49 protein-coding genes (1 of these 49 only partly in view) are annotated in these 41,352 nt (G+C 62.8%); 40 read left to right on the plus strand and 9 right to left on the minus strand.

Annotation, left to right across the window (positions count from 1 at the left end; all coding sequences use genetic code 11):
• The 7 genes from nifE to N826_RS20485 all read left to right on the plus strand — a co-directional run.
• Nucleotides 1-781: the 3' portion of a nitrogenase iron-molybdenum cofactor biosynthesis protein NifE gene (nifE, locus tag N826_RS20455; protein ID WP_044431871.1), read on the plus strand. 629 nt of this gene lie to the left of the window's left edge; 781 of the gene's 1,410 nt are visible here — the last part of the coding sequence; its start codon lies beyond the left edge, outside the window; its stop codon occupies nt 779-781.
• Between the two features lie 12 nt (nt 782-793).
• Nucleotides 794-2,161, plus strand: coding sequence for a nitrogenase iron-molybdenum cofactor biosynthesis protein NifN (gene nifN, locus N826_RS20460; protein WP_044431872.1), 1,368 nt, complete (start codon nt 794-796; stop codon nt 2,159-2,161).
• A gap of 73 nt (nt 2,162-2,234) precedes the next feature.
• On the plus strand, nt 2,235-2,633 hold the full coding sequence (nifX, locus tag N826_RS20465) for a nitrogen fixation protein NifX (RefSeq protein WP_044431874.1): 399 nt from the start codon (nt 2,235-2,237) through the stop codon (nt 2,631-2,633).
• Nucleotides 2,634-2,642: 9 nt separating this feature from the next.
• Nucleotides 2,643-3,113, plus strand: coding sequence for a NifX-associated nitrogen fixation protein (locus tag N826_RS20470; RefSeq protein WP_044431877.1), 471 nt, complete (start codon nt 2,643-2,645; stop codon nt 3,111-3,113).
• A gap of 11 nt (nt 3,114-3,124) precedes the next feature.
• On the plus strand, nt 3,125-3,322 hold the full coding sequence (locus N826_RS20475; RefSeq protein WP_044431880.1) for a CCE_0567 family metalloprotein: 198 nt from the start codon (nt 3,125-3,127) through the stop codon (nt 3,320-3,322).
• Nucleotides 3,323-3,375: 53 nt separating this feature from the next.
• Nucleotides 3,376-3,669: a ferredoxin III, nif-specific gene (gene fdxB / locus N826_RS20480; RefSeq protein WP_044431883.1), complete on the plus strand. Its 294-nt coding sequence runs from the start codon at nt 3,376-3,378 to the stop codon at nt 3,667-3,669.
• 1 nt (nt 3,670) lies between these two features.
• A complete protein-coding gene (locus N826_RS20485; protein WP_244619639.1) occupies nt 3,671-4,297 on the plus strand; it encodes a nitrogen fixation protein NifQ in 627 nt (208 codons plus the stop codon).
• Nucleotides 4,298-4,403: 106 nt separating this feature from the next.
• Here the strand turns inward: N826_RS20485 and N826_RS20490 are convergent, their stop codons facing one another.
• Nucleotides 4,404-4,910 carry a tetratricopeptide repeat protein gene (locus tag N826_RS20490; RefSeq protein ID WP_052831681.1) on the minus strand — a complete coding sequence of 169 codons (507 nt, stop codon included), beginning with the start codon at nt 4,908-4,910 and terminating at the stop codon, nt 4,404-4,406.
• A gap of 237 nt (nt 4,911-5,147) precedes the next feature.
• Here N826_RS20490 and N826_RS20495 point away from each other — a divergent pair, with 237 nt between their 5' ends.
• The 12 genes from N826_RS20495 (at nt 5,148) to vapC (ending at nt 14,831) form a co-directional block, all read left to right on the plus strand.
• Nucleotides 5,148-5,543 (plus strand): HesB/IscA family protein, encoded by a 396-nt coding sequence (locus tag N826_RS20495; RefSeq protein WP_044431885.1) that lies wholly within the window; start codon nt 5,148-5,150, stop codon nt 5,541-5,543.
• A 69-nt stretch (nt 5,544-5,612) separates the two neighbouring features.
• The gene (nifU, locus tag N826_RS20500) at nt 5,613-6,551 is read left to right on the plus strand and encodes a Fe-S cluster assembly protein NifU (protein WP_044431888.1); all 939 of its coding nucleotides are present in this window, start codon (nt 5,613-5,615) and stop codon (nt 6,549-6,551) included.
• Between the two features lie 6 nt (nt 6,552-6,557).
• Complete coding sequence (gene nifS / locus N826_RS20505; RefSeq protein ID WP_044431891.1) at nt 6,558-7,754, plus strand: cysteine desulfurase NifS; 1,197 nt, start codon at nt 6,558-6,560, stop codon at nt 7,752-7,754.
• 111 nt (nt 7,755-7,865) lie between these two features.
• Nucleotides 7,866-9,026, plus strand: a complete 1,161-nt coding sequence (gene nifV, locus N826_RS20510; protein WP_044431893.1) for a homocitrate synthase — start codon at nt 7,866-7,868, stop codon at nt 9,024-9,026.
• A gap of 26 nt (nt 9,027-9,052) precedes the next feature.
• Nucleotides 9,053-9,892: a serine O-acetyltransferase gene (cysE, locus tag N826_RS20515; RefSeq protein ID WP_052831683.1), complete on the plus strand. Its 840-nt coding sequence runs from the start codon at nt 9,053-9,055 to the stop codon at nt 9,890-9,892.
• 40 nt (nt 9,893-9,932) lie between these two features.
• Entirely contained in the window at nt 9,933-10,268 is a 336-nt protein-coding gene (nifW, locus tag N826_RS20520) for a nitrogenase-stabilizing/protective protein NifW (RefSeq protein WP_044431896.1), read from the plus strand.
• A gap of 199 nt (nt 10,269-10,467) precedes the next feature.
• Entirely contained in the window at nt 10,468-11,298 is an 831-nt protein-coding gene (locus N826_RS20525) for an electron transfer flavoprotein subunit beta/FixA family protein (RefSeq protein WP_044431899.1), read from the plus strand.
• Nucleotides 11,299-11,391: 93 nt separating this feature from the next.
• Nucleotides 11,392-12,495: an electron transfer flavoprotein subunit alpha/FixB family protein gene (locus tag N826_RS20530; RefSeq protein ID WP_044431902.1), complete on the plus strand. Its 1,104-nt coding sequence runs from the start codon at nt 11,392-11,394 to the stop codon at nt 12,493-12,495.
• Nucleotides 12,496-12,518: 23 nt separating this feature from the next.
• Nucleotides 12,519-13,820 (plus strand): FAD-dependent monooxygenase, encoded by a 1,302-nt coding sequence (locus N826_RS20535; protein ID WP_044431903.1) that lies wholly within the window; start codon nt 12,519-12,521, stop codon nt 13,818-13,820.
• Nucleotides 13,817-14,110 (plus strand): ferredoxin family protein, encoded by a 294-nt coding sequence (locus tag N826_RS20540; RefSeq protein WP_044431905.1) that lies wholly within the window; start codon nt 13,817-13,819, stop codon nt 14,108-14,110. The genes N826_RS20535 and N826_RS20540 overlap by 4 nt, the downstream gene beginning before the upstream one ends.
• Before the next feature lie 128 nt (nt 14,111-14,238).
• The gene (locus tag N826_RS20545) at nt 14,239-14,445 is read left to right on the plus strand and encodes a type II toxin-antitoxin system VapB family antitoxin (protein WP_044431907.1); all 207 of its coding nucleotides are present in this window, start codon (nt 14,239-14,241) and stop codon (nt 14,443-14,445) included.
• Nucleotides 14,442-14,831 (plus strand): type II toxin-antitoxin system VapC family toxin, encoded by a 390-nt coding sequence (vapC, locus tag N826_RS20550; RefSeq protein ID WP_044431909.1) that lies wholly within the window; start codon nt 14,442-14,444, stop codon nt 14,829-14,831. The genes N826_RS20545 and vapC overlap by 4 nt, the downstream gene beginning before the upstream one ends.
• Before the next feature lie 55 nt (nt 14,832-14,886).
• Here the strand turns inward: vapC and pal are convergent, their stop codons facing one another.
• Nucleotides 14,887-15,471: a peptidoglycan-associated lipoprotein Pal gene (gene pal / locus N826_RS20555; RefSeq protein WP_044431910.1), complete on the minus strand. Its 585-nt coding sequence runs from the start codon at nt 15,469-15,471 to the stop codon at nt 14,887-14,889.
• Between the two features lie 287 nt (nt 15,472-15,758).
• Here pal and N826_RS20560 point away from each other — a divergent pair, with 287 nt between their 5' ends.
• On the plus strand, nt 15,759-18,521 hold the full coding sequence (locus N826_RS20560) for a glycosyltransferase (protein ID WP_084720947.1): 2,763 nt from the start codon (nt 15,759-15,761) through the stop codon (nt 18,519-18,521).
• Nucleotides 18,522-18,724: 203 nt separating this feature from the next.
• On the opposite strand, the gene N826_RS20565 is transcribed toward N826_RS20560, so the two are convergent.
• Both N826_RS20565 and N826_RS20570 read right to left on the minus strand, forming a co-directional pair.
• Nucleotides 18,725-19,507 (minus strand): terminase small subunit, encoded by a 783-nt coding sequence (locus tag N826_RS20565; RefSeq protein WP_044431912.1) that lies wholly within the window; start codon nt 19,505-19,507, stop codon nt 18,725-18,727.
• A 188-nt stretch (nt 19,508-19,695) separates the two neighbouring features.
• On the minus strand, nt 19,696-21,027 hold the full coding sequence (locus N826_RS20570) for an NAD(P)/FAD-dependent oxidoreductase (RefSeq protein WP_044431914.1): 1,332 nt from the start codon (nt 21,025-21,027) through the stop codon (nt 19,696-19,698).
• A 225-nt stretch (nt 21,028-21,252) separates the two neighbouring features.
• On the opposite strand from N826_RS20570, the gene N826_RS20575 reads away from it, so the two are divergent.
• The 9 genes from N826_RS20575 to N826_RS43215 all read left to right on the plus strand — a co-directional run bounded on the left by N826_RS20575 (nt 21,253) and on the right by N826_RS43215 (nt 27,326).
• Nucleotides 21,253-22,128: a hypothetical protein gene (locus tag N826_RS20575; protein WP_244619640.1), complete on the plus strand. Its 876-nt coding sequence runs from the start codon at nt 21,253-21,255 to the stop codon at nt 22,126-22,128.
• 106 nt (nt 22,129-22,234) lie between these two features.
• Nucleotides 22,235-22,447 carry a ParD-like family protein gene (locus N826_RS20580; protein WP_044431962.1) on the plus strand — a complete coding sequence of 71 codons (213 nt, stop codon included), beginning with the start codon at nt 22,235-22,237 and terminating at the stop codon, nt 22,445-22,447.
• Complete coding sequence (gene map / locus N826_RS20585; RefSeq protein ID WP_044431916.1) at nt 22,444-23,232, plus strand: type I methionyl aminopeptidase; 789 nt, start codon at nt 22,444-22,446, stop codon at nt 23,230-23,232. Before N826_RS20580 ends, map begins: the two co-directional genes overlap by 4 nt.
• Before the next feature lie 271 nt (nt 23,233-23,503).
• The gene (locus tag N826_RS20590) at nt 23,504-23,893 is read left to right on the plus strand and encodes a YkvA family protein (RefSeq protein WP_044431917.1); all 390 of its coding nucleotides are present in this window, start codon (nt 23,504-23,506) and stop codon (nt 23,891-23,893) included.
• A gap of 101 nt (nt 23,894-23,994) precedes the next feature.
• On the plus strand, nt 23,995-24,270 hold the full coding sequence (locus N826_RS45350; RefSeq protein WP_244619641.1) for a hypothetical protein: 276 nt from the start codon (nt 23,995-23,997) through the stop codon (nt 24,268-24,270).
• Nucleotides 24,230-24,865, plus strand: coding sequence for a hypothetical protein (locus N826_RS20595; RefSeq protein WP_244619642.1), 636 nt, complete (start codon nt 24,230-24,232; stop codon nt 24,863-24,865). Before N826_RS45350 ends, N826_RS20595 begins: the two co-directional genes overlap by 41 nt.
• 366 nt (nt 24,866-25,231) lie before the next feature.
• Nucleotides 25,232-25,759 carry a class I SAM-dependent methyltransferase gene (locus N826_RS41805; protein WP_211099336.1) on the plus strand — a complete coding sequence of 176 codons (528 nt, stop codon included), beginning with the start codon at nt 25,232-25,234 and terminating at the stop codon, nt 25,757-25,759.
• A 351-nt stretch (nt 25,760-26,110) separates the two neighbouring features.
• Nucleotides 26,111-26,389, plus strand: coding sequence for a hypothetical protein (locus N826_RS43210; RefSeq protein WP_147040844.1), 279 nt, complete (start codon nt 26,111-26,113; stop codon nt 26,387-26,389).
• A gap of 274 nt (nt 26,390-26,663) precedes the next feature.
• Entirely contained in the window at nt 26,664-27,326 is a 663-nt protein-coding gene (locus N826_RS43215) for a hypothetical protein (RefSeq protein ID WP_147040846.1), read from the plus strand.
• Nucleotides 27,327-27,441: 115 nt separating this feature from the next.
• Here the strand turns inward: N826_RS43215 and N826_RS40340 are convergent, their stop codons facing one another.
• The 5 genes from N826_RS40340 to N826_RS20620 all read right to left on the minus strand — a co-directional run bounded on the left by N826_RS40340 (nt 27,442) and on the right by N826_RS20620 (nt 32,002).
• Complete coding sequence (locus tag N826_RS40340; RefSeq protein ID WP_052831687.1) at nt 27,442-28,071, minus strand: 2OG-Fe dioxygenase family protein; 630 nt, start codon at nt 28,069-28,071, stop codon at nt 27,442-27,444.
• A 69-nt stretch (nt 28,072-28,140) separates the two neighbouring features.
• Complete coding sequence (locus N826_RS20605; protein ID WP_044431918.1) at nt 28,141-28,458, minus strand: type II toxin-antitoxin system RelE/ParE family toxin; 318 nt, start codon at nt 28,456-28,458, stop codon at nt 28,141-28,143.
• Nucleotides 28,455-28,712 (minus strand): CopG family ribbon-helix-helix protein, encoded by a 258-nt coding sequence (locus tag N826_RS20610; protein WP_044431919.1) that lies wholly within the window; start codon nt 28,710-28,712, stop codon nt 28,455-28,457. Before N826_RS20610 ends, N826_RS20605 begins: the two co-directional genes overlap by 4 nt.
• A 271-nt stretch (nt 28,713-28,983) precedes the next feature.
• The gene (locus N826_RS20615) at nt 28,984-29,712 is read right to left on the minus strand and encodes a class I SAM-dependent methyltransferase (RefSeq protein ID WP_044431920.1); all 729 of its coding nucleotides are present in this window, start codon (nt 29,710-29,712) and stop codon (nt 28,984-28,986) included.
• 259 nt (nt 29,713-29,971) lie between these two features.
• A complete protein-coding gene (locus N826_RS20620; protein ID WP_044431921.1) occupies nt 29,972-32,002 on the minus strand; it encodes a 4Fe-4S binding protein in 2,031 nt (676 codons plus the stop codon).
• Here N826_RS20620 and N826_RS43220 point away from each other — a divergent pair.
• From N826_RS43220 to N826_RS41820, 11 genes are all read left to right on the plus strand, one after another.
• Nucleotides 31,953-32,933 (plus strand): biotin/lipoate--protein ligase family protein, encoded by a 981-nt coding sequence (locus N826_RS43220; RefSeq protein ID WP_147040848.1) that lies wholly within the window; start codon nt 31,953-31,955, stop codon nt 32,931-32,933. The two genes, N826_RS20620 and N826_RS43220, sit on opposite strands and share 50 nt — an antisense overlap.
• A 16-nt stretch (nt 32,934-32,949) precedes the next feature.
• Nucleotides 32,950-33,969, plus strand: a complete 1,020-nt coding sequence (locus N826_RS20630) for a DUF6352 family protein (protein ID WP_044431922.1) — start codon at nt 32,950-32,952, stop codon at nt 33,967-33,969.
• A gap of 2 nt (nt 33,970-33,971) precedes the next feature.
• Nucleotides 33,972-34,511: a DUF3305 domain-containing protein gene (locus tag N826_RS20635; RefSeq protein ID WP_244619643.1), complete on the plus strand. Its 540-nt coding sequence runs from the start codon at nt 33,972-33,974 to the stop codon at nt 34,509-34,511.
• A complete protein-coding gene (locus N826_RS44855; protein ID WP_044431923.1) occupies nt 34,495-35,073 on the plus strand; it encodes a DUF3306 domain-containing protein in 579 nt (192 codons plus the stop codon). Before N826_RS20635 ends, N826_RS44855 begins: the two co-directional genes overlap by 17 nt.
• A 149-nt stretch (nt 35,074-35,222) precedes the next feature.
• Nucleotides 35,223-35,813: a TorD/DmsD family molecular chaperone gene (locus N826_RS20645; protein ID WP_244619644.1), complete on the plus strand. Its 591-nt coding sequence runs from the start codon at nt 35,223-35,225 to the stop codon at nt 35,811-35,813.
• Nucleotides 35,814-35,850: 37 nt separating this feature from the next.
• Nucleotides 35,851-36,054: a hypothetical protein gene (locus N826_RS20650; protein ID WP_044431925.1), complete on the plus strand. Its 204-nt coding sequence runs from the start codon at nt 35,851-35,853 to the stop codon at nt 36,052-36,054.
• 15 nt (nt 36,055-36,069) lie between these two features.
• Nucleotides 36,070-38,955 carry a formate dehydrogenase subunit alpha gene (locus N826_RS20655; protein WP_044431926.1) on the plus strand — a complete coding sequence of 962 codons (2,886 nt, stop codon included), beginning with the start codon at nt 36,070-36,072 and terminating at the stop codon, nt 38,953-38,955.
• A gap of 17 nt (nt 38,956-38,972) precedes the next feature.
• Nucleotides 38,973-39,569 (plus strand): formate dehydrogenase FDH3 subunit beta, encoded by a 597-nt coding sequence (gene fdh3B, locus N826_RS20660; RefSeq protein ID WP_044431927.1) that lies wholly within the window; start codon nt 38,973-38,975, stop codon nt 39,567-39,569.
• Nucleotides 39,570-39,589: 20 nt separating this feature from the next.
• Complete coding sequence (locus N826_RS20665; RefSeq protein WP_244619645.1) at nt 39,590-40,624, plus strand: formate dehydrogenase subunit gamma; 1,035 nt, start codon at nt 39,590-39,592, stop codon at nt 40,622-40,624.
• A gap of 73 nt (nt 40,625-40,697) precedes the next feature.
• Entirely contained in the window at nt 40,698-40,985 is a 288-nt protein-coding gene (locus N826_RS20670) for a type II toxin-antitoxin system ParD family antitoxin (protein ID WP_044431928.1), read from the plus strand.
• The gene (locus tag N826_RS41820; protein WP_084720953.1) at nt 40,986-41,306 is read left to right on the plus strand and encodes a type II toxin-antitoxin system RelE/ParE family toxin; all 321 of its coding nucleotides are present in this window, start codon (nt 40,986-40,988) and stop codon (nt 41,304-41,306) included.
• Nucleotides 41,307-41,352: the final 46 nt, after the last annotated feature.

Here is a 41,352-nt window from a genome sequence, read left to right on the forward strand (position 1 = left end):
GCCGCTGCTCGACAAGATGGGCGTCCGCATCCTTTCGATGATTTCCGGCGACGGCAAGTATAACGAAGTCGCCTCGGCTCACCGGGCCAAGGTCAACATGCTGGTCTGCTCCCAGGCGCTGGTCAACGTCGCGCGCAAGATGGAAGAGCGCTACGGCATCCCCTATTTCGAGGGTTCGTTCTACGGCGTGTCCGACATGAGCGACACTTTGCGCAATATCGCGAAGCTGCTCGTGGGGCGCGGCGCTCCAAACGACCTGATCGCTCGCACCGAGACCATCATCACCGAGGAAGAGGCGCGGGCATGGCGCCGGCTGGCTCCCTACAAGGACCGGCTGACCGGCAAGCGCGTCCTGCTGTTCACCGGCGGCGTCAAGAGCTGGTCGATGGTCACGGCGCTGGAAGGCGCCGGGCTGGAGATCATCGGCACCAGCGTCAAGAAATCGACCAAGGAAGACAAGGAGCGGCTGAAGAAGATCAAGGGCGAGGAGTTCCACATGTGGGAAGACCTCAAGCCCCGCGATATCGCGGCCATGCTGCGCGATGCCAAGGCTGACATCATGCTGTCGGGCGGGCGCAGCCAGTTCATCGCCCTGAAGGCCAAGGTTCCGTGGCTGGACGTCAACCAGGAGCGGCACGTCGCCTTCGCCGGCTATGAAGGCATTGTGGCCTTGGTCGAGGAGATCGACAAGACCCTGAGCAACCCGATCTGGCGTCAGGTCCGGCTGCCGGCGCCCTGGGACGCACCTGCTCCGGCCCTTGGCGAAACCGCGGCGGAATAGGGGGCAAGCGAGATGTTCAAGGCTCACCAGTCCAACAAGGCCGCGGCGATCAATCCCTTGAAGATGAGCCAGCCGTTGGGCGGTGCCCTGGCGCTGCTCGGGATCGACAGCTGCCTGCCCTGCTTTCATGGCAGCCAGGGCTGCACCGCCTTCGGACTTGTGCTGATGGTACGGCATTTCCGCGAGGCGATCCCGCTCCAGACCACGGCGATGGATCAGGTGCAGACCATCCTCGGCGGCTACGACAACCTGGAAGCCGCCGTACTGACCATGTACGAGCGGAACAAGCCCGAAGTCATCGGCGTATGCAGCACCGGCCTGACGGAAACCAAGGGCGAGGACATGCGGGGCGCGCTCACCATCTTCCGGAAGAAGCATCCGGAGGTGGCCGAAAAGTGCAACCTCGTCTTCATCAACACGCCGGACTTCACGGGCGGTATCGAGGACGGTTTCGCGAACACGGTGACCGCCGTGATCGACGCCATGGTCGAGCCGGCATCCGTCAAGGTGAGCAACCGCGTCAACGTGCTGGCCGGGAGTCACCTGACGCCCGGCGACGTCGAGGAAATCCGCGACCTGATCGAGGGCTTCGGCCTGACGCCGGTGATCCTGCCCGATCTCTCCACCTCCCTGGGCGGGCGGCAGCCCGACGATTTCACGGCGACCACATTAGGCGGCGTGACGGCGGCCGAGATCAAGGGCATGGGGGCAGCCGTCCTGACCCTGGCGATCGGCGAGCACATGCGCAAGCCGGCTGAGGCGCTGGAACTGAAGACCGGCGTGCCGTTCAAGCTGTTCGACCGGCTTGTCGGGCTGGAAGCGGTCGATGCCTTCATCACGACCCTGTCCGGCCTCAGCGACCGGCCGGTGCCGGCGCGCGTCCGGCGCCAGCGCGAGCATCTGGTCGACGGCATGCTCGACGGGCATTTCTACTTCAGCCGCAAGCGCGTCGCGGTGGCGCTGGAGCCAGACCTGCTCTACGCCTATTGCGGCTTCCTTCAGGAGATGGGCTGCGAGGTCACCGCCGCCGTCGCCCCGACGCAGTCGGCGATCCTGGAGAAGATCCGCGCCTGGTCGCTGCTGGTCGGCGACCACGAGGATTTCGAGACGCTGTCGCGCGGTGCCGATCTCGTCGTTTCCAACAGCCATGCCCGGATGTCGGTCAGCCGGTCCGGCGCTCCGCTGGTTCGCGCCGGCTTCCCGACCTTCGACCGCCTTGGCGCCGGGCATCGCGTCGTCGTGGGCTATCGCGGCACCCGGGACCTGCTGTTCGAGATCGGCAACATCTTCCTGGCCAACGATCATGAGCATTCGATCCAGGACTGGGGTCTGGAAGGCACGACGGAGGGGCACCATGGCGGTTCGCACGCGAAGGCTTAGGCTCGTCTCCAACACACCCCGGACCGGGACGGCACCGGACGGCCTTGTCAGGCCGGCCAAGCGAGAGGGAACGATGAAGATTGCTTTCTGTACCCAGGACATGGCGCGTGTCGACGCCCATTTCGGCTGGGCCAAGAACATCGCGATCTACGAGATCGACACGACCGGCTACCGGCTGCTCGAAGCGGTGCAGTTCAACGGACAGATGTTCGAGGACGGCAACGAGGACAAGCTGGTCCCCAAGATCGCCGCGATCGAGGATTGCGCCATCGTCTATCTGGCCGCGATCGGCGCCTCCGCCGCCGCGCGCATCGTCGCCAAGAAGATCCACCCCGTTAAGGTCGAGCAGCCGGAGGTCATCACCGATGTCCTCGACAAGCTGGTCGTCCTGCTGAACGGCTCGCCGCCACCCTGGCTCCGGAAGGCCCTGAACAAGGGCGCCGAAGTCGCCCGTAATTTCGACGAGGAATAAGTGAGCAGCATGTCCGAAACGATCGCCACCACCCCCGAGCAGGCAGTGCTCGACCAGGAATTCCTGAAGACGCTCGTCTCCCTGATCCGCGCCGAGGACACTTATGGCGCCTGGGAAGGCAAAAGCGACGATATCCTCCTGCGGCCCTTCATCCTGACCAAGGAAGAGCGCCGCCTGATCCCGATCATCGGCGATCCCGATCCCGATACGATCACCCGCATGGAGCAGTTCTACAAGGCGGTGGGATTGACGATCGAAAAGCGCACCAAGCTGATGGCCACCCCGCTGATGAAGATGAGCCATGAAGGCTTCGGCCGCATCGTGCTGCTTACCGGCCGTCTAGTGGTGCTGAGCAAGCATATGCGCGACATCCACCGCTACGGCTTCCCCTCGGTCGAGGCGCTGGCGACCGAAGGCACGAAATTCGTCAACGAAGCCGTCGCTCTGATCGAAGAGCACCGCGTCGTTGCGGACCTGTAAGGGGAAGCGACATGAGCGACGCCGATGCCCTCAAGGAAGAGATCAAGAAGCTGAACGCGCGGGCGACCGCGAAAAAGATGGACCTTCACGATCTGTCGGAAGAACTGCCGCTCAAATGGGAAACGATCCTTGATGTCGCGCAGGAAACCTACGACGCCTACAAGCTTCTCACCGAGAAGCGAGCCGAACTTAAATCTCTGACTTCTTAAAAATCACTATCAAGCAAGCCGTATTCAGGCAAGACACGCGAGGAGAGTTCACGATGAGCGAGTTTGTCCAAGGTAAGACGAAGGGTGGCGGGGCGTGGACTCCCAAGTTCGTGGAAGACCTGAACCAGAAAGCCTGCATCGGCTGCGGCCGCTGCTTCAAGGTGTGCCCCCAGGGCGTGCTGAACATGATCGGCATCACCGAGGACGGCGACATCGTCGATGCCCAGGATGACGATGCCGAAAAGAAGGTGATGAGCATCGCCAACGGCGACAACTGCATCGGCTGCCAGTCCTGCTCGAAGGTCTGCGGCAAGAGCTGTTTCACCCACTCCGCCAAGGCCGCGTGACATGACCGTCGAGATGCAGGAGCCGGTCGCCCTCGCCGATGCCGCAGCCCTCTACGCTGCGATGATGGCGGGGGCGACCGATCCGGCCAATCCCGACACCCATGTCTTCGCCTGCATCGTCTCCGCCCGAGCCACAGGCTGCGCCGATCCATTGGACGACGCGGTCGGGCTCTCCCCCGCCGATCTCGACCTGCTGCTGGCCCGGCACTTCGCCGGGCTGGAAGCCGATACGAATACGGCGCGCTACATCACCGCCCGGCACGGACGGCGGGTCGGCAAGGGCGTCTCCGACTTGGTCCTGGCGGAGGAGGTGGACGACCTCCGCACCCTCCTGCTCGACCACCGCACCGCCGACCTGCCCGAAACCGCGTGGATGGCATCCGCCGTCGCGCGGGCTTGTCTGTTTCCCGACCATCTCTGGCAGGACCTCGGCCTGACCAGCCGCAAGGACCTCTCCGGCCTGCTGTCCCGCCATTTCGGGCCGCTCGCCGTGAAGAACACCGGCTACATGAAGTGGAAGAAGTTCTTCTACAAGCAGCTCTGCGACCGCGAGGGCCTTAACCTCTGCAAGGCGCCAAGCTGCGGCGTCTGCGCCGATTATAAGGTCTGCTTCGGTCCGGAAGAGTAAATATTCTACATCAATTTCGTAGGTTGGCCTAAAGCGGAGCGGCAGCCGACACCGACGCGCCTGCTTGTCGGCTGCCGCTCCGCTTTAGGCCGACCCACCGCACCCCTCACTCCGGCTCCGCCACGCGCTCCGCCAGTGCCGCGATCACGCCGTAGCCCACCGTATCGGCCGGGTCCAGCTCGCGCAGCTTCGCCAGCATTTCCAGTGCCTCATCGACCCTCCCGCTCCTGAGCGTGATGAAGGTCAGCGCCTTCAGCGTGAAGAGATAGAAGTGCGCGGGGCCGATCACGGCGCTCCAGTCGGCGTTGCTCGGCGCCAGCCGGCGCCAGTCCGCCGGGAAGCAGCCCTGGCGCGCCGCCGCGTCCAGTCCGATCAAGGCTACCCGTTCGGCCTCGTCCAGCCGGCGCTGGTTGAAGTAGAACTTATAGAGCGCATAGAGCACCGGCAGGATGCGTGGCCCTAGGTTATGGGCTTCCCACAGCATCCGCTCGGCTCTGGCAAGATCGCCGGCTAGCCTTGCCTTGACCGCCTCCTGTAGCCGGACATCGATATGTTCGGGGACGTCGCCGAACGCCATCCGGCCATCGGGTATCTTGAATTCGATCGGACGCATGGCGGTCCTCCTGGCCAGCTGGGGGGATATTCGCTAATACCATAATTTTTCTATGGGTATGAAGCTCTTTCCAACGATTCCAGAAACTTGTCGGGTTTTCGACGCGGCTTTGTCGGCAAGTCGCCACGCCCCAGCGGACCCGAAAATAAAGATCTAATGAAATCAATTACTTGCGAGTGGCCTGAAAATTGCTGTGCTTGCAGGTCTGACAAATCCCGTCTGAAGGAGACTGGTTTCATGGTGACGTTGACGGATTCGGCTGTGAGCACTCTCCAGCGCGTCCTGGCCAATTCGGCGGCCGCTCAGGGACTGCGCATCCAGGTGGCGGACGGCGGCTGCGCCGGCCTGAAATACCAGATGGGCCTGGAAGCCGGCGCCGGCGAGGATGACACGGTACTGGAATATGGCGACGTCAAAGTCTTCATCGACGCCGGCAGCATGATCCACCTGAACGGCGTGATCGTCGATTACGTCGAGAGCGTCGGCGGGGCCGGGTTCAAGTTCGACAACCCCAACGCGACATCGACCTGCGGCTGCGGGTCCTCCTTTTCGACCTCCTCATGCAGCACCAAGCCCGAAGGCGCCTCCGCCGAGGGCGGCCATTCATGCGGCTCGGGCCATCACCATCACTGAGCCGACGAAGACATCACGCCTCCGGACATCAAGCTTCCGGCTACAAAGCCGGTACAGGAGAACAGACCAATGTGGAACTACTCTGACAAGCTCAAGGAGCATTTCTTCAATCCGAAGAATTCCGGTGTCCTTGAAGAGGCCAATGCCGTCGGCGAGGTCGGTTCGATTTCCTGCGGCGACGCGCTGCGCCTGATGCTCAAGGTCGAGCCGGAAACCCAGGTCATCCAGGACGCCCGGTTCCAGACATTCGGCTGCGGTTCCGCCATCGCGTCGTCCTCGGCCCTGACCGAGATGATCATCGGCAAGACCGTCGACGAAGCGCTGCTGGTCACCAACAAGGACATCGCCGACTATCTCCAAGGCCTGCCGCCGGAGAAGATGCACTGTTCGGTCATGGGCGCCGAGGCGCTGCGCGCCGCCATCGCCAATTACCGGGGCGAGGAGTGGGTGGACGACCATGACGAAGGCCAGCTGATCTGCAAGTGCTTCGGCATCGATGCGCCGATGATCGAGCGTGCGGTCGAGGTCAACGGCCTGACCACGCTGGAAGAGGTCACCAACTACACCAAGGCCGGCGGTTCCTGCAAAACCTGCCACGAAGCGATCGAGGACGTGCTGGAAGCCGTGCTGGCGAAGCAGGGCAAGAAGCTGGAGCCGGCTGCCGGCGCGGCGGCTCCCGCCCCGGCGGTCATCGGCCTCGACCAGATCGCCCCGCTTGCGGCGCCCGTTACCGCCAAACCCGCCGCTCCGGCGAAGAAGCTGAGCAATGTCCAGCGCATGCAGATCGTGATCGCGGCGCTCGACGAGATGCGGCCCTACCTGAAGGCCGACGGCGGCGATGTCGAGCTGATCGATATCGACGGCAAGAACATCTATGTCCGCCTGTCCGGAGCCTGTTCCGGCTGCCAGATGGCGTCGGTGACGATCGAGGGCATCCAGACCAAGCTGGTCGAGAAGCTTGGCGAGCTGGTCCGCGTCATTCCCCACACGATGATGGCGGCGGAGTAGGCGAAGATGGGCATTTACCTGGACAACAACGCCACCACCCGCGTCGATGACGCGGTCGTCGCCGAAATGCTACCTCTCTTCACCGAGCATTTCGGCAATCCCTCCTCGATGCACGGCTACGGCGCCGCCGTCGGCGGCAAGATCGAGTGGGCACGCGGCGAAGTGCAGAAGCTGCTCGGCGCCGCCTTCGACACCGAGATCGTGTTCACCTCGGGCGGCACGGAATCCGACAATACCGCGATCCTGTCGGCGCTGAAGGCCTATCCCAAGCGCCGCGAAATCGTGACCTCGGTCGTCGAGCACCCGGCCGTCCTCAGCTTCTGCGACTACCTGGAAAGCAAGGAAGGCTACAAAGTCCACCGCATTCCGGTGGACGGCAAGGGCGACCTGGATATGGCGGCCTACGAGGCGGCCCTGTCGGAAAACGTCGCCATCGTCTCCATCATGTGGGCCAACAACGAGACCGGCACCATCTTCCCGGTCGAGCAACTGGCTGTCATGGCGAAGAAGGTCGGTGCGCTGTTCCACACCGACGCGGTGCAGGCGGTCGGCAAGATCCCGATGGATCTCGCCAACTCGGAAATCGACATGCTGTCGCTGTCCGGACATAAGCTCCATGCCCCCAAGGGCGTCGGCGCACTGTACCTGAAGCGCGGCATCCGGTTCCGCCCGCTGTTCCGGGGCGGCCATCAGGAGCGCGGACGCCGGGCTGGCACCGAGAACGCTCCGGCCATCGTCGGCTTGGGCAAGGCCTGCCAACTGGCGCGTGAGGCCCTGCCGGTAGAGTTGGGTCAGGTCGCAGCATTGCGCGACCGGCTGGAATCGGCGCTGATCGAGGCGATTCCCAATTGCTTCGTCACCGGCAATCCGGCCAACCGTCTGCCGAACACTGCCAACATCGCGTTCGAGTTCATCGAGGGCGAGGCGATCCTGCTGCTGATGAACGAGTTCGGCATCGCCGCGTCGTCCGGTTCGGCCTGCACCTCCGGCTCGCTCGAACCGAGCCATGTCATGCGGGCGATGGGCGTTCCCTATACCGCTGCCCATGGCGCCACCCGGTTCTCCCTCTCGCGCGACACCACGCAGGCGGAGATCGACAAGGTGATCGAGGTCATGCCGGGGATCATCGAGCGGCTGCGCAAGCTGTCGCCCTACTGGACCAACCAGGGCGCCAGCACGGCATTCCAGCCGGTCTATTCCTGACCGAATCCATTTCTTCGAACTGACTTCCTAAGGAAGGGAGCCGCGGATCGCGGCTTGTCCCGCGGCTCCCTCCTTTTCTTTTCCCAGTGTCCGTTTTTTGAGGCTATTGCGATGATCGAACCGCGCCTCGTCACGATCAACGACACCACGCTCCGCGACGGCGAACAGACCGCCGGCGTCGCCTTCACGATCGATGAGAAGATCGCCATCGCCCGTGCCCTGGACGCGGCCGGCGTGCCCGAACTCGAAATCGGCATTCCCGCCATGGGCGAGGAAGAGCGCGAGAGCATCCGCGCAGTCGTGGCCGCCGGTCTTGTCCGTGCCCGCTTAATGGTCTGGTGCCGCATGCGCGCCGACGACTTGAAGCTGGCGAAGGACTGCGGCGTTTCGATCGTCAACATGTCGATGCCGGTATCCGACCTCCATATCCAGCGCAAACTGGGCCGCGACCGTACCTGGGCGCTCCAGCAGATCGACCGCCAGATCCGGTCGGCGAAGGATCTGGGCATGGACGTGAATTTCGGCGGCGAGGACAGCTCCCGCGCCGACATGGACTTCATGCTCCAGGTGGCGGAAACCGTACAGGCGGCGGGCGGGCAGCGCTTCCGCTTCGCCGATACGATGGGCGTGCTCGACCCGTTCGAAACATTCGCCTGCATCCAGCGTCTGCGCGCCAATACCGATCTGGAGATCGAGATCCACGCCCACGACGATCTGGGGCTCGCCACGGCCAACTCGCTGGCCGCCGTGCGCGGCGGGGCGACCCATATCAACACCACCGTCAACGGGCTGGGCGAGCGGGCCGGCAACGCCGCGCTGGAAGAGATCGTGATGGCGATGCGCCATCTCTACCGCCTGGACAGCGGCGTCGATTCGCTGCGGCTTGCGGCGATTTCCGAACTGGTGGCGGCTGCATCCAACCGGCCGGTCCCGATCAACAAGAGCATCGTCGGCGGCGCAGTCTTCACCCACGAGTCCGGCATCCATGTCGACGGGCTGATGCGCGATCCGCTGACGTATCAGGGTATCGATCCTGCCGAACTGGGACGGTGGCACAGCATCGTGCTGGGCAAGCATTCCGGCTCCGCCGCGATCAAGCTGGCCTATTCGGGCCTTGGCATCGAGGTCAGCGACACCGAGGCTCAGGCGATCCTGCCGCGTGTGCGTAGTCTGGCAGGTTCCCACAAACGGCCGCCGACCTCCGACGAACTCGTCCGGTTTCATTACGAAATTGTGGTAGAGAACTCGCCAGAGGCCGCTTTGGTTTCCTGACACAACATAAGCGGGAGGTTCCCGGCATGACCGGAATGAGCGACGCAACCCCCGACCAGTCTTCCCCATCCCTTGGGGGCGAACTCGGTATCTGGCGATTGCTGTGCGAGGATGTGGCGTGCGTCGCCCAGCGCGATCCCGCTGCCCGTGGAACCTTCGACGTCCTGACCTGCTATCCCGGTATTCACGCGCTGATCGCTTACCGGATCGCCAATGCCCTGTGGCACCGTGGCGCACGCTGGCCCGCTCGCTTTTTGAGCTACATGGGGCGCATGATCACCAACATCGATATCCATCCCGGCGCAACCATCGGACGCCGCTTCTTTATCGACCATGGAGCGGGCGTCGTGATCGGTGAGACCTCGGTGGTCGGCGACGATGTCACGCTTTACCATGGTGTCACCCTGGGCGGAACGAGCTGGAACAAAGGCAAGCGCCACCCGACGCTGGAAGACGGCGTCATGTGCGGGGCGGGCGCCAAGATCCTGGGGCCGATCACGATCGGCCGCAACGGCAGGGTAGGGGCCAATTCGGTGGTGACCAAGGACGTCCCGCCGGAAATGACGGTGGTCGGCATCCCCGGACGCATCGTCAAGCCGGTCGAGCGCCGCTTCACCGATCATGGCATCGATCTGGACCACCACCTGATGCCCGACCCGGTCGGCCGGGCGCTCGCCTGCCTGATCGACCATATCAACAGAATCGAAAGCCGGCTGGATCAGCATACCGCCGACGAAGTCACCGGTGCCTTGCACGATGCCCTGGAGGGTATCGTCTGCGCCCGGTGCGGCAACAGCTGCGACCAGCCCGGCTGCATCCTGCCGGGATGCGAAAACACGCCCGGCGGACCTTCCTGCAAACACTGAGATTTCGCTCTGAACCTCCAGAACCACGAGGAATACCCGGATGAGCAGCTTTTATGACGAATTGGAAGATCTCGAAACCGCCGAGGATTTTCTGCGGTTCTTCGGGATCGAGTTCGATGCCCGTGTCGTTCATGTCAACCGGCTTCATATCCTCCAGCGGTTTCACGATTACCTGACCGAGGAAACCAACCTCGACACGTTGTCCGACGAACTGCTGCGCGACCGCTACAAGGCGCTCATTTCCTTGGCCTATGCCGACTTCGTCAAGTCGGACGCGATCGCGGAGAAGGTGTTCAAGGTCCACAAGGAGCAGGCCGACCGCCATAACGCCAGCTTCGTTTCGCTCGAGAGCCTGACGCTCTCCGGCGTCCGGTGACAAAGCCGACAACCACTGATTCCTGTCAGATAGGCGACAAGCTCCGTTACCTCGACCGACACCTGGCAGCGTTATAAAAGACTCTTTTGAATCAGTGTCTTAGGTGCAGGGACCAGAAGGTTTTCGAGTTGGCACGGTCCCTGCATTGACAGGAAATTCAGCAAGCCCCTTCCGGGGCGATAGTCGAGAGGATAGCGGGATGCACATCGTCGTCTGTATCAAGCAGGTGCCCGACAGCGCCCAGATCCGGATCCATCCGGTTACCAACACCATCATGCGTCAGGGCGTGCCGGCGATCATCAATCCGTACGACCTGTTCTCTCTGGAAGAGGCGTTGCGGCTGAAGGACCGGTTCGGCGGCCGCGTCACGGTCCTGACCATGGGGCCGCCGATGGCGGAAGCGTCGCTCAGGAAGGCCCTGTCCTTCGGCGCCACCCACGCCGTCCTGCTGACCGACCGCAAGTTCGCCGGTTCCGATACCCTCGCGACCTCCTATGCCCTGACCTCGGCGATCCGCAAGCTGCATGAGGAAGAGCCGGTCGACATGGTGTTCTGCGGCAAGCAGACGATCGACGGCGACACCGCCCAGGTCGGTCCCGGCATTGCGACCCGCATGAACATGCAGCAGTTGACCTATGTCGCCAAGATCGAGGACGTGAACCTGGAGAGCCGGGAGATCACGGTCCACCGCCGGTCCGAAGGCGGCGTGCAGGTGCTGAAGAGCCAGTTGCCGGCCATGATCACGATGCTCGAAGGCTCCAACACGATGCGCTTCGGCACCATGGACGACATGTTCCGCGCCGCCCGGACGCCGCTGATGAACTGGAACAAGGACACCTGCGTCGATGACGAGAGCAAGGTCGGCCTGAAGGGCTCGCCCACCGTCGTTTCCAAGGTGTTCGTGCCCAAGCCGCGCGCCCAGAAGGCGAAGATGGTCACCGCCGAAGGCGGTTCTCCCGCACTCGCCGCCGCCGCGGTGGACATGCTTTTCACGACCTATCCCAAGTTGGCCACCGATCTGGCGGGGTAGTGGGGCGGCGCCTGGCTGGCTGCCGGCACCCCTCGACCCGAACCGGTTTTCCTTGGTCCGCTGAACCCCTTGATTTGAGACTGTGAGGCTGACATGAGCCAAGCGCCTGCCAATCCACCCTCCGCAAAGAAGGCCGCCGGCGGCCGTAAGCTTGAACTTCCCGAAGAGTTGAAGGTCTACAAGGGCGTCTGGGTCATCGTCGAGCAGGAGCGCGGCAAGGTCCACACCGTCTCGTACGAGTTGCTCGGCGAAGCGCGCAAGCTGGCCGACAAGCTGGGCGTCGAAGTGGGCGCCGTGGTCCTGGGCGCCCCCGGTCCCTTCATCAACGAGATCTCCGGCGAGGCCATCTCCTACGGCGCCGACGTGGTCTACACCGTGCTGGACCCTGTTCTGGCGGAATACCGCACCGAGCCGTATTCCAAGGTGATGACCGACGTGGTCAATACCTTCAAGCCGGAAATCGTGCTGCTGGGCGCCTCGACGCTTGGCCGTGATCTGGCCGGCGCCATCGCCACGACGCTGCTGACCGGCCTGACCGCCGACTGCACCGAACTGGACATCAGTCCCGAGAACCGCAGTCTGGCCGCCACCCGCCCGACTTTCGGCGGCACTCTGCTCTGCACCATTCAGACGCTGGCCTACCGGCCGCAGATGGCGACGATCCGGCCGCGCGTCATGCAGATGCCGGAAAAGGACCTGACCCGCACCGGCCGCATCGTCGAAGTCACGCCGAACTTGGCCGAAGAAGTCTTCGTCACCAAGGTGCTGGACTTCATTCCCGACCGCGACCAGCAGGAAGCGCAGCTCGCCTTCGCCGACATCATCATCGGCGGCGGCAAGGGCTTGCAGAAGCCCGAGAACTTCAAGCTGATCTGGGATCTGGCCGAAGTGCTGGGCGCGGAGGTCGGGGCTTCCCGGCCGTGCGTCCAGGCCGGCTGGGTGTCGGGCGACCGGCAGATCGGCCAGACCGGCAAGACGATCCGCCCCAAGCTCTACATCGCCGCCGGCATCTCGGGTGCGATCCAGCATCGCGTCGGCTGCGAGAACTCCGACGTGATCCTCGCGATCAATTCCGACCCGAACGCACCGATCTTCGACTTCGCCCATCACGGCATCGTCGGCGACGCGCTGCAAATTCTCCCGGCTCTGACGGAACAGTTCCGCCAGCGTCGTCTGGTCAACCGCAAGGCGAGCTGACCACCGCCAGAGGAGTGCCTGACATGGTTGAAAAATTCGATGCCATCGTCGTCGGCGCCGGTCCTTCCGGCAACTCGGCGGCGTATACCCTGGCCAAAGCCGGCCTGAAGGTTTTGCAGATCGAGCGCGGCGAATATTCCGGTTCCAAGAATGTCCAGGGCGCCATCATGTACGCCGATGCCCTGGAAAAGATCATCCCCGACTTCCGCGAGGATGCGCCGCTGGAGCGGCATGTCATCGAACAGCGGATCTGGTTGCTGGGCGACGACAGCTATATCGGCACCAATTACCGGTCCGACAGCTTCAACAGCGAGAAGCCGAACCGCTACACGATCATCCGTTCCCAGTTCGACCGCTGGTTCAACGAGAAGGTCCGGGAAGCCGGCGCCCTCGTCATCTGCGAAACCACCGTCACCGAACTGCTGCGCGACGCCAACGGCAAGGTCTACGGCGTCCGCACCGACCGCGTGAACGGTGAAGTCCACGCCGACGTGGTCATCATGGCCGACGGCGTCAACGCCCTGCTAGCCCGCCGCGCCGACTTCCAGAAGGAACTTCCGCCGGAGAACGTGGCGCTGGCGGTCAAGGAAATCCACTTCATCGATCCTGCCCTGATCGAGCAGCGTTTCCAGGTCAAGGACGACGAAGGCGTCGTCATCGAGATCATGGGCAAAGTCACCGGCGGCATGGTCGGCACCGCGTTCCTGTATACCAACAAGGAATCGCTGACGATCGGCATCGGCTGCCTGATCTCTGACTTCAAGGAAAAGGGAATCACGCCCTACAAGCTCCTTGAGGACTTGAAGAACCATCCCGTGATCAAGCCGCTGATCGAAGGCGGCGAGGTCAAGGAATACGCCGGCCACCTGATCCCCGAGGGCGGCTACAAGGCGGTTCCGCAGTGCTACGGCGATGGCTGGATGGTGGTCGGTGATGCAGCCCATCTCAACAACGCCGCCCATCGCGAAGGCTCCAACCTTGCCATGACCAGCGGTCGTTTCGCTGCCGAAACGGTCATCGAGCTGAAGAAGCTGGGCAAGGCGCCGGTGGCGTCCAACCTTGCGCTCTACAAGAAGAAGCTCGATGACAGCTTCGTCCTGAAGGACCTGAAGAAGTACCGCAACCTGCCCGGCATCATGCACATGTCGCCGCAGTTCTTCGGTGCCTACCCGGATCTGCTGAACGGCGCCGCCCACGACCTGTTCACGGTCGATGGCGTCGATAAGAAGACGAAGGAAAACAAGATCCTGAAGTCGTTCGTCAAGCGGCGGTCGGTCTTCGGTCTGATGGGTGACGCATTCAAGCTGGCGAGGGCTTTCCGATGAGCATAATCAAGGTTGAAGACAAGCTTTATCAGAACCGGTACATCGTCGACGAGAACCGGCCGCATATCCAGATTAAGGACGCTGACGTCTGCGCCACCCAGTGCAAGACCCAGCCCTGCACTTTCTGCTGCCCTGCCAATTGCTATTCGGCGGAAGAGGACGGCAAGGTCAATCTGGTGACCGACGGCTGCCTGGAATGCGGCACCTGCCGGGTGATCTGCCAGGACAACGGCAACATCTCGTGGAACTACCCGCGCGGCGGGTATGGGATCAGCTACAAGTTCGGCTGATCCGCAGCCCGCGAAAGCGACTTGAATGAAAAGGGCTCCGGGAGGTCGAACCTCCCGGAGCCCGATGACATTTGCCGCTTCGGTCAGCAATGTGTATGATATGCCAACTTGATACACATAGGCTCGCCATGCGGACCAATATCGACATTGACGACGCTCTCATTTCGGAAGCCATGGCTGCGAGCGGCCTGACGACCAAGAAGGCGGTCGTAGAAGAAGCGCTGCGCCGTCTTGTTCGTCAGAAACAGGAAGAGCAAACCTTGGCGCTCTACGGCACCGTGGACTGGGAAGGCGATCTTGAGCAAAGCCGGCTGGGCCGGGCTGATGCGGCATGATTGTCGTTGATACTACCGTCTGGATCGACTTCTTTCGTGCCAAGGACACGGAGCAGACGGTGAAACTCCGCCGCCTGATCGGTCGCGAGCTGATCCTGATCGGCGACATCGTACTGGTCGAGATCCTGCAAGGCCTTCGTGACGATGCTCAGGCGAACCGTGTGGAGCGAGCGTTGAGGGTTCACAGGGTCGAACCGATGCTGTCCAGCGAACTGGCTTCGAAGGTTGCTTCCAACTACCGTCTGCTGCGGGCGAAAGGCATTACCGTCCGCAAAACGATCGACATGATCATCGGAACCTTCTGCATCGAAGGCGGACATGGGTTGCTGCATTCGGATCGTGACTTCGATCCTATGCAGGATCATCTTGGTCTATCCGTAGTTTAGCGCCGCCTCGGCAGGCCTTCGCCCATAGGCGAAGGCCTTCAATACGCCGATTTTTTTAATTCACCATCGTCACCGCTCGGCGGTTCTGCGACCAGGCCTGTTCGCCGGAAGCGCCGATTGCGGGGCGTTCCTTGCCGTAGCTGAGGGTCGCGACGCGGTTCGGCGAGATGCCGCGGGCGACGAGGTAGTTCTTGGCGGCGGAGGCGCGGCGGTCACCCAAGGCGAGGTTGTATTCCCGCGTGCCGCGTTCGTCGGAGTGGCCTTCGATGGTGACGCTGACGTTGCCGTACTGCTTGAGCCACTGGGCCTGTCGGTCCAGGGTGGCGCGCGCTTCGGCGGTCAGGTCCACTTGGTCGTAGCCGAAGAAGACGCGATCTCCGACATTGGCGGCGAGGTCCTGCTGCGAGCCCGGACCGCCCGGAACGTTTGTGCGGCCATTCATCGCACCCCCGACGCCACCCGCGCCACCGGCCCCAAGAGCGCCGCTCCCGACGCCGCCCGGTCCGCCCGCGCCGTTTCCATAACCCTGGGCACCGCTTACCGCACCCATGCCGCTGCTGCTGGCGGCGTCCCACGGCGTCGATTCGCAGGCCGTCAACACGAGCAGGGCACCGAGAATCCCGAAAAGCTTCAACCGCATAGCATACCCTTTATGACGACTGGCCTATAAATGTCCCGAGACACATAGGGGAACATGGCTACCAAATGGTTAACAAACCGCACGCAGTGCTGTGCCCATGCAACACACTAGGCACCACCCCCTGCGACACGGTAGCCAAGTGATAGCTGTCACATACCCATCTGCGCAAACTGCATTAGAGTGTCTTATCGTTACAGTGCGGTGCAAAAGGCATCCTTGGTAACGAGGACGTACCACCCATCTCTGAGTAGCCCTTCAACAACCACTCACCCCCAGAAAAAACGGCCATGTCGATCCTTCCCACCGGCTCACCGGCGGCGAACACGCGAACTCCGCTCCGGCGGACCCCATTGTCCCTCACCCTTATGGCTGCGGTCCTCGCCGTTACGGCTATGACCCATCTCGGCATCTGGCGTGGCCAGACGGCGCCGGTCGATGTGGCGGCCTCCCCGAGTCGTCTGCAATCGGTATCGTACAGCCCGTCGGGCCGCGATTTCAGCCCGGAGGACGACCGTCACGTCGCCGTGGCCGAGATCCGCAAGGACATGGCCGCGATCAACGGGATCGCCGACGGCATCCGGACCTATACCGTTTCCGACGGTCAGGACCGCGCGCCGGGCATCGCCAGCCGCATGGGCCTGAAGGTCAACCTGGGCATCTGGCTGAACGCCGACCCGGAGCATAACCGGGCGGAGATCGACCAGGCCGTCGCCATCGCGCGCAACACGCCGAACATCGTGCGCGTCGTGGTCGGCAACGAGTCGCTGCTGCGCGCCGACCAGACCGACGAGACCCTGGCCGCCTATGTGGCGGAGGTCCGGTCCCGCGTGCCGCGCCGCATCCCGGTGGGCACGGCGGATACGTGGTCGGAGCTGCTGAAGGCCCCCAAGACGGTCGCCGTGTCCGACTTCGTCGGTATCCACACGCTGCCGTACTGGGAAAAGCTGGAAAGCTCGGGCGCCATCCCCTACGCGATGGACAAGATCAAGCGCATCCGGCAGGCCTATCCCGGCAAACCGATCTGGATCGGTGAAATCGGCTGGCCGTCCGACGGCGACAACTTCGGCAACGCGCACGCCTCGCGGCCGGAGCAGGCCCGGATCATCCGGGAATTCGCCACGGACGCCAAGCGCATGGGCGTCGAGTACAACGTGATCGAAGCGTTCGATCAGCCGTGGAAGACCGCGATCGAAGGCAGCCCCGGCCCGCACTGGGGCGTCCTGGACGCCGACCGGCAGCCCAAGTGGCAGCTGCGCGGCGCCGTCGAGCCCAAGCCGGAAGCGCTTGGTGTCGGCATCGTGTCGGTCCTGATCGGCGTGTTCCTGTCGGTCCCCGCCTTGTTCCGCCGCCGCGCCACCGTGCTCCAGGCGCTGCTGTGGTCGATCGCGGCCCATGGTTCCGCCGGCATGACAGCCTGGGCCGTGCTTGCCGCATTGGGCATCTACGCCACCCCCGGTACGCTGGTGATGTGGGCCAGCGGTCTGGCGCTGGGCGGCATCCTGCTGGTGCTGGCGCTGGCCGACCTCGACGAGATGACGCGGACGCTGCTGGGCCGCCGTCCGACTCGCCTGCTGCCGCGGGAAGGCGCCGGCGCGCTGATTGGGTCGGCCGGAGTCGCCGTCCGCCAGCCGATGGTGTCCGTCCATATCGCCGCCCGCAACGAGGATCCGGCGATGCTGAACGCCACCCTCGACAGCCTGGCGGCGCAGGAATACCCGGCCTTCGAAGTGGTCGTCGCGATCAACAACACCAACGACATGAGCCTGATCACCCCGGTCGAGGAATACTGCCGGGAGCTGAACGAGCGCATGGGCCGCGATGCCTTCAAGTTCGCCAACTTCAACCCGATCACCGGCTTCAAGGCGGGCGCGCTGAACCGCGCGCTGAAGATCACCGATCCGGAAGCCGAGGTCATCGCCGTCCTGGACGCCGACTACGCCGTGTCTCCGCACTGGCTGAGCCGGCTGGCCCCCGCCTTCTCCGACCCCGCCGTCGGTCTGGTGCAGGCGCCGCAGGAACACCGCGACGGCGACCAGTCGCTGCTGAAGCGCCTGATGGCGGCCGAGTACCGCGCCTTCTTCGACAGCGGCATGGTCGAGCGGAACGAGGACAACGCCCTGATCGCCCACGGCACCATGATCATGGTCCGCCGCTCGGCGCTGGAAGGGCTCGGCGGCTGGTCGGAATGGTGCATCGTCGAGGACACCGAACTGGGCCTGACGCTGCTGGAGCAGGGCTGGAAACAGCACTATACCACGGAACGCCTGGGCGCTGGCATCACGCCGGACAGCTTCAAGGACTTCCGCCAGCAACGTCACCGCTGGGCATATGGCTCGGTCCAGATCATGAAGGCGCACGTCAAGCACCTGCTTCCCGGCGCCAAGGGCCTGAACGGCGCGCAGAAGCTGCACTTCTGGTCCGGCTGGGCGCGCTGGTGGTCCGATGCGCTGGGTCTGGTGGCTGCCGCCGGCGCCATTTCGTGGACCGCGCTGGCGACCGTCCTGCCGCTGCACCTGCCGCCGCCGGAAGTGACCGCCATCGCGATCGCCGCCTTGATGCTGCGGGCCGCCGCGAGCATGGCGCTGACCCGGTTCGCGTCCGGCCATAGCTGGGGCGAGACGGTCGGCACCTCCATCCTGGGCATGAGCCTGAACTACACCGTCGGCGCCGCCGTGCTGAAGGGCCTGTTCACCAAGCACGAGCCGTTCAAGGTGACGTCGAAGGGCAAGCGCAAAAAGGCCGCCAAGTTCCCGGCCATGCCGGAAGCGATCCTGAGCGGCCTGCTGGTCGTGGCCTGCATCACCGCGATCGTGCTGAACCACGCCGGTACGGTCTCGTTGACGCTGTGGACGATCCTGCTGGCCGTGATGGCGGTGCCGAACATCGCCGCATCCCTGCTGGCCGCGACCGACCTGATGCCGGTCCGCGAGAAGACGCCGGAAGCCGTGACGGAGCCGGCCTTGGTATCGGCCCCGGCCCAGGCGGTGGCAGCGGTTCAGGCAGTCGTTGCGCCGTCGCCGGGAGTGCTGGCCGACGCGGCCGGAAGTTGACCGGGGCGGTACCGATGACGGTACCGATGCCGGTGGCGGAAGATGCGGGCCGGCTTGGAGCGTTAGTGTCGGGCTGAAGAGGCCCGACCTACGCGAGAGTGCTTTTGCCGCGCGGGCGGACCGGTTGGAAGTTGAGTGGGTGGAAGGCGGCTCGGGAGGCATGGCGACATGCCCTTCCGGGCCGCTTTTGTTATCAGGAGTCATCATTCCGCGTCGGACGGCTGCGCCTGCTCGGGCCAAAGCTCCGGCGGGAGCAGGGTGTCGAAGTCGTCGAAATAGGCACGTGCGTCGCTGAGCTCCTCGATCCGGGGAGACAGCTCGGGGTGATGGGCCATCAGGTGTTCGTAGCGGAAGATCCGCCGCTCGGCTTCGGCGCGGGCGGCCTGCTGAGCGGCGGCACGGGCGGCGGCGCGGGCTTGGGCGGGGGAAAGCCGGTCCGGCGCGGGAGCCGGGGCGGGTTCCACGGGCTGCGGCAGTTCGGGCGGCATCGGCGGGTCGAACACGGTTTCCGGAGAGTCGGGCAGGTCGGGTTCCAGACCGGCCTCCTCGCCGGCGGTTTCCTCGTCCTCCCCCGAGAGCCGGTGCATTTCCTCCAGCGCCGCTTCCACGCCGCCGAAGCGCTTGGCGGTCGTGGGCGTCAAGCCGCGCAGCCGGGCGATCATGTCGATGGCGCGGAGGGTGGCGAAATCGTTCTTCCGTTCCATGGCGTCGATCATCACGCGCTTGAGCCCGGCTACCAACTCGTCAAGTTCGCCCTGGCGCTGGTCTTCCTTGGCATGGGCGATGCCGGCGACACGGGCCGCGATCTGCGGCTCCTTCATCAGCCGCGATCCCGTCTGCCGCGCGCTGTCCCAGGCGTAACCCGCCAGCCGGGCGGCGTCGGTCAGGGTGCGGCCGGCGGCCACGTGCCGCGCGAAGGCTTCCTGGCGGTGCGGGAGGTGGACGTGACTGGGGGATTCGGCTGAAGTTTCAGCAGACTGGGGCATGGCGGGCACTTTCCGGGAGTTGATGTAAGGATATTTATCCTAATTCGGAAAGGACGTCAATCCTTTGATGCTCCCGGCTTATACCAGCGCCGGCAAGTTCCGACCCGTCGATGCGTCGATGTTGGGCCACGGCCCAACCTACGAATTCCGGCACTTGTAGGTTGGGCCGTGGCCCAACAGGTCCGCCCCTACTCGGCGGCGCTGCGGCGTTCGTGGTTCTCCTGAACAGGGGCTTTCCTTTCGCCGGTGATCAGGCGGGCGCCGCGATGATAGGTCAGGTAGGCGACCAGCCATTGCATGCTGACCAGCAGCCGGTTGCTGAAACCGATCAGCAGATAGACGTGGACGAGGCCCCAGAGCACCCAGGCGACGAAGCCCTTGATCTTCCGGCTGCCGAAATCCGCGACGGCCGAGTTCCGCCCGATCGTCGCCAGATTGCCCCGGTTCTTGAACCGGAACGGCGGCATCGCTTCCCCCTTGGCCAGATGGCCGGCGAGGTGGCTGCCGACATGCTCGCCCTGCTGCTTGGCGACCTGCGCCAGTCCGGGCAGGGGTGAGCCGTCGTCATGCATCGCCAGGGCGGTATCGCCCAGCACGAAGATTTCCGGATATCCCGGCACCGTCAGATCGGGGCCAACCTTGACCCGTCCCGCCTTGTCGGTATCGACGCCGAGCCAGGAGCCTGCCGGCGACGCGCGGACGCCGGCGCCCCAGATGACGGTGCCGGCGCGGACGAAACGGCCGCCTAGGGTGACGCCCTCGGCGGTGACGTCTTCGACCGGAGTGTTGACCATGACGGTGACGCCCAGCTTTTCCAGCGCCTTGTGGGCGTAGTCGGACAGTTCCGGCGGAAAGGCGGGCAGCACGCGGGGACCGGCTTCGACCAGCAGGACGCGGGCGGTTTCCGGCCGGATGTTGCGGAAGTCGCGGGCTAGCGTGTGGCGTGACAGTTCGGCGATGGCGCCGGCCATCTCCACCCCGGTCGGGCCGGCGCCGACGACCACGGTGGTTATCAGGTCCTGCTGCTCGACCTTGTTCCGGCAGATCTCCGCCTGCTCGAACGCCATCAGGACGCGGGCGCGGATCTGGCGGGCGTCCTCGATCGTCTTCAGGCCGGGCGCGTGCTGTGCCCATTCGTCGTGGCCGAAATAGCTGTGGGTCGAGCCGGTGGCGACGATCAGCCGGTCATAGGCGACGGCGGTCCCGTCCGCGAGGGCGACGGTCCGCGCCTGCTTGTCGATCCCGGCGACCTCCCCCAGCATGACTTCGATGTTGGAGTGGCGACTGAGAATCCGGCGGATCGGCTCCGCGATGTCGGCGGGCGACAGGGCGGCGCTGGCGACCTGATAGAGCAGCGGGACGAACAGGTGATAGTTGCGCCGGTCGATCAGCGTAACGTTGACGGGGGTGCCGCCCAGCTCGCTTGCCGCCGCCAGCCCGGCGAAACCGGCGCCGATGATGACGACATGCGGGTGGCCTTCGACATGCGTGGCGGACGTGGCCGGTGCGGGATCTGCCATGGTTTCGGCCTTCGCGGGGTTCGGGTGCTGTCACAAGGGAAATGGTTGCGGGTGCGAAGGGTTCCCCGGAAGCTTCGCCCAGAAGCTTTGCCCGATAGGCGGGACAGTTGACGGTTCTCCACGTTCGGTAGTATCGCTTCCAGTCGTTGCCGCGCCTGGAGTGCTGCCGTGGAGCGCTGCGGTCCGTGGAGCGTCGTTCGGGATTTTTCGATGGGGTCGCCTGGGATGCCGAAGCCGCTGCTGTTCCAGCAGATCTCTCCCGCCGACGAGGCGCAAGCGGCGCTGACCAAGCGCCATCTGGGCGTGCTTGCCGAGGCTTTGCCGGCGTATTTCCTGGCGCTGCGGGCGGAAACCGACGCCGCCCTGTCCCTGGTCCTGCCGCCGGCGGGTGGCAAGCCGTATCCCTATGGCCGGTGCGAGGAGATCACCCGCGACCTGCATAATCGTCTGGTCAAGCGGCTGGAGCGTCCGGCCTGCGCGGTCGAGCTTGCCCTTAAAGGGTTCATCGGGAAGGGCGGGGTGTTCCGCAGCGTCTGGGGCGTGCTGCGGGAGCAGTATTTTCAGAACGCCATCCAACTGGGCGACCTGTACGTGGACGTATCCAACGATACGGTGGTCGTGACGAAGCCCAAGGTCGAGATCCTGCCGATGGAGGCTTCCGGGCTGGTGTCCGTCCGCGATCTCGCCCATTTCCGCCAGACGGCCGAGCGCTATTGGGGTGCTACGATCTACGCCAACCATCTGACGCCACCGCTGGCGCCGCTGCTGCCGATGATCTCGGCCAGTCCCGGGTGGTTGCGGCCGGGATTGCAGTCCGCCTGCAATTACATGATCGAGCTGATGTGCCGGGACGAGTTCCGCGAGGCGGAGGACTGGCTGCGCGACGGGCCGGCGCCTCCGCCGGAGATTGCGGCCGCCGTCTTGGCCGGCGTGCCGGAGGACTTGCGGCCCAAGGCGGCGGACGGTGGCGGGGAGACGTGGAGGCAGGAGGCGGTGGCCGCCTGCCGGCAGGCCCGCGCCGCCCGCTTTCAGACAAACCAGCGGTGGCGGAATCAGCGGATCATGGACTATCTGCGGATGATGGGCGTGAAGGGGAAATAGGGCGGGGAGGGCAAGAGCGTTTGGGCTGAGGCCCCTGGGATACTACCCTTGGCTTTCGCTTTTACGGCGTATATGCTTCATATATGAACCGTATATGGAGGACCTGATGGGTATCGTTAATATAGACGATGATCTGCACGATCAGCTGCGTGGGGCGAGCAAGGTATCTTATCGCTCGATCAACGCGCAGGCCGCCTACTGGATCAAAGTGGGCATGCTATGCGAAACCAATCCGACGCTCAGTTTCAACGACATCATCAAGCGTGAGCTTAGTTCCGCAGGTGTTTCGGCTCAACCGCTGGCCCTGAGTGAAGCATGACGAAGCAGCCTCAGGAGGTGGAGTTATTGGCCGAATCCGGCCGGCTGCTGGCGTCCGTGTTCGAGCTGCTGGATCGGACCTCGCTCGTCGGCATGTCGACACTTCAGGTCAATGAAATAGTCGAAAAATTCATCGTTCACGATCTACAGGCTCGACCGGCGAGCAAGGGCCAATATGGCTATGGGTTTGTGTTGAACTCTTCCGTGAACGATGTGGTCTGTCACGGCATTCCATCGCAATCCACCGTGCTTCGAGACGGCGACATCGTCAACTTCGACATTACTCTTGAGAAGAACGGCTATATTGCAGATTCCAGCAAAACTTATCTCGTCGGTGAGGTAAACCCACTCGCCAAGAGGCTGGTCAAGACCACCTACGAAGCTATGTGGATGGGCATCCAGGCGGTTCGCCCAGGTGCGCGGCTCGGAGACATCGGTTGGGCGATAACACGACATGCCAAGCGAAATGGCTATTCCGTGGTTCGTGAATATTGCGGCCATGGCATCGGCCGGGAAATGCATGAAGCGCCGCAGGTGCTGCACTTCGGAAAGCCAGGCACCGGCCTTGCCATGCGTGAGGGTATGGTTTTCACGATCGAGCCGATGCTCAACGGAGGCCGGCGGAACGTGAAAGCCGAGGATGATGGTTGGACCGTCGTGACGCGGGATGGGTCGCTTTCCGCACAGTTCGAGCACACGGTCGCCGTGACGGCTTCCGGCGTGTCGGTGCTGACTCTCCGTCATGACGAACTGGGCATGATCAGAAAGATGAAGATCGCAGCCTGAGCGATCACCGGACCCCACACCGGCTGATGCCAACGGCATTGAAGATTGATCGGTGAGTTCCGGCAAAGATGTCGGGCTGAAGAGGCCCGACCTACAAATCCATGCTGGCAAAAGCACGCTGACGTAGGTCGGGCCTCTTCAGCCCGACATCTAACGCTCCAGACCGATCAATCTTCAATGCAGTTGGTATAACAGGATCAATTGACTTCGCGGCTATACGGTGGATAGCAAAGGGCCAGAGAGATAGACCGCAGACGAGGGCAGGAACGAGATGCTTGCGACGGTAAAGGCGTGGGCTCGCCGGCTCAAGCGCGATGTACATGCGGTCTACCTCGCCGCTCACGATCCGAGGACGCCTTGGCATGCCCGTGTTGTGGCGATCCTGATTGCGGCTTATGCGCTCAGCCCCATCGATCTGATACCGGACTTCATTCCGGTGCTCGGCTATCTTGACGACCTGCTCATCGTGCCGCTCGGAATTCTGCTGGTCATCCGCCTTATTCCCGCCGATGTGCTTGAAGAGCATCGGGCAACGGCGGAGGGGCGGGCGGATCGGCCAGTCAGCTATGTCGCGGCGACGTTCATGATAGCGCTGTGGATCGTTGCGGCGGTGGCTCTTTACTGGTGGCTGGAGCCGTTGCTGCTGGACTGGCTTTGGTGATGTGCCGCTTGGATCGTACCGGCGGATCTTGCGGCACCGACTCGGTGCGATGACGACGCGGCGGCCTTGGTCGATTTACAGATTTGATGGGTTTGTCCGCGATGCCGGCGCCGTTGCTGTTCCAGTGGATCATTCCCTTGGATGACGCGCAGGCCATGCTGATCCGGCTTTGTCTGACGCGCATTTCCGAATCGTTGATGGAGTATTTTCTGGCGTTGTGGGCGGAAACGGACACGGCTCTCGCTCCGCTACTGCCGCCCGCCGGCGGCAAGCCATATCCCTATGGGCGGTGCGAGGAGATTACCCGCGAACTGCATGCGCGTTTGATGAAGCGTCTTGAACGCCCGATCTGCGCGGTGGGAACGCGTCATCCGTGAATTCGTCGGAAAGGGCAGAGCGTTCCGCAGCGTTTGGGGAGTTCTGCGGGAGCAGTATTTCCAGAACGCCATCCAACTGGGCGGCCTGTATGTGGACGTGTCCAACGACACGGTCGTCGTGACGAAGCCCAAGGTGGAAATCCTGCCGATAGAGGTCTCCGGCCTTGTTCACGTGCGCGACATCGCCCACTTTCGCCAGACGGCTGAACGCTATTGGAGGGCGACGATCTACGCCAACCATCTGGTCCCCTCGCTGGCGCCGCTGCTGCCGATGATCTCGGCGAGTCCCGGCCGGTTGCAACCGGGTTTGCAGTCCGCCTGCAACTATATGATCGAGTTGATGTGCCGGGACGAGTTCCGGCAGACGGAAGACTGGCTGCGCGATGGGCCTGCGTCTCCGCCGGAGATTGCCGTTGCGGTTTTGGGGGGCGTGCCGGCTGACTTGCGGCCGCAGACGGGGGATGGTGGTTGGCGGGAGGCGGTGATTGCATGCCGGGAGGCTCGGGGGGCTGGCTTTCATGCTGATGTCGGGTGGAGGAATAAACGTGTTATGGACTATCTAAGGATGATGAAGTTTCGGCAGAATTCGTCCTAAAGGTCAATTCTGAAGGAGATGCATGAAGACGACAAGCCGATGCGCAGGATATCTTTCCATCAAGTTAGCTGGAGCTTAATTTGACTGAGATCAAAAATTCATTCTGATCCCTTTTTCACTGACCGAAATAGAAAAATTCATATATGTAATCAACATCATTCCAACGCTAATGGCTTATCTGGAAAACAAGAGTACAGAAATCAATTACCGGGACAATTAGCCGCATGCATTGATTCAATTCTCTTCTGCTTTCCAGGTGACAAAAATTCGTCCAATATATATAATATGAAATGCGATAGTATAGTTCACAAAGCTTGCTCTCGCGATTAATGCATAATCAAGTTTGCATGGGAAGAAATTAGAAGTATGCAAAATACATCCCACGCTGTGATGGCACAACGTACAGAACCCAAAGATAGTAAAGATGATTTTCCTACTCCGCCATGGGCAACTCGATCTCTAATGGAACACGTTATCACAGGACGTGGTAAAGGGAAGACTTGCTTGGAACCGGCTTGTGGTGCTGGACACATGGCAAAAGTATTAGTTGAATATTTCGATAAAGTCTACGCTTCTGATAAATATGATTATGGTTACGGGAATTTTGGTGACTTTGTCAACGGGTGCATCGATCCAAAATCGTTTGACTGGGTCATTACAAATCCACCTTTTAATTTGGGAGAAGAATTCATCATCGCTGCTCTAAAAATTGCGAGGGAGGGTGTGGCAATTTTAGCCAGAACAGTCTTCATAGAGAGCATTGGACGTTACAACCGCCTATTCAAAGATAATCCACCATCCGTGTTCGCTCAGTTCGTTGAGCGAGTGCCGATGGTTAAGGGGCGACTTGATGCGAAAGCTTCGACAGCAACAGGGTATTGCTGGATAGTTTGAGAATGTAATGTAATCTCTGAGCCCAAATTGGTATGGATTCCACCTTGCCGTAGAAGTCTAGAGAAGGCAGGAGACTATCTTGAACCAGTAACTCCGATGGCTAGGGGAAAATTGTCAACTAGACACTGTCGCTCTAAAGACAATTTGCTCATATAGTTGGTCGTATGTGGTTGATAGTGCTATAGATTTCACACAAATCTAGAAGATCACAATTCAGTAGGCAAAGAACCAAAAAGTTGACAAACATACCGAAAGGTCTGTATTCGAGAGTTGAAAATATTTTATTGACAATTATCATAGGTGGTGTGTTATCAATCATTGAGCTTTTTTCTGCAATAAGGAAGCATGTTGATGTCTGCTAATAAGCGAAGCATTCCTGAAATTCGGGAAAGAATGCGCGAGATCGCGGACGAGCATGGTATCGCCGAACTTGGTGAGCTGGCGGATGAGATGTACCGAAATCCGCCAGTTCGTCGGGCTCCAACCTCTAGTCCTTCTTTAACGCCTGAACTCGCAGAAGAGATTCGCCAGTTTGCTGCAGCAAATCCAACCATGTCCCAGCAAGACATTGCAAACCATTTTCGTGTAAACCATGGTAGGGTATCTGAAGCGATGAACAATGAGATTTAGGTCTTTAAAAAACTTTAAACTTTGTGCTCAACGGTGCTGCTTCGATCTTTGACCGTTAATCTTTCCAGGAAATATATTTTTGTGGTTCTTCAAGAAAAACTTTGTAGCTAAATTTTCTATTGAACAGAATAATGTTTTCTGATCAAAAGCAAAATGCAAGTAGTATAAAGCTAGATATTTGTAGATTCTCAATGGAGATAGATGCATGCCCCACCAGAAAACTCATCGAGAAGTAAAGAGTCCACAGATATCGGCTCGGTACTTGGCGGACTTCATGGCTGCATCAGAAGCCACCAAGCGCACAATCGTTCGAGGCTGCAAATATCAAGCGATAGCTCGTGTTGTTCAACATGACGAAGCAAAAATGGCGATTTCACAATTCATAAAATGTAAAGAGAACCATAAAGATATCGAAATTTTGAACCAGAAGGCTAAAATAATCAGGAATCGTATACATGATAATACTTTTGACAAAGATATGTTTGCCCATAATGCTGATTACATAGAATGTTTTGCAAATAACTGGAGCCAAATAGTGCTCCCAAATGCGGATTTCTTGGATGCTGGTAAAGACTCATCGATTGAAATCAACTCGGTAAAAGTCACAATTCAAATTCAATTTAGATTGCAAAGGATTACAAAGACTAATCGGGCGCGAGTAGGGGCTGGTATGTTGCGTTACGCAAAAGGAAAGCCTTTAAAAGAGGCTGTTGGAAAATGGCAGTCAGCTTTTCTATTTGGTTACCTCAACGAGACCAAGCTTGATGATGGATTGGAAGTTGAGCAAGCCATGTGTATCACCATAGATGCTTTTTCTGGCACAGTTATTCCTGCACCCTCCGATTCGCTAAGCCGTTTTAAGAACATGGCAGCGGCATGCGCCACAATTGCCGAGCGCTGGCCAAACATCAAGCCACCGCCCAATGCTGTCCTCTAGGAGGCTGCGGATCAAAACGCGAGAAGTATATTCTGTTGAGACGATATTCGCATAGCTCCAAGGGATAGAGTACTGAACAGAGCTCTCTGCAGAGTGCTAGAGCATCAATTTCCGCCTAGATTAGGCAATGACTTTCCCGGCTCAGGCGCTTCACTCCCGGTACGGAACCAACTCCGAAAAATCCATCAGCAACACGCTCCGGCACGCTTCCCCCCCGCTCCGCATGCCGTACCGACGTGACGTGGTGGGCGACGCGTTCGTCGATTACGCCGAGGCCGTCCAGGGGAGCCGTCAGGGTGGTTTGGGCGAGGAGGTCTTGCGGGGGGACTTCTTCGGGCTGGTGGTTCACCCACCGGGGCGTGGTGACGTAGTTGATGCCGCCGGTGACGCCTTCGCGGTTCATCAGGACGATGTAGGTGACCGCTTCGCCGTCGCGGTGCAGCCAGGGTGGGGAGGGTTGAGCGTCATGGCTGGGGGCCGGCTGAAGCTGGACGATGTGGAGGCCGACGCTCAGCCATAGGCTCTCGCGCAGGGTGCCGGAAGGGATGGCTTGGTATGGGCGGCGGACCAGCCAGTGAACGGCCATGTTGATGCGGAGTTCGGCCGGCAGGACTGGGAAATATCTTTCGCGGTTGCCTCTGTCGTTATTGTTAGCGGAGGATTGGAAGTAGATTTCGACTTCTTGACCGTCGTGGAGCTGGGACTTGGTTATGACCAGTTCGCCTGTGGCCCGGTTCAGGAGCATGGTTCCCAGATACCGGCGGCGGCTTTGCAAGGGCGGCTGATATGGGATTTGGAGGGGGAGCCGGAGTGTTTAACCGGAAGCGGGCCACTGCTCCGCAGGCCAATCGCGTGCGCCGTGAATCACGTGAAGAATAGCGACGGTTTCGCCGCCTTCAGGATGAGCTATGATCTCATAGGCGACGATATAGGGCAGATCGTGCAGCACTCGCTCATAGGTGCCTGTCACTCGCCCAGGTCGGCCAGTCGCGAAATCCGCCAGTGCGGCGCCGGCATGGTCGATCCGCGCGGCCACACGCTCGGCGGCATCGGGGTTCTCGTCGGCGATGTGGCGAATGATGGCGAGATAATCGTTGCGGGCCTCGTCGGACCAGACGACATGCCGCTTCACTGGCGCGTCCGGGCAGCCTCGATGATGGTGCGGGCTTCGCGCATCACCTCGTCATGCGGCGTCGTCCGTCCTGCCCGCACATCGGCCCGGCCGCGCTCGACCTTCTCGATAATGGAAAGCTCACGTTCGACATAGGCGCTGATGGCTTCCGCCGCTAGGAAACTCCGGCTGCGCCGGGTGCGGTCCGCCAGTTCGGCAAGCTGTTCCTTCGCATGGCTGGAAAGCCGGATGGTGACGGTGCTGCTGTCGGCCATGGAAACCCCGCTATGCGCATTTGTGTACATTGTAATACACCGGCTGGATTCCGCAAGAAGCGACTGGGAAATCGCCGTCCGCATCCGGCAGTCCGTTATTGCTTGTGGTCTTCGGTGGTGATGGTCTCGGGGCGTTCGGGGCCGGCATAGGGGGTCGAGGGTAGCCTTGGGCTGCGCGATGTCTCGGTGCAGTTCAACTGCCGTGCAAGTCAATTCCGGATGCCGCTGCAATACCGATGATCCGGCATAGACCAAGTTCCAGCCCAGCGCGTTACAACGGCTTGCGAGCAGTCAGTCCGACGTTCTTCCCAATGAACGGCTTGGCCGCGATGTCTAGCAGGCGGCTCACGGGGAAGACATAGCGGTCGTAGATGCCGACCGTGGAGGGCGAGACTTTGCCGTCCTGTTTGGACACCAGCTTGTAGGCCAGCGCTGCCGCGAAGCCCAGGCTGTCGTAGTATCTGGCTTCGATGTCCTGGAAATCCGCCTTGGCGACGGCTTGCACCAGACCGGCCTTGTGGTAGCGGCGGTAGTGGCCGATGCGGCGGTCGAATTCGGAATAGAGTAGCTGAAAGGCCGGAACGAAGACGTAGAGCCGGCCGCCGGGCTTGAGGACACGATAAAGTTGCTTCAGAGCCTTGACGTCGTCTTCTATGTGTTCAAGGACGTTGAGGGTGAAAACGTAGTCGACCGAAGCGTCGGCGACGTCCTCGATCCTCTTTACCGAGGCGAGGCCGTGCAGTTCCTTGATCTTGGACCTTTGGCCGTCGTCGTACTCGACACAGGTGACCTGGAGGCCCAACTTGGCGACCGGAGCGGAGAAGGTGCCGATGCCGGCGCCGAAATCAAGCACGTGGCCGGATTTTGGGGCGTGACTTAAAACTTCATGTGTCAAGAATGCATTGTACTTGATTGCTTCCGCCATGATCTCGAGAACATCGCTGCCGGAATAGTCTATGCTTTGGACGCCTGTCGACTTTTCGGCAAATTCGTTTCGCATGAGTGCCCGATTAGTTGCTGTGACAGAAGGAATGGCACTTCTTCATGCCGATTTATGTCACAGTACTATGCAAACACAGATTGAACGGAGCAATACCGGATAGAATTTGCAGGATAATAGAGTTACCGCTTTATAGCCTGTCTCAGGCGGATCGTTTTCTGTAGGGAGTGGCGAAATAGTCGCGGGCGCTGAACGCGGCTGGAAGCCGCTTCTACCCCCTGCCGGCGGCGTGTCGCGCCGGCAGGGGACGGTGTGGGGGTCAGTGCTTGTAGTCTTCGGTGGTGATGGTCTTGGGGCGTTCGGGGCCGGCGTAGGGGTCTAATGTGGCCTCGGACTGGGCGATGACGCGGCAGTCGCCGCACATGTAGATGCGGTCGATGATCGCCTTGTTGTCGAACATCCAGTGGCTGCCCGACAGCTTGGCGGCGATGCGATCGATCGACGCCTTGGTGCCGAAGGGCTTGTTGCAGCGGATGCAGTGGCAGGGTTCCTCCTGCTTGACCAGGATGGGGCTGCGCGCCGTATCGGTGAAGTTTAGCTGCGGGTGCAGCTTGATCACGTTTTCCGGGCAGGTGTTCTTGCACAGGCCGCACTGGACGCAGGCGTCCTCGGTGAAGCTCAGCATCGGGCGGTCGGCGTTGTCGGTCAGGGCGCCGGTCGGACAGGTAGAAACGCAGGCGAGGCAGAGGGTGCAGCCCTCGGCGTCGATGTCGAGGGTGCCGAAGGGGGCTCCCATGGCCAGCGGCAGGACGGGGATCGGCTCGGGCGCTACGCTCTGGAGCTTGCGGAGGACCAGACGTGACAGGCCCTTCTTGTCGCCCATCGGCAGGAAGTTGGTGGGGTCGGCGCCCTTGCGGCGGGGCATGGCGTAGAGGTCGGCCGCGAACCGGTCGGGGTCGTCGGATTCCATCAGGGATGCCCGGCCGGAACCGAAGCCGAGGCCGGACAGGATCGTTTCGGCAAGGCCCAGGTTGCGGGCGAGCGGGGTCAGGTCTTCGCGCGGTTTGGCCGGGGCGAGGATTCGCAGTTCCGACGCGCCGAAGGCGAAGGGAGCAGCCAAGGCTTCGATGCCGAGCTGGGTGATGGAGTTGACTTGGAAGGGGATCACGCGGGCCGGCAATCCGGGGCCGAAGCGGGCGGCCAGGTCGATCAGCGGGTCGCCGTGCTCGGCGTCGTGGACCAGGACGACGGCGTCGCTGCCTCCGGCTTCGTGGTAGGTCAGGAGAAGGGTGCGGAGGCGTTCGAGCAGGGGTTCGGGACGCGGCAGGGCGTAGGTGGCGGCTCCCGTAGGGCAGACGGCGGCGCAGGAACCGCAGCCGGCGCAGACGAACGGGTCGATCGCGACGTGGTCACGGTCTGATGTGATCGCTCCGGTCGGGCAGACGTCCAGGCAGCGGGTGCAGCCGGTCTTCTTGTTGCGGGAATGGGCGCACAGCTCGGCGCGGTAATCGACGTAGCGGGGCTTGTCGAATTCTCCGACCAGATCGGCGAACTGGAAGATCGCCTTCTGGACTTCGGCCGGGTTGCCGGGGTCGGGGCGGAGATAGCCATCGCGCTTGCCGTGGGCCGGGAACAGCGGCGTGCCGCCGGTCAGGTCCAGGATGATGTCGCAGGTGGATTTGGCGCCCCGGCGCGATGGGCCGAAGGTCAGGGACTGGCGCGACGAGGGGAGCGGGGCGGCGTAGTCGTCGACCTCGACCTCGAACTTGCCGAGGTGGCCGGTCGCCTTGACGATGGTGCCCTTGAGGATCGGGAACTCCGCCGTGCGCGGCGGGATCACCGCGTCGGGCCGTGTCAGCAGGACGGTGATGTCCAGCTTGTCCATCAACTGGCGGGCGGCTTCGATCGCCTGCTCGTCGCGGCCGTAGATCAGGGCGACGCCTTCGGACTTCAGCTCGATCGAGGAGATGGGGGCGACGGCAAGAGTCGCTTCGGCGATCAGGGCGGCGATCTTGGGGTGGGCATCGTCCGCTTCGACGGACCAGCCGGCGCGTTCGCGGATGTTGACGAAGGTCAGGGGGGCGCCGGGGGGCGAGTGCTGCGCCGAGTCCTGGGCCTGATCGGTGAACAGGGAGGCTTCCTGGGTGCAGGCTACCGTTATGGGTTTGGTCGGGGAGCCGGCGGTGGGGGATTCCAGGGCCGATACGAAACGGTCCAACTCGGCCCGGCACAGTTGGGTTGCCAGGGTCGCGGGGTTGGAGGCGCCGCAGGCTTTCGCCAGTTTCGCGCCGTCCAGGGGCATGGTGCCCTCGCAGTTGCAGACGAGGACGGTGCGGCCGTTGACTTCCATCGATTCCACTACACGGTCTTGGGTAAAAGGCTTCATTGCGATCCTAGGGGAATGCCCCGATATTTGCGATAGGCCGTCCGGCAGTCCAACAGTCAGACAGTCCGGCCGCAAGCTTGTCCATTTGCCCTTATATGAGAGCGCCGCTTTGGTTTCCGAGACGTTCATTCACTCCAAGAATTTCGAACCGGAGCTTCCGCCCATATATCGGGGCGTGAGCATAGCGCGCGGCGGCGCCTTCGCCCATGCGCTGGACATGGTCGCGGGCGGAGACGTGGAGGCGGGAACGCTGGTCTGGACCCGCCGCGCCGACCGGCTGGACTGCGCGGTCGTGCTGGAACCGGATCAGCCCCTGGCGGCTTCCTTGCCGGTGGTCTATGTGGCGCTGCTGGGCTTGAGCGATGCGCTGGGAGCACTGGGACCGCCGAATATCCCCGTCACCTTCGGCTGGCCGGACCGGATCGAGGTCAATGGCGGTGTGGTCGGGGGAGTCAGGGTCGCGGCGGCGGATGTCCGGGGAGTGGCGGAGGCGATTCCGGACTGGATGGTGCTGGGAGTATCGGTCCAGGTTCATGGTTTTCCCGATGACGACAGTCCAGGGCTGCGGGCCGATCGCACCGCCCTGCACGAGGAAGGCTTTGGGGAGGTGGAAACGCCGGCCCTGCTGGAAAGCTTCAGCCGGCACTTCCTTGCCTGGATGAACACGTGGCAGGACGATGGGTTCGATCAGGTCTGCGCTGCGTGGATCGCGCGGGCTTCCGACTATGACGGCGAGGTATCGCTGACGGTCTCGGCCGGGGCGGCGGAGGCGGAAACGGTGACGGGGATGTTCACCGGGATCGACGGCGCCGGGGCGCTTCTGCTGGGGACGGAGGACGGCGTCAGGCGCATCGGGCTGGCGGCGGCGTTACAGGAGCCTTCTTGGGGTTTGTGAAATAGGGGAATTTGGATTGACGGGCGATTTCTGGTTGAGTTCGGGGCACCTTCTGCTGGATCGGACGCCCGAAGGGCGGCTGGAGGTGACCGACGATTTTCTGCGGGCCTATCTGGCCCGGCCGGAGATCGGGCCGGTCGAGGACTCCTGCGCTTCGGAGTTGGCGCTTCACCGGGCGCTGCTGGCGAACCCTCGGCTTGAGGTGGGCGCGGAGCGGCTGGCGGCTTTGGCCGATCCGGACGCGCGGGAGAACTATGAGGTCTGGCTGGGCTTTCGCGACGTGCTGGTGAGCCGGGACACGCTGGAGGAGGGGTATCTGGCGCTGGTTCGGGGGGGAGGTGCCGGGCGGGTGCCGGCGCTGTTCCTGGATCAGCTTGTCCAGGTGATCCTGCGGACCATGCTGGAGGGCGTTGGGGAGCCGATGCGGGCACGGGCGGCGGAGCTGCTGTTCCGGTCGCAGCGGGTCAACCTTCAGGACGGCGCGGTGCTGGTGGCCGACGAGGATACCGTTGACGAACGGTCGCGCGACGGCGGGTTCGGCGGGCTGGGGCGGCTGCTGGCGGAGAACGGCACCGCCGTTCGCGGCGTCGATCTGGATGTCATGACGGAGGGGAATGCCGGTGAGTACTGGGCTCGGAGCGATGCCTTCGACATGGTGCTGGAGGTCGGGTTTCCCAAGCCGGGGCTGGATGCGCTGTGCCGGGTGCTGGAGCACTGGGTTCGGCATCTGCTGGGGGTGGTGGTGCGGATTCATCCGGTCCAGCAGATCAGCGATGAGCGCTGGTCGTGGCATGTCGGGCTGGATACCGAGGCGACCGGGATCATGAACGCGCTTTATAATGGGGACGAGGTCGACGCGGAGCGGCTGAGCCGGGTACTGGCGCTGTTCAGGCTGGAATTCGACGATCCTGGGGCGATGCTGGAACGGGTGGCGGGGCGTCCTGTCTATATGGCGATGGCGATGACGGCGGACCGCAAGCTTCGGCTGAAGCCTCAGAACCTGCTGGTCAATCTGCCGATCGCGGGGAAGGGTTGATCGTGGCGGTTTCGGTTCAGGGTGAGCGGATGATGGTCGGGGTCGTCGTGGAGCATCGGCGGATCGACCATCCGTGGCAGTCGCACCGCTGGCAGGCGGTCGATGTCCTGCCGGGGGAGGTTTCGGCGGCGGACTGGACGGTGCTGGGGCAGGGCGAGGGCTGGGTGCGTTACTTGGCGGGGGCGGCGGAGCTGTCGCTGTTTCCGGGCGAGTGCGAGACTTACGCCTATAACCTCCAGAGCCGGGAGCCGGCTATCTACGTCGTGTTGCGGAAGACGGACGACGCGCGCGGCATCAAGCTGCTGGGGGCCACGGTCGATCCGGGTGAGTCCCATGCCCATGCCGATACCGGCGACGATCTGGTCGAGGCGCTGCCTCTGCCGGGGCCGGTGCGGGAGTGGATGGAGGCCTTCGTCGCTGTTCACTACGTCGAGCGGACGAAATGGAAGCGGAAACGCGACCGGGCCGATCCGGAGGCGATGGCGATCCGCACGCCGGGGCAGCGCGGCTACGAGGATGCGGATTATGAAGACGAAGACTGAGGACGAGGGCTTTTTAGGGCGCTGGGCTCGGCTGAAGCGGACCAGGGCGGCGGAGGTTTCCGAGCCGGCGGCGGAGATTCCAGAGGTGCCGGAGGCCGAGCCGGAGCCGTTCGATCCGGCGTCGCTGCCTGCGTTGGATACGCTGGATGCCGTTAGCGACTATACGGCGTTCCTGAAGCCGGGGGTGCCTCGGGAGTTGCGGACTATGGCGTTGCGGCGGGCCTGGGCGACCGATCCGGCGATAACAGGGTACAAGACGCTGGCCGACTACGACTGGGACTTCAACGCGCCGGGCTATGGGGCGCTGCGGGTGACCGATAACGTCAAGGAATTGGCGGATCGGGTGTTCGGGCTGCTCAAGGCGGAGGAGCCAGAGCCGAAGCCGGAGCCTGACGAGCCGGAGGTCCCGGAGGCCGAGGCTTCGGTTGTCGAAGTCGCGGCGGTCGAGGCTGAGCCGGAACCGGAGCGGCTTTCGGCCCCCGTCGAGGAGCCTGTGGCGGAGGTGGTGCCCGAACTGCCGCGCCGGCGCCGTCACGGCGGAGCGGTGCCCAGCTTTTCCTGAAGCCGAGTGCCTGCGCAGGCTTGTTGATCCCGCGAAAAGTAGGTATGGTTTTTTCTTGCCCTCAACGGCAGGAAGGATCGCGTTTGTGCTGCATTGCGGCATGATAGTTGAAGTTTGAGACAGATGTTAACTTGTTTACTGGTGATGACTTGACCGCTGATATCGACGAAGCCGACCTGCTGCGGGCACAATGCTACAGCCTGCTCGCACAACTCCTGGTCCGGCAGCCGGACGGGAGCCTGCTGGCCCGCGTCGCCGCCCTGAAGGGCGACGACACGCCGTTCGGTGGGGCCTTGTCGCGATTGGCGGCGGCGGCATCGCGGACCGACGAGGCTTCGGCTGAGCGCGAATACTTCGCGCTGTTCATCGGCGTCGCGCGCGGCGAGCTGGTGCCTTACGCGTCGTATTACCTGACCGGCTTCCTCAACGAAAAGCCGCTGGCGAAGCTTCGGGCCGACATGCAGGCGCTGGGCATCGCGCGGAAGACCGACGTGAAGGAGCCGGAAGACCACATCGCGTCGATCTGCGAGATGATGGCCGGCCTGATCGCCGGCAGCTTCGGCGCTCCCGCCGATCTGGCGGCGCAGCGCGGGTTCTACGACAAGCATCTGGCGCCCTGGGCCGGGAAGTTCTTCGCGGACCTGGAAAAGGCGCAAGGAGCGGATCTTTACCGGCCGGTCGGCGAGATCGGCCAGCTCTTTCTTGCCATCGAGGCCGAAGCCTTTGGGATGACGGCCTGACTTCAATCTTAAGCAACAACAATAAGGGAGACGGGGGATGGACGCGGAGAAGAAGAGAGCGGGGCTTGAACGCCGTGATTTCCTGCGCGTGATGGGGGCGGGCGCTGCCGGCGCCGCTGCCGCCGTTCCCCTGCTGGCGGCGGGGCCAGCCGCAGCGGTCGAGACGGCGGACCAGCGCGTCAAGCAGCGTTACCGGGAAACCGACCACGTCAAGAAATACTACGCAACCAACCGGTTCTAACGGGAGCGATTCGCCATGCTGGTCAAGAGGAAGCCTACGGCAGCGGGTCGTGGGACGGGGATGTTCGGCTCGGTCGCCGCTGCGGCGCCGATGGATCGGCGCGCTTTCCTGAAGCGCTCGGGGCTCGCTGCGGGGGGATTGGCCGCCGCAGGGGCGGTTTCCTCCATGAGCATGGTCGGCAAGGCGGAGGCCGGGCCGACGACGCCGGGGGTCGAGATCACCCGCAAGAAGAGCATCTGCACCCACTGCTCGGTCGGCTGCACGGTCACGGCGGAAGTTCAGAACGGCGTCTGGGTCGGCCAGGAGCCGAGCTGGGACAGCCCGATCAACAACGGCACGCATTGCGCCAAGGGCGCTGCGGTGCGCGAACTGGTCCATGGCGACCGCCGGCTGAAATATCCGATGAAGCTGGTGGACGGCCAGTGGACGCGGCTGAGCTGGGAAAAGGCGATCGACGAGATTGGGGCGAAGCTGCTGGAGATCCGCGAGAAGTCGTCGCCGGAATCGGTGTTCTGGCTGGGTTCGGCCAAGTTCTCCAACGAAGGCGCTTACCTGTTCCGCAAGATGGCGGCCTTCTGGGGCACCAATACGGTGGACCATCAGGCGCGTATCTGCCACTCCACGACGGTCGCGGGCGTTGCGAACACATGGGGCTACGGCGCCATGACCAACAGCTACAACGACATCCATAACTCCAAGGCGATCCTGATCATCGGCGGCAATCCCGCCGAGGCCCATCCGGTTTCGTTGCAGCACGTGCTGCGTGGCAAGGAGATCAACAAGGCGCACCTGATCGTCGTCGATCCCCGCTTCACCCGCACGGCGGCTCACGCGACCGAGTATGTCCGGCTTCGGCCGGGCACGGACATTCCGCTGGTCTGGGGGATGCTCTGGCACATCTTCGAGAACGGCTGGGAAGACAAGTCCTATATCGAGCAGCGCGTTCACGGCATGGACAAGATCCGCGCCGAGGTCAAGAAGTGGACCCCGCAGGAGGTCGAGCGGGTGACCGGCGTGCCGGGCGACCAGGTCCGCAAGGTCGCGGAGATCATGGCGAAGAACCGGCCCTCGACGCTGATCTGGTGCATGGGCATCACCCAGCACACGGTCGGCACCGCCAATGTGCGGGCGCTGAGCATCCTTCAGCTCGCGCTGGGCAATATCGGTGTCGCGGGCGGCGGGGCGAACATCTTCCGCGGGCACTGCAACGTGCAGGGCGCTACCGACTTCGGCTTGGATGTAACTTCGCTGCCGGCTTACTACGGGCTGACCGAGGGCGCCTGGAAGCACTGGAGCCGGGTCTGGGGCGTCGATTACGAGTGGATGAAGAGGCGCTTCGTTTCCCAAAAGTTCATGGAGGCGAAGGGCATCCCGACGACCCGCTGGTTCGACGCCGTGCTGGCGAAGCCGGAAGACATCGAGCAGCCGTCTCCCGTCAAGGCGATGATGGTGTTCGGCCACGGCGGCAACACGGTCACCCGCATGCCGGAAATGCGGAAGGGCCTGGAGGCGCTGGACCTGCTGGTTGTGGCCGATCCGCACCCGACGACCTTCGCGTCGGTCAGCGGGCGGAAGAACGGGACATACCTGCTGCCGATCTGCACCCAGTTCGAGGCGGACGGGTCGCGCACCGCGTCCAACCGCTCGATCCAGTGGGGCGACCGGGTGGTGGAGCCGATCTTCGAGTCGAAGAACGACTACGACGTGATGTACGCGCTGGCGATGCGGCTTGGCTTCGGCGCCGAGATGTTCAAGCGGATCAAGGTGGTGAACGGCCAGCCGGACCCGGAAGACATCCTGCGGGAAATCAACTACGGCTCGCTCTCGACCGGGTATTCGGGCCAGTCGCCGGAGCGGCTGCGGCTCCACATGGAGCATCAGGCCGACTTCGACCGGACGACGCTGAAGGCCTCATCAGGGCCGTGCGCCGGTGAATACTACGGCCTACCCTGGCCGTGCTGGGGCACGGCGGAACTGAAGCACCCCGGCACGCATATCCTCTACGATACCTCGAAGCATGTGATGGAGGGCGGCGGCACCTTCCGCGCCCGGTTCGGCGTCGAGAAGGACGGCGCGAACCTGCTGGCCGAAGGATCGTGGTCGAAGGGATCGGAGATCGAGGACGGCTATCCCGAATTCACCTATGGGATGCTCAAGAAGCTGGGCTGGCACACCGACCTGACCGAGGCGGAGCGGACGGTGATCGAAAAGATCGGCGGCGCGAACCCGGACGGCGTCAGTTGGGCGACCGACCTGTCCACCGGCATCATCCGGGTGGCGCTGAGGCACGGCTGCTCACCGTTTGGCAACGCCAAGGCGCGGGCGGTGGCCTGGAACCTGCCGGACCCGGTACCGGTCCATCGCGAGCCGATCTATACCTCCCGCCGCGATCTGGTGGAGCAGTACCCGACGCTGGACGACCGGCGCGACTTCCGCGTCGCCCATCTCGGCAAGAGCCTCCAGGCGAAGGACGTGACCAAGGACTTCCCGATCATCCTGACGTCAGGCCGGCTGGTCGAGTATGAGGGCGGCGGCGAGGAAACCCGGTCCAACAAGTGGCTGGCGGAGCTTCAGCAGGAGATGTTCGTCGAGGTCAACACCCAGGACGCGGCGCGGCTTGGCGTCAAGGACGGCGCTCAGGTCTGGGTCCATGGGCCGGAGGGCAACAGCAGGGCGCGGATGAAGGCGCTGGTGACCGACCGCGTCGGGCCGGGCGTGGCGTTCATGCCCTTCCACTTCGCGGGTTTCTGGGAAGGGGAGAGCCAGCGTTCGGCCTATCCGCCCGGAACGGACCCGATCGTGCTGGGCGAGTCGGTCAACGCGCTGACGACCTACGGCTACGACCCGGTGACCTACATGCAGGAAACCAAGTGCACCCTTTGCCGAATCGTCGCGGCTTGAGGCGGAGGAGCTGAACCATGGCAAGAATGAAGTTCCTGTGCGACGCCGAACGCTGCATCGAGTGCAACGCCTGCGTCACCGCTTGCAAGAACGAGCACGAGGTCCCCTGGGGCATCAACCGCCGCCGCGTCGTGACGCTGAACGACGGCAAGCCGGGTGAGCGCTCGATCTCCATGGCCTGCATGCACTGCACCGACGCGCCGTGCATGGCGGTCTGCCCGGTCGATTGCTTCTACAAGACGGATGAGGGCGTCGTCCTGCACAGCAAGGACCTGTGCATCGGCTGCGGCTATTGCTTCTACGCCTGTCCGTTCGGAGCGCCGCAGTACCCGCAGGTCGGCAACTTCGGCAGCCGGGGCAAGATGGACAAATGCACCTTCTGCGCCGGCGGGCCCGAGGATGACATGACCCCGGCGGAGTATTCCAAATACGGCGCGAATCGTCTGGCGGAGGGCAAGCTGCCGCTCTGCGCGGAGATGTGCTCGACCAAGGCCCTGCTGGCTGGCGACGGCGAGATCATCGCCGACATCTACAAGGAACGCGCGGTTCGGCGTGGGTATGGCTCCGGCGCCTGGGGCTGGTCCACCGCGTACAAGGACAAGGCGACAACGTGAGAGCCGGGGAAGGAAGCATCATGTCCATGAATCTTGGGCGCGTCGTGCGCCTGCTGTCGCTGACCCTGGCCTTATTCCTGCTTATGCCGGCGGTGGCTTCTTTCGCCCAGACCCCGGTTCCGCCGGGGCCGAACACGCTGACGGGGCCTGACGTCAGCAACGATCAACTGCTGCTCCAGCAGTTGCAGGGAAACCTGCACGGGCGAGTCAGCATCCCGGACCAGAAATCGGCGATGCTGATCCAGCCGGAGGGGCAGGACTGGCGGGCGCTGCGCGACGGCACGCTGAAGACGGTGTCCGCCGTGGTCCTGCTCGGGATGATCGCGGCGCTGGTGGTGTTCTATGTTGTCCGGGGCAAGATCCGGATCGATGCCGGGCCGTCGCGGCGGCGCATCCAGCGCTTCAACGGGATGGAGCGGTTCGCCCATTGGATCACGGCGGCGAGCTTCCTGGTGCTGGCGGTGACCGGCCTGAACCTCGTGTTCGGGCGCTGGCTGCTGATCCCGCTGCTGGGACCGGAAGCCTTCGCGACGATGACGGTTTACGGCAAGCTAGCGCATAACTTCCTCAGCTTCCCCTTCGTGCTCGGCATCGTGCTGATGCTGCTGATCTGGGTCCGCCACAACATCCCGAACGGCAGCGACATCGCCTGGATCAAGGCGGCGGGCGGTCTGTTCTCCAAGGGCAAGCACCCGCCCGCGAAGAAGTTCAACGCCGGGCAGAAGCTGATCTTCTGGATGGTCGTCGCGGGCGGCGGCGTCGTGGCGGCCAGCGGCTACGTGCTGCTGTTCCCCTTCGCCGTGACCGACATCGCCGGCATGCAGCTTGCGCATCTGGTCCACGCCATCCTGTCGGTCCTGTTGATCGCCGGCATCATCAGCCACATCTACATCGGCTCGATCGGCATGGAAGGCGCGTTCGACGCGATGGGCAGCGGTCAGGTCGATGTGAACTGGGCACGCGAGCACCATAGCCTGTGGCTTGAGGAAGAGCTGCGGAAGGGCAAGGCGGCGGGCAAGCCCCCGACGGTCGGACGGCAGTTGCCGGCGGAGTAGGCGGAGTGCGGTGATGTTGCCAATTTTTGCCAGTCCCGGTATAATTGGTGGAAACCAACCGGAGGCGCCTGCGATGCCGACGCGCAATGTCAATCTCACCGATCACTTCGACCGTTTTGTCGAGGTCAATGTTCATTCCGGCCAGTACCAGAATGCGAGCGAAGTGGTGCGCGAAGGTCTGCGCCTGCTTGAATTGCGTCAGCGCGAGGACGAATTGCGGCTCCAGCGCCTGCGCGACGCGATCGCGGTCGGGGAGGCGGCCCTGGAGCAGGGCGACTATGAGGATGTGGAAGACGGCGACTTGGGTAAATATCTGGCGGGACTTGGCGAAAGCGCGCTCCGGCGGACGTCCTCGAACTGAATGCCGCGTCTGCGGCTTACCGGTCCCGCCAAACGGGATATCGCGTCGATTCTCGACTGGAGTGCGGAGCATTTCGGCGATGCCGGCCGACGGCGTTACGAGGCTCTGATCGAAACCGCGCTGCGGGATGTCGCCACTGAGCCCCTGCGGCGCGGAAGCCGCGAACTTCCCCCAGCTTTTGGGCAGGGGTATCGAATGCACCATTTGCGCCTGAGCCGTGATCGGGCGCGGACGGCGGGAAGCGGAGTGGGAGTGCCGCGTCACCTGCTTGTTTATCGCGTCGTTCCGCCCGAGATGGTGGTGATCCTACGAGTACTGTGAACCGCCCCAGGATTCCTGGAGGCCGGTTTAGTTGAGTCACGCCGCT

Origin of the sequence: Skermanella aerolata KACC 11604 (assembly GCF_000936425.1) — a bacterium.
Taxonomy (GTDB): domain Bacteria; phylum Pseudomonadota; class Alphaproteobacteria; order Azospirillales; family Azospirillaceae; genus Skermanella; species Skermanella aerolata.

What these genes read in the sequence shown, in the direction of transcription:
- nifN (WP_044431872.1), top strand. Translation starts at nt 794, where the DNA reads ATGTTCAAGGCTCACCAGTCCAACAAGGCCGCGGCGATCAATCCCTTG.
- nifX (WP_044431874.1), top strand. Translation starts at nt 2,235, where the DNA reads ATGAAGATTGCTTTCTGTACCCAGGACATGGCGCGTGTCGACGCCCAT.
- N826_RS20470 (WP_044431877.1), top strand. Translation starts at nt 2,643, where the DNA reads ATGTCCGAAACGATCGCCACCACCCCCGAGCAGGCAGTGCTCGACCAG.
- N826_RS20475 (WP_044431880.1), top strand. Translation starts at nt 3,125, where the DNA reads ATGAGCGACGCCGATGCCCTCAAGGAAGAGATCAAGAAGCTGAACGCG.
- fdxB (WP_044431883.1), top strand. Translation starts at nt 3,376, where the DNA reads ATGAGCGAGTTTGTCCAAGGTAAGACGAAGGGTGGCGGGGCGTGGACT.
- N826_RS20485 (WP_244619639.1), top strand. Translation starts at nt 3,671, where the DNA reads ATGACCGTCGAGATGCAGGAGCCGGTCGCCCTCGCCGATGCCGCAGCC.
- N826_RS20490 (WP_052831681.1), bottom strand. Translation starts at nt 4,910, where the DNA reads ATGCGTCCGATCGAATTCAAGATACCCGATGGCCGGATGGCGTTCGGC.
- N826_RS20495 (WP_044431885.1), top strand. Translation starts at nt 5,148, where the DNA reads ATGGTGACGTTGACGGATTCGGCTGTGAGCACTCTCCAGCGCGTCCTG.
- nifU (WP_044431888.1), top strand. Translation starts at nt 5,613, where the DNA reads ATGTGGAACTACTCTGACAAGCTCAAGGAGCATTTCTTCAATCCGAAG.
- nifS (WP_044431891.1), top strand. Translation starts at nt 6,558, where the DNA reads ATGGGCATTTACCTGGACAACAACGCCACCACCCGCGTCGATGACGCG.
- nifV (WP_044431893.1), top strand. Translation starts at nt 7,866, where the DNA reads ATGATCGAACCGCGCCTCGTCACGATCAACGACACCACGCTCCGCGAC.
- cysE (WP_052831683.1), top strand. Translation starts at nt 9,053, where the DNA reads ATGACCGGAATGAGCGACGCAACCCCCGACCAGTCTTCCCCATCCCTT.
- nifW (WP_044431896.1), top strand. Translation starts at nt 9,933, where the DNA reads ATGAGCAGCTTTTATGACGAATTGGAAGATCTCGAAACCGCCGAGGAT.
- N826_RS20525 (WP_044431899.1), top strand. Translation starts at nt 10,468, where the DNA reads ATGCACATCGTCGTCTGTATCAAGCAGGTGCCCGACAGCGCCCAGATC.
- N826_RS20530 (WP_044431902.1), top strand. Translation starts at nt 11,392, where the DNA reads ATGAGCCAAGCGCCTGCCAATCCACCCTCCGCAAAGAAGGCCGCCGGC.
- N826_RS20535 (WP_044431903.1), top strand. Translation starts at nt 12,519, where the DNA reads ATGGTTGAAAAATTCGATGCCATCGTCGTCGGCGCCGGTCCTTCCGGC.
- N826_RS20540 (WP_044431905.1), top strand. Translation starts at nt 13,817, where the DNA reads ATGAGCATAATCAAGGTTGAAGACAAGCTTTATCAGAACCGGTACATC.
- N826_RS20545 (WP_044431907.1), top strand. Translation starts at nt 14,239, where the DNA reads ATGCGGACCAATATCGACATTGACGACGCTCTCATTTCGGAAGCCATG.
- vapC (WP_044431909.1), top strand. Translation starts at nt 14,442, where the DNA reads ATGATTGTCGTTGATACTACCGTCTGGATCGACTTCTTTCGTGCCAAG.
- pal (WP_044431910.1), bottom strand. Translation starts at nt 15,471, where the DNA reads ATGCGGTTGAAGCTTTTCGGGATTCTCGGTGCCCTGCTCGTGTTGACG.
- N826_RS20560 (WP_084720947.1), top strand. Translation starts at nt 15,759, where the DNA reads ATGTCGATCCTTCCCACCGGCTCACCGGCGGCGAACACGCGAACTCCG.
- N826_RS20565 (WP_044431912.1), bottom strand. Translation starts at nt 19,507, where the DNA reads ATGCCCCAGTCTGCTGAAACTTCAGCCGAATCCCCCAGTCACGTCCAC.
- N826_RS20570 (WP_044431914.1), bottom strand. Translation starts at nt 21,027, where the DNA reads ATGGCAGATCCCGCACCGGCCACGTCCGCCACGCATGTCGAAGGCCAC.
- N826_RS20575 (WP_244619640.1), top strand. Translation starts at nt 21,253, where the DNA reads ATGCCGAAGCCGCTGCTGTTCCAGCAGATCTCTCCCGCCGACGAGGCG.
- N826_RS20580 (WP_044431962.1), top strand. Translation starts at nt 22,235, where the DNA reads ATGGGTATCGTTAATATAGACGATGATCTGCACGATCAGCTGCGTGGG.
- map (WP_044431916.1), top strand. Translation starts at nt 22,444, where the DNA reads ATGACGAAGCAGCCTCAGGAGGTGGAGTTATTGGCCGAATCCGGCCGG.
- N826_RS20590 (WP_044431917.1), top strand. Translation starts at nt 23,504, where the DNA reads ATGCTTGCGACGGTAAAGGCGTGGGCTCGCCGGCTCAAGCGCGATGTA.
- N826_RS45350 (WP_244619641.1), top strand. Translation starts at nt 23,995, where the DNA reads ATGCCGGCGCCGTTGCTGTTCCAGTGGATCATTCCCTTGGATGACGCG.
- N826_RS41805 (WP_211099336.1), top strand. Translation starts at nt 25,232, where the DNA reads ATGCAAAATACATCCCACGCTGTGATGGCACAACGTACAGAACCCAAA.
- N826_RS43210 (WP_147040844.1), top strand. Translation starts at nt 26,111, where the DNA reads ATGTCTGCTAATAAGCGAAGCATTCCTGAAATTCGGGAAAGAATGCGC.
- N826_RS43215 (WP_147040846.1), top strand. Translation starts at nt 26,664, where the DNA reads ATGGCTGCATCAGAAGCCACCAAGCGCACAATCGTTCGAGGCTGCAAA.
- N826_RS40340 (WP_052831687.1), bottom strand. Translation starts at nt 28,071, where the DNA reads ATGCTCCTGAACCGGGCCACAGGCGAACTGGTCATAACCAAGTCCCAG.
- N826_RS20610 (WP_044431919.1), bottom strand. Translation starts at nt 28,712, where the DNA reads ATGGCCGACAGCAGCACCGTCACCATCCGGCTTTCCAGCCATGCGAAG.
- N826_RS20615 (WP_044431920.1), bottom strand. Translation starts at nt 29,712, where the DNA reads ATGCGAAACGAATTTGCCGAAAAGTCGACAGGCGTCCAAAGCATAGAC.
- N826_RS43220 (WP_147040848.1), top strand. Translation starts at nt 31,953, where the DNA reads ATGGTGCCCTCGCAGTTGCAGACGAGGACGGTGCGGCCGTTGACTTCC.
- N826_RS20620 (WP_044431921.1), bottom strand. Translation starts at nt 32,002, where the DNA reads ATGGAAGTCAACGGCCGCACCGTCCTCGTCTGCAACTGCGAGGGCACC.
- N826_RS44855 (WP_044431923.1), top strand. Translation starts at nt 34,495, where the DNA reads ATGAAGACGAAGACTGAGGACGAGGGCTTTTTAGGGCGCTGGGCTCGG.
- N826_RS20650 (WP_044431925.1), top strand. Translation starts at nt 35,851, where the DNA reads ATGGACGCGGAGAAGAAGAGAGCGGGGCTTGAACGCCGTGATTTCCTG.
- N826_RS20655 (WP_044431926.1), top strand. Translation starts at nt 36,070, where the DNA reads ATGCTGGTCAAGAGGAAGCCTACGGCAGCGGGTCGTGGGACGGGGATG.
- fdh3B (WP_044431927.1), top strand. Translation starts at nt 38,973, where the DNA reads ATGGCAAGAATGAAGTTCCTGTGCGACGCCGAACGCTGCATCGAGTGC.
- N826_RS20665 (WP_244619645.1), top strand. Translation starts at nt 39,590, where the DNA reads ATGTCCATGAATCTTGGGCGCGTCGTGCGCCTGCTGTCGCTGACCCTG.
- N826_RS20670 (WP_044431928.1), top strand. Translation starts at nt 40,698, where the DNA reads ATGCCGACGCGCAATGTCAATCTCACCGATCACTTCGACCGTTTTGTC.
- N826_RS41820 (WP_084720953.1), top strand. Translation starts at nt 40,986, where the DNA reads ATGCCGCGTCTGCGGCTTACCGGTCCCGCCAAACGGGATATCGCGTCG.